Source organism: Streptosporangium brasiliense, from assembly GCF_030811595.1.
Lineage (GTDB): Bacteria > Actinomycetota > Actinomycetes > Streptosporangiales > Streptosporangiaceae > Streptosporangium > Streptosporangium brasiliense.
In genome coordinates this window covers 1-57,553 of sequence record NZ_JAUSRB010000001.1, presented here as the reverse complement: position 1 = coordinate 57,553, position 57,553 = coordinate 1, and the positions used below count along the sequence as shown (strand labels likewise).

At 71.8% G+C, this 57,553-nt stretch carries 53 protein-coding genes (1 of these 53 cut by a window edge); 13 read left to right on the top strand and 40 right to left on the bottom strand.

Features of this window, described 5'->3' with window-relative positions; translation table 11 throughout:
* On the bottom strand, positions 1-285 hold the start of the coding sequence (locus J2S55_RS00265; protein ID WP_306856437.1) for a 3-hydroxyacyl-CoA dehydrogenase family protein. The gene continues 1,182 nt to the left of window position 1, outside the view; only the first 285 of its 1,467 coding nucleotides appear in the window; it begins with the start codon at positions 283-285; the stop codon falls past the left edge of the window.
* Positions 286-372: 87 nt separating this feature from the next.
* Between J2S55_RS00265 and nucS the strand changes: the two genes are divergently transcribed.
* The 6 genes from nucS (at position 373) to J2S55_RS00235 (ending at position 5,975) form a co-directional block, all read left to right on the top strand.
* Entirely contained in the window at positions 373-1,032 is a 660-nt protein-coding gene (gene nucS, locus J2S55_RS00260; protein WP_306856436.1) for an endonuclease NucS, read from the top strand.
* 210 nt (positions 1,033-1,242) lie between these two features.
* Positions 1,243-2,085 (top strand): ABC transporter ATP-binding protein, encoded by an 843-nt coding sequence (locus tag J2S55_RS00255; protein WP_306856435.1) that lies wholly within the window; start codon positions 1,243-1,245, stop codon positions 2,083-2,085.
* Positions 2,086-2,418: 333 nt separating this feature from the next.
* Positions 2,419-3,261, top strand: coding sequence for an ABC transporter permease (locus tag J2S55_RS00250; RefSeq protein ID WP_306856433.1), 843 nt, complete (start codon positions 2,419-2,421; stop codon positions 3,259-3,261).
* Positions 3,258-4,454, top strand: a complete 1,197-nt coding sequence (locus tag J2S55_RS00245) for a sensor histidine kinase (RefSeq protein ID WP_306856432.1) — start codon at positions 3,258-3,260, stop codon at positions 4,452-4,454. The genes J2S55_RS00250 and J2S55_RS00245 overlap by 4 nt, the downstream gene beginning before the upstream one ends.
* A 3-nt stretch (positions 4,455-4,457) precedes the next feature.
* Positions 4,458-5,081: a response regulator gene (locus J2S55_RS00240; RefSeq protein WP_306856431.1), complete on the top strand. Its 624-nt coding sequence runs from the start codon at positions 4,458-4,460 to the stop codon at positions 5,079-5,081.
* Positions 5,082-5,393: 312 nt separating this feature from the next.
* Positions 5,394-5,975 carry a TetR/AcrR family transcriptional regulator gene (locus J2S55_RS00235; RefSeq protein WP_306856429.1) on the top strand — a complete coding sequence of 194 codons (582 nt, stop codon included), beginning with the start codon at positions 5,394-5,396 and terminating at the stop codon, positions 5,973-5,975.
* Positions 5,976-6,042: 67 nt separating this feature from the next.
* Here J2S55_RS00235 and J2S55_RS00230 read toward each other — a convergent pair whose 3' ends face one another.
* The 6 genes from J2S55_RS00230 to J2S55_RS00205 form a co-directional block, all read right to left on the bottom strand.
* The gene (locus tag J2S55_RS00230; protein ID WP_306856428.1) at positions 6,043-6,360 is read right to left on the bottom strand and encodes an STAS domain-containing protein; all 318 of its coding nucleotides are present in this window, start codon (positions 6,358-6,360) and stop codon (positions 6,043-6,045) included.
* A 188-nt stretch (positions 6,361-6,548) separates the two neighbouring features.
* Entirely contained in the window at positions 6,549-7,142 is a 594-nt protein-coding gene (locus J2S55_RS00225; RefSeq protein WP_306856427.1) for a response regulator transcription factor, read from the bottom strand.
* A complete protein-coding gene (locus tag J2S55_RS00220; protein ID WP_306856426.1) occupies positions 7,139-8,341 on the bottom strand; it encodes a sensor histidine kinase in 1,203 nt (400 codons plus the stop codon). The genes J2S55_RS00225 and J2S55_RS00220 overlap by 4 nt, the downstream gene beginning before the upstream one ends.
* A gap of 49 nt (positions 8,342-8,390) precedes the next feature.
* Positions 8,391-9,188, bottom strand: a complete 798-nt coding sequence (locus tag J2S55_RS00215) for an ABC transporter permease (protein WP_306856425.1) — start codon at positions 9,186-9,188, stop codon at positions 8,391-8,393.
* A gap of 91 nt (positions 9,189-9,279) precedes the next feature.
* Positions 9,280-10,341 carry an ABC transporter ATP-binding protein gene (locus J2S55_RS00210; protein WP_306856424.1) on the bottom strand — a complete coding sequence of 354 codons (1,062 nt, stop codon included), beginning with the start codon at positions 10,339-10,341 and terminating at the stop codon, positions 9,280-9,282.
* A gap of 95 nt (positions 10,342-10,436) precedes the next feature.
* Positions 10,437-13,586, bottom strand: a complete 3,150-nt coding sequence (locus J2S55_RS00205; protein ID WP_306856423.1) for a S41 family peptidase — start codon at positions 13,584-13,586, stop codon at positions 10,437-10,439.
* Between the two features lie 65 nt (positions 13,587-13,651).
* Between J2S55_RS00205 and J2S55_RS00200 the strand changes: the two genes are divergently transcribed.
* Positions 13,652-14,242 (top strand): cob(I)yrinic acid a,c-diamide adenosyltransferase, encoded by a 591-nt coding sequence (locus J2S55_RS00200; protein ID WP_306856422.1) that lies wholly within the window; start codon positions 13,652-13,654, stop codon positions 14,240-14,242.
* A gap of 100 nt (positions 14,243-14,342) precedes the next feature.
* Here the strand turns inward: J2S55_RS00200 and J2S55_RS00195 are convergent, their stop codons facing one another.
* The 25 genes from J2S55_RS00195 to thrC all read right to left on the bottom strand — a co-directional run bounded on the left by J2S55_RS00195 (position 14,343) and on the right by thrC (position 39,018).
* Positions 14,343-15,050: a choice-of-anchor C family protein gene (locus tag J2S55_RS00195; protein ID WP_306856421.1), complete on the bottom strand. Its 708-nt coding sequence runs from the start codon at positions 15,048-15,050 to the stop codon at positions 14,343-14,345.
* 323 nt (positions 15,051-15,373) lie between these two features.
* The gene (locus tag J2S55_RS00190) at positions 15,374-15,784 is read right to left on the bottom strand and encodes a DUF2550 domain-containing protein (protein ID WP_306856420.1); all 411 of its coding nucleotides are present in this window, start codon (positions 15,782-15,784) and stop codon (positions 15,374-15,376) included.
* Positions 15,785-15,825: 41 nt separating this feature from the next.
* A complete protein-coding gene (locus J2S55_RS00185) occupies positions 15,826-16,233 on the bottom strand; it encodes a F0F1 ATP synthase subunit epsilon (protein WP_306856419.1) in 408 nt (135 codons plus the stop codon).
* A gap of 65 nt (positions 16,234-16,298) precedes the next feature.
* Positions 16,299-17,726: a F0F1 ATP synthase subunit beta gene (gene atpD, locus J2S55_RS00180; protein ID WP_306856417.1), complete on the bottom strand. Its 1,428-nt coding sequence runs from the start codon at positions 17,724-17,726 to the stop codon at positions 16,299-16,301.
* Position 17,727: 1 nt separating this feature from the next.
* The gene (locus J2S55_RS00175) at positions 17,728-18,627 is read right to left on the bottom strand and encodes a F0F1 ATP synthase subunit gamma (protein WP_306856416.1); all 900 of its coding nucleotides are present in this window, start codon (positions 18,625-18,627) and stop codon (positions 17,728-17,730) included.
* Positions 18,628-18,630: 3 nt separating this feature from the next.
* Positions 18,631-20,280, bottom strand: coding sequence for a F0F1 ATP synthase subunit alpha (gene atpA / locus J2S55_RS00170; RefSeq protein ID WP_306856415.1), 1,650 nt, complete (start codon positions 20,278-20,280; stop codon positions 18,631-18,633).
* 23 nt (positions 20,281-20,303) lie between these two features.
* Positions 20,304-21,116: a F0F1 ATP synthase subunit delta gene (locus J2S55_RS00165; RefSeq protein WP_306856412.1), complete on the bottom strand. Its 813-nt coding sequence runs from the start codon at positions 21,114-21,116 to the stop codon at positions 20,304-20,306.
* Positions 21,116-21,664 (bottom strand): F0F1 ATP synthase subunit B, encoded by a 549-nt coding sequence (locus J2S55_RS00160; RefSeq protein WP_306856411.1) that lies wholly within the window; start codon positions 21,662-21,664, stop codon positions 21,116-21,118. The genes J2S55_RS00165 and J2S55_RS00160 overlap by 1 nt, the downstream gene beginning before the upstream one ends.
* 32 nt (positions 21,665-21,696) lie before the next feature.
* On the bottom strand, positions 21,697-21,933 hold the full coding sequence (gene atpE, locus J2S55_RS00155; protein WP_184756049.1) for an ATP synthase F0 subunit C: 237 nt from the start codon (positions 21,931-21,933) through the stop codon (positions 21,697-21,699).
* A gap of 63 nt (positions 21,934-21,996) precedes the next feature.
* Entirely contained in the window at positions 21,997-22,788 is a 792-nt protein-coding gene (atpB, locus tag J2S55_RS00150; RefSeq protein ID WP_306856409.1) for a F0F1 ATP synthase subunit A, read from the bottom strand.
* A gap of 67 nt (positions 22,789-22,855) precedes the next feature.
* Positions 22,856-23,071 (bottom strand): AtpZ/AtpI family protein, encoded by a 216-nt coding sequence (locus J2S55_RS00145; protein ID WP_306856408.1) that lies wholly within the window; start codon positions 23,069-23,071, stop codon positions 22,856-22,858.
* Positions 23,072-23,159: 88 nt separating this feature from the next.
* Positions 23,160-23,576 (bottom strand): Cg1360 family ATP-synthase-associated protein, encoded by a 417-nt coding sequence (locus J2S55_RS00140; protein WP_306856407.1) that lies wholly within the window; start codon positions 23,574-23,576, stop codon positions 23,160-23,162.
* Positions 23,577-23,728: 152 nt separating this feature from the next.
* Positions 23,729-25,030, bottom strand: a complete 1,302-nt coding sequence (locus J2S55_RS00135) for a glycosyltransferase family 4 protein (protein WP_306856406.1) — start codon at positions 25,028-25,030, stop codon at positions 23,729-23,731.
* A 57-nt stretch (positions 25,031-25,087) separates the two neighbouring features.
* A complete protein-coding gene (gene glyA, locus J2S55_RS00130) occupies positions 25,088-26,353 on the bottom strand; it encodes a serine hydroxymethyltransferase (protein WP_306856405.1) in 1,266 nt (421 codons plus the stop codon).
* Between the two features lie 93 nt (positions 26,354-26,446).
* Entirely contained in the window at positions 26,447-26,827 is a 381-nt protein-coding gene (locus tag J2S55_RS00125) for a hypothetical protein (protein ID WP_306856403.1), read from the bottom strand.
* A 16-nt stretch (positions 26,828-26,843) separates the two neighbouring features.
* Positions 26,844-28,592, bottom strand: coding sequence for an MSCRAMM family adhesin (locus J2S55_RS00120; protein WP_306856401.1), 1,749 nt, complete (start codon positions 28,590-28,592; stop codon positions 26,844-26,846).
* A 108-nt stretch (positions 28,593-28,700) separates the two neighbouring features.
* On the bottom strand, positions 28,701-29,366 hold the full coding sequence (locus J2S55_RS00115; protein WP_306856400.1) for an L-threonylcarbamoyladenylate synthase: 666 nt from the start codon (positions 29,364-29,366) through the stop codon (positions 28,701-28,703).
* An 81-nt stretch (positions 29,367-29,447) separates the two neighbouring features.
* Positions 29,448-30,302: a peptide chain release factor N(5)-glutamine methyltransferase gene (prmC, locus tag J2S55_RS00110; protein WP_306856398.1), complete on the bottom strand. Its 855-nt coding sequence runs from the start codon at positions 30,300-30,302 to the stop codon at positions 29,448-29,450.
* 9 nt (positions 30,303-30,311) lie between these two features.
* Complete coding sequence (gene prfA, locus J2S55_RS00105; protein ID WP_306856396.1) at positions 30,312-31,364, bottom strand: peptide chain release factor 1; 1,053 nt, start codon at positions 31,362-31,364, stop codon at positions 30,312-30,314.
* 108 nt (positions 31,365-31,472) lie between these two features.
* Entirely contained in the window at positions 31,473-31,691 is a 219-nt protein-coding gene (rpmE, locus tag J2S55_RS00100; RefSeq protein WP_306856395.1) for a 50S ribosomal protein L31, read from the bottom strand.
* 355 nt (positions 31,692-32,046) lie between these two features.
* Positions 32,047-32,691: a response regulator transcription factor gene (locus J2S55_RS00095; protein ID WP_306856394.1), complete on the bottom strand. Its 645-nt coding sequence runs from the start codon at positions 32,689-32,691 to the stop codon at positions 32,047-32,049.
* 12 nt (positions 32,692-32,703) lie between these two features.
* On the bottom strand, positions 32,704-34,023 hold the full coding sequence (locus J2S55_RS00090) for a sensor histidine kinase (protein WP_306856392.1): 1,320 nt from the start codon (positions 34,021-34,023) through the stop codon (positions 32,704-32,706).
* Positions 34,024-34,241: 218 nt separating this feature from the next.
* A complete protein-coding gene (gene rho, locus J2S55_RS00085) occupies positions 34,242-36,266 on the bottom strand; it encodes a transcription termination factor Rho (RefSeq protein ID WP_306856390.1) in 2,025 nt (674 codons plus the stop codon).
* A 465-nt stretch (positions 36,267-36,731) separates the two neighbouring features.
* Positions 36,732-37,724: a homoserine kinase gene (locus tag J2S55_RS00080; protein ID WP_306856388.1), complete on the bottom strand. Its 993-nt coding sequence runs from the start codon at positions 37,722-37,724 to the stop codon at positions 36,732-36,734.
* A 235-nt stretch (positions 37,725-37,959) separates the two neighbouring features.
* Positions 37,960-39,018 (bottom strand): threonine synthase, encoded by a 1,059-nt coding sequence (thrC, locus tag J2S55_RS00075; RefSeq protein ID WP_306856387.1) that lies wholly within the window; start codon positions 39,016-39,018, stop codon positions 37,960-37,962.
* 212 nt (positions 39,019-39,230) lie between these two features.
* Here thrC and J2S55_RS00070 point away from each other — a divergent pair, with 212 nt between their 5' ends.
* Positions 39,231-40,910: a glycosyltransferase family 2 protein gene (locus J2S55_RS00070; RefSeq protein ID WP_306856386.1), complete on the top strand. Its 1,680-nt coding sequence runs from the start codon at positions 39,231-39,233 to the stop codon at positions 40,908-40,910.
* A gap of 5 nt (positions 40,911-40,915) precedes the next feature.
* Here the strand turns inward: J2S55_RS00070 and J2S55_RS00065 are convergent, their stop codons facing one another.
* On the bottom strand, positions 40,916-42,241 hold the full coding sequence (locus J2S55_RS00065; RefSeq protein WP_306856385.1) for an MFS transporter: 1,326 nt from the start codon (positions 42,239-42,241) through the stop codon (positions 40,916-40,918).
* A 91-nt stretch (positions 42,242-42,332) separates the two neighbouring features.
* Here J2S55_RS00065 and J2S55_RS00060 point away from each other — a divergent pair, with 91 nt between their 5' ends.
* Positions 42,333-43,130: an SAM-dependent methyltransferase gene (locus tag J2S55_RS00060; RefSeq protein ID WP_306856384.1), complete on the top strand. Its 798-nt coding sequence runs from the start codon at positions 42,333-42,335 to the stop codon at positions 43,128-43,130.
* Between the two features lie 98 nt (positions 43,131-43,228).
* Here the strand turns inward: J2S55_RS00060 and J2S55_RS00055 are convergent, their stop codons facing one another.
* Together J2S55_RS00055 and J2S55_RS00050 are read right to left on the bottom strand one after the other, a co-directional pair.
* Positions 43,229-44,947, bottom strand: coding sequence for a glycosyltransferase family 2 protein (locus J2S55_RS00055; protein WP_306856383.1), 1,719 nt, complete (start codon positions 44,945-44,947; stop codon positions 43,229-43,231).
* The gene (locus J2S55_RS00050) at positions 44,944-46,119 is read right to left on the bottom strand and encodes a glycosyltransferase family 2 protein (protein ID WP_306856382.1); all 1,176 of its coding nucleotides are present in this window, start codon (positions 46,117-46,119) and stop codon (positions 44,944-44,946) included. The genes J2S55_RS00055 and J2S55_RS00050 overlap by 4 nt, the downstream gene beginning before the upstream one ends.
* A 211-nt stretch (positions 46,120-46,330) precedes the next feature.
* Between J2S55_RS00050 and J2S55_RS00045 the strand changes: the two genes are divergently transcribed.
* From J2S55_RS00045 to J2S55_RS00030, 4 genes are all read left to right on the top strand, one after another.
* Positions 46,331-46,804 carry a hypothetical protein gene (locus J2S55_RS00045; protein WP_306856381.1) on the top strand — a complete coding sequence of 158 codons (474 nt, stop codon included), beginning with the start codon at positions 46,331-46,333 and terminating at the stop codon, positions 46,802-46,804.
* Positions 46,805-47,019: 215 nt separating this feature from the next.
* Positions 47,020-48,600: a glycosyltransferase family 2 protein gene (locus tag J2S55_RS00040; RefSeq protein WP_306856380.1), complete on the top strand. Its 1,581-nt coding sequence runs from the start codon at positions 47,020-47,022 to the stop codon at positions 48,598-48,600.
* Positions 48,600-50,522: a glycosyltransferase gene (locus J2S55_RS00035; RefSeq protein ID WP_306856378.1), complete on the top strand. Its 1,923-nt coding sequence runs from the start codon at positions 48,600-48,602 to the stop codon at positions 50,520-50,522. The genes J2S55_RS00040 and J2S55_RS00035 overlap by 1 nt, the downstream gene beginning before the upstream one ends.
* Positions 50,519-52,222: a glycosyltransferase family 2 protein gene (locus J2S55_RS00030; RefSeq protein WP_306856376.1), complete on the top strand. Its 1,704-nt coding sequence runs from the start codon at positions 50,519-50,521 to the stop codon at positions 52,220-52,222. Before J2S55_RS00035 ends, J2S55_RS00030 begins: the two co-directional genes overlap by 4 nt.
* 42 nt (positions 52,223-52,264) lie before the next feature.
* Here J2S55_RS00030 and J2S55_RS00025 read toward each other — a convergent pair whose 3' ends face one another.
* From J2S55_RS00025 to J2S55_RS00005, 5 genes are all read right to left on the bottom strand, one after another.
* Positions 52,265-53,089, bottom strand: coding sequence for a polysaccharide deacetylase family protein (locus tag J2S55_RS00025; RefSeq protein ID WP_306856375.1), 825 nt, complete (start codon positions 53,087-53,089; stop codon positions 52,265-52,267).
* A gap of 172 nt (positions 53,090-53,261) precedes the next feature.
* Complete coding sequence (locus J2S55_RS00020) at positions 53,262-54,554, bottom strand: homoserine dehydrogenase (protein WP_306856374.1); 1,293 nt, start codon at positions 54,552-54,554, stop codon at positions 53,262-53,264.
* A gap of 85 nt (positions 54,555-54,639) precedes the next feature.
* Positions 54,640-56,022, bottom strand: a complete 1,383-nt coding sequence (gene lysA / locus J2S55_RS00015; RefSeq protein WP_306856372.1) for a diaminopimelate decarboxylase — start codon at positions 56,020-56,022, stop codon at positions 54,640-54,642.
* 140 nt (positions 56,023-56,162) lie between these two features.
* Complete coding sequence (locus J2S55_RS00010; protein WP_306856370.1) at positions 56,163-56,975, bottom strand: neutral zinc metallopeptidase; 813 nt, start codon at positions 56,973-56,975, stop codon at positions 56,163-56,165.
* Positions 56,976-57,008: 33 nt separating this feature from the next.
* The coding region (locus J2S55_RS00005; protein WP_306856368.1) for a DALR anticodon-binding domain-containing protein at positions 57,009-57,553 on the bottom strand (545 nt) is incomplete at its 5' end.

The following is a 57,553-nucleotide window of genomic DNA, read 5'->3' as shown; positions in this document are numbered from 1 at the left end:
GACCTCGGGGATGGCCTCGATCACCAGATCGGCGTCGGCGAGGTCCTCCAGGGAGGTGGTGAAGGTCACCCGGCCGAGGATCTCCGCACGCCCGGCCTCGCTCAGCCTCCCCTTGGCCAGGGCCCTTCCGGTGGAGCCCTCCAGGTGGCCCCGGCCCCGCTCCAGCGCCGCCGGGTCGGCCTCCACACCGGTGACCGCGAGCCCCGCGCGGGCGAACACCTCGGCGATCCCCGCGCCCATCGTGCCGAGCCCGACCACTCCGACCTTCTCAAAGCTGCGCGTCATGCGGCCCAGTCTCCCAGAGGTGCCTGTCCCACCCCAAAACCGGCTTGGGCCCTCGGCACCGGGATCTCACCGGTAGGGTTGGCGCTCATGCGGTTGGTCATCGCGCGATGCAGCGTGGATTACGTGGGAAAGCTCACTGCGCATCTTCCGATGGCGCCCCGGCTGATCCTGATCAAGGCGGACAGCTCGGTCTCCATCCACGCCGACGACCGGGCCTTCAAACCACTGAACTGGATGAATCCGCCGTGCAAGCTCCGCGAGGAGGAGGGCACCTGGACGGTGACCCACGGCAAGACCGGTGAGAAGCTCGTGCTCACCATGGAGGAGATCATCCACGACTCCAGCCACGAGCTGGGGGTGGACCCCGGTCTGATCAAGGACGGCGTCGAGGCTCACCTGCAGGAGTTGCTGGCCGAGCACATCACCACGCTGGGCGCGGGCTGGACGCTGGTCCGCCGCGAATACATGACGGCGATCGGCCCGGTGGACATCCTCTGCCGTGACCACGCTGGAGCGACCGTGGCCGTGGAGCTCAAGCGCCGCGCGGGCATCGACGCCGTGGAGCAGCTCACCCGCTATCTGGAGCTGATGAACCGCGACCCCCTGCTCGCCCCGGTCTCCGGCATCCTGGCCGCCCAGGCCATCGCGCCGCAGGCCAGGACCCTCGCGGAGGACCGCGGCATCCGCTGCGTCACCCTCGACTACGACGAGCTGCGGGGCATCGAGCGCAACGACACCCTGTTCTAGGTCCCAGCCCCGTTGTTCTAGGTTCCAGCCCCGTTCCGGGCTCCTGGCCCCGTTCCAGATTTCCGGCCATGTTCCAGCCCCGGGGCCGGGCCCCGTCCACCGCGGCCCGGCGGTGTCCACCGCGGCGTGATCCCTGTCCTCCGAACGGAGGACAGGGGGTTCCACCGGTCGTTGGTGTCGCGCGAGCCGCGCCTGGACGACGCTTGAGACATGACGACAGCGGTGACGGTGCGGGGCCTGGCCAAGCGATACGGCGACGTGCAGGCGGTCGGGGGCATCGACCTCGACATCAACGCGGGCGAGGTGTTCGCGATCCTCGGCCCGAACGGGGCAGGGAAGTCCACCACGGTGGAGATCATGGAGGGCTACCGGACCCGGGACGCCGGAGAGGTCAGCGTCCTGGGCGCCGACCCGGGCAGGCCGACCCGCGAGTGGCGCTCCCGGATCGGCGTGGTGCTGCAGACGGCCAACGACGTCGCCGAGGCGACGGTACGGGAGACCGTGCGGCACTTCGCGGGCTACTACCCCAACCCCAAGGACCCGGACGAGGTGATCGAGCAGGTCGGCCTGACCGACAAGGCCGGCAAGCGGATCCGCCAGCTCTCCGGCGGCCAGCGGCGCCGGGTCGACGTGGCGCTGGGGGTGATCGGCGGCCCGGAGCTGCTCTTCCTCGACGAGCCGACCACCGGGTTCGACCCCGAGGCGCGCCGGCAGTTCTGGGAGCTGATCGAGGGCCTGGCCCACCAGGGGACCACGATCGTGCTGACCACCCACTATCTGGACGAGGCGGAGGCGCTGGCCGACCGGGTGGCGGTGGTCGCCAGGGGCCGCGTCGTGGCCGAGGGCGAGCCGGCGACCCTGGGCGGCCGTGCCACCGCCAAGGCCACGGTGAGCTGGTCCGACGGGGGCGAGCGCCGGGTGCTGGAGACCGATGTCCCGACCAGGACCGTGCTTGAGCTGACCCATCGCTTCGACGGCGAGGTGCCCGAGCTGACCGTGACCCGCCCCTCCCTGGAGGATGTGTACCTCCGGCTCGTCGAAGATCCCCGCTGACCACACCCCGGCCCGCGCCGAACTCTCCGTCCGGCTTCCCGAACTCTCGGTCCGGCTTCCCGAACTCTCCGTCCGGCCCCCTCCCCGGACCGCCGGGCCTTCCCGGACCGCGTCCGGCCGGTCCGTCGGACCTCCCGCCCGGCCTTTCCCGGACCGAGCTCCCCGGCCCCTCCCCGGGCCACGCCGAACTCTCCGTCCGGCCCCTCCCCGGTCCGCGTCCCCGGCCCGCCGGCTCCCCGTCCGGCCGCTCCCCCGCCCGTACCGCGACGCGGCAGGTGGGGAGCCGGCCGTCACCCCCATCAGCCCTCATCGATCCCCCGAGGTGATCATTCCGTGAGCAAGACCGTCACCCGAGCCCCCGCCCCGGCCCTCGCGGCCAGGCAGCCTTCCGCGACACGACTGGGGCTGTCGCGGGCGGCGCTGGAGACCAGGCTGTTCTTCCGCGAGAGAGACGCGGTCATCTTCACCTTCGCCTTCCCGATCGTCCTGCTGGTGATCTTCGGGTCGATCTTCGAGGGCGATCTGGGGGTGAGCGGGCTCAGCGTCTCCCAGCTCTACGTGGCCGGGCTGATCGGCTCGGCGGCGATGACGGGCTTCCAGAACCTGGGCATCGGCATCGCGATGGACCGCGACGACGGCACACTCAAGCGGCTGCTGGGCACGCCGCTGCCGGCCGCCTCCTACTTCATCGGCAAGGCGCTCAACACCCTGGTCATCTCCGCCTGCCAGGTCGTGATCCTGCTGGCCATCGGGGTCGCGCTGTTCGGCCTGGAGCTGCCCTCGGCGGTCTCCACCTGGCTGACCTTCGCCTGGGTGTTCGTGCTGGGAGTGCTCGGCTCCTCCCTGCTCGGCATCGCGGTCAGCAGCCTGCCCCGGTCCGGCAAGAGCGCCAGCGCGGTGATCGCCATGCCGTTCGTGGTGCTGCAGTTCATCTCCGGGGTGTTCATCCCCGTCGCCCAGCTCCCGGCCTGGCTGGTGAACATCGCGTCGATCTTCCCGCTCAAGTGGATGTGCCAGGGTTTCCGCTCGGTCTTCCTGGGTGACGCCGGTGCCACACTGGAGCTCGCGAAATCGTACGAACTCGGCCGGGTCGCCCTCATCCTGGGAGCCTGGGTCGTCGGAGGGCTGGTGCTGTGCCTGGTGACGTTCCGCTGGAAGAGTCGCCGCGACGGATGAGGCCGCCGGTCCGGCTCGGGCGCCCCGCCGGCCCGTCCGAGCCGCACGTCTGGCGCTCGCTGCGCGGCTGGGAGCTGCTCCTGGTCGTCGCGACGCTCCTGCCCGCGCCGTTCATCCTGACGGGCGATCTCCCGCCCCTGGAGAGATACCTCGCCGCCGGCCTCGTGGCCGCGATCGTCCCGGTCTACTTCCTGCTCGGCCGGCCGGCGATCCTGGCCGAGAACCGGCGGCGGGGCCTGGCCTACCTCGTCGTCGTGGTCGCCCTGTTCACCCCGGCGACGTTCATCGAGTCCTCCACGACGTTCGCCCTCTTCGGCCTCTGCCCGCAGGCGTTCATCGTCCTGCGGGCCAGATGGGCGATCATCGTCGTGATCGCGTTGAACGCCGGCCCGGCCGTCCATTTCCTGGTCGGCGCGACCGGGGCCGATTCGTTCAACTTCATGACCGTCATCACGATCGTGATCTTCTTCTCGGCCGTGTTCGGTGTCTGGATGGAACGGATCATGGAGCAGAGCGAGGAACGGGCCGCCCTCATCGAGGAGCTGGAGGCCCAGCGGGCCGAGGTGTCCAGGCTCTCGGCCGAGCGCGGGGCGCTGGCCGAACGCGAACGCCTGGCCGGGGAGATCCACGACACCCTGGCCCAAGGCTTCACCAGCATCATCATGCTGATCCAGGCGGCCGAGGCCCAGTCCGACCCGGCCCGCCACCTGCGGCTGGCCGTACAGACGGCACGCGAGAACCTGGCCGAGGCCCGCGCGCTGGTGGCCGCGCTCAGCCCGGCGCCGCTGAACGGCTCCACCCTGGACGAGGCGCTGGTGCGGCTGACCGGCCGGCTCGGCGAGGAGACGGGGACCGCCGCCGCCTTCACCGTCCACGGGGAGCCGCGCCCGCTGCCACCGGCCGTCGAGGTGGTGCTCATCCGGGCGGCCCAGGAGGCGCTGGCGAACGTGCGCAAGCACGCGGCGGCGGGCCGGGTGGACGTCTCGGCGTCCTACGGCCCGGAGACCGTGACGCTGGAGGTGCGTGACGACGGCCGCGGTTTCGACCCCACCCACACCGGGGGGTACGGTCTGCCTGGCATGCGCGCCCGCGTGGAGCAGGTGGGCGGCACCCTCAGGCTGACGAGTTCTCCGGGCGGGGGCACCACCCTTGAGGTCGTCCTCCCCGCCGACCGGCCCGACCAGGGAGCGTGACACGTGCTGCGTCTGATGATCGTCGATGACCACCCGGTGGTCCGGGAGGGCCTGCGGGGGATGCTGGAGGCCGACCCCGGGATCACGGTGGTGGGTGAGGCCGCGTCGGGGGACGAGGCGGTCGTGCGCTCCGGAGAGCTGCGGCCCGACGTGATCCTGATGGACCTGCGCATGCCGGACGGGGACGGGGTGAGCGCCACCTCGCGCATCCTCGCCGAGCGGCCGGAGAGCAGGGTGATCGTGCTGACCACCTACGAGACCGACCAGGACATCGTGCGGGCGGTCGAGGCGGGGGCCGCCGGATACCTGCTGAAGGACACCTCCAGGGCCGACCTTCTGGCCGCGATCTTCTCGGCGGCCCGGGGCGAGACCGTGCTGTCGCCGTCGGTGGCGACCCGGCTGGTCACCCGGATGCGGGCCCCGGTGGGCCAGTCGCTGTCGCCGCGCGAGGCGGAGGTGCTCTCCCTCGTGGCCGACGGGCTGACCAACGCGGAGATCGGCAAGGCCCTGTTCATCAGCGAGACGACGGTCAAGACCCACCTGCTGCGCGTCTTCGGCAAGCTCGGCGTCTCCGACCGCACCGCCGCCGTGACCACGGCGCTGGACCGGGGACTCCTCACCCGGTAGACGATGATCGACTCTCCTGGCCGACGGCGGTCCGGCCGGGGGCGATCCGGACCGCCCCCACCCCTCTCATCCGCGTACAGTCTCGCCCCGCTCACTCGCCGACAGCAGGAACTTGACTGGCTAGTCAGGCTTCTCACCTTCTTGCATGGAGGACGCAAGCGATAGCACACTTACTCTTCCGCAAAAAGGATCTTGCACCCATAATGGTGGATTCTGGGGGCCAGGATCATGAGGTGGAAGTGATAAAGCGAGCATTTGTCAAGCCCGCGACGGAGACGGAGACTTGACATGAATGGGCGATCATACAGAGGAATGTCAGCAGAGGAGCGGCTGGCGGAGCGCCGGGAGCGATTGATCGCCGCGGCATACACGCTCTACTCCGACCCCGGTTTCCCGGAGACCACGATCGAGAAGCTGTGCGCCGCGGCCCGCATCTCCAACCGCGCCTTCTACGAGTGCTTCTCCGGCCGGAACGAGCTGCTGCAGGCGGTGCACGACAGATGCGTGCAGGAGACGCTGCTGTCGGTGGCCAAGTCCATCGACCAGGCGCCGGACACGCTGCTCAGCCGGGTCGAGGCGGGCATCGCCGGATACATCGGCTTCGTCACCGAGGACAGGCGCCGCGCCCGGATCATGCATCTGGAGGTGCGCCGGGCGGGTGACTGCCTCACCCGGTCACGGCAGCAGGCCGTGGCGGCCTTCAGCCAGATCATCGAGGCCGCCGTCCTCGACCTGCCGGAGGCGGTCAAGGCCAATCAGCACCTGCTGGCGCTGGGCATGATCGGCGCGATCCAGGAACTGCTCATCGAGTGGGTGCTGGCCGACGACCCGCCCCCGGTCGAGCGGTTGATCAGCACCGCCGTGCACATCTTCTACCGGTCCTTCGTGACGTGAGCCCGCCGTACCGGACCCCGTGACGTGAGCCCGCCGTACCGGACTCCGTGCCGCGGACCCGCCGGTGTCAGGCCACCGCCGCCATGTGAACCTCGACGGTGAGCACCCGGTTGAGCCGGGTCACCGCCAGCACGCGCATGATCCGGGGCGGCACCCCGCGCAGGACGAGACGGCGCTCGGCGCCGAGCGCCCGGCGGTGGGTGCCCACCAGCACACCGAGGCCGGTGGCGTCGATCATCTCCAGCCCGGAGAGGTCCACGATCAGATCGCCGCTGCCGGAGTCGACCGCCTCGTGCAGCCGTGGGCGCATCCCGGCGACGGTACCGACGTCGAGCCGGTTGCCGACACTGATCACTTGGGCTCCGGGGTTTCCGGGGACGCGCATGCCACCTCCTCAGGTCGGGCCGCGGGGTGGACGCGACCGGACGTAATCTTGGTGCGCTACCGCGGGCGGACGGTCACGCAACGCGTTTCACGATTTCACGGCGGGCGGGACGCGGTCTCCCCGCGTGCCGTGTCCACCTTCCCTGCCACCATGGGCTCCCCCTGCCCCAAACCAGAGGGAAAATACCTTTAAAGCCAACCTTTTTCCTGGGCCGCGTGAATGGCGGTGATCCGGTTGCTCGCGCCCAGCTTGGTGATGGCGCTGGACAGGTAGTTGCGCACGGTGCCCTCGGTGAGGTGCAGCGAGGCCGCGATCTCCCCGACCGAGGCACCCCGTGAGGCCAGGGCCAGGGCGTCGCGCTCGCGGTCGGTGAGCGGGCTCTCCCCCGCCATCATCGCCGAGGCCGCCATCTCAGGGTCGAGATAGCGTCCGCCGGAGTTTACCTTACGGATCGCGGTCGCCAGTTCGTCGGCGGAGGCGTCCTTGGGGATGAAGCCGCGCACCCCCGCCGCCAGGGCCCTTCTCAGGTATCCGGGGCGCCCGAAACTGCTCAGCATCAGCACGGCCTGGCCGGGCAGCGTCTCGGCCACGCTCAGCCCGTCCATCCCCGGCATCTCGATGTCCAGCACGATCACGTCGGGGCGGTGCTCCTGTACGGCCTGCGCCACCAGGTCACCCCTGGCGACCTCGGCCACCACCTCGATGTCCGGCTCCAGGCCCAGCAGCGTGGCGATCGCCCCGCGGATCAGGTGCTCGTCGTCGGCCAGCAGTACCCGGATCACCGGACCCCCTCCAGCGGGATCATCGCCCGCAGTCTGAACTCCCCCGCACCGCCGGCACCGGCGGTGACGGTGCCGCCCATGGCGGCCACCCGCTCCGACAGGCCGATGAGGCCGGTGCCGCCGCGCCCGTCCACCGTCCGCACCCCGTCGTTGGTCATCTCCAGCACGGCGGCGCCGTCGCGGATCGCGATCGCGATCCGGCACCGGGTCGCCGAGCTGTGCCGCAGCACGTTGGTGGTGCCCTCGCGGACCACCCAGGCCAGCAGCGTGCCCAGTTCCTCCGGCACCTGGCCCCCCGGTGCCTCCAGCGTGCAGCGGATGCCGTCGGCCTCCAGCACCGCGGTCATGCTGCGCAGTTCGGCGTCGAGGTCGACCGTACGGTAGCCGCGCACCGCCGTGCGGATCTCCTTCAGCGCCTCCCGGGCCAGCCCCCGGACCTCGTCCATCTCACCCGCGGCCCGCTCGGCGTCGACCTTCGACAGCTTGGCCGCCACCTCGCTCTTGACCGCGATCGCCGACAGGCTGTGCCCGACCAGGTCGTGCAGGTCGCGGGAGAAGCGGAGCCGCTCCTCGGTGACGGCCAGCCGGGCCTGGGCCTCCTTGCCCTCCTCCGCCGACCTGACGACCTCCCAGAACCAGAGCTGGAAGCGGTTGGCACAGGGCAGCGCCAGCCCGGCGCCGACGAAGGCGCCGATCAGCGCGGACCGGTCCTTGCCCTCGGACGGTGCGATCATCGCGTGGCCGAAGACGGTGCCGTAGCCGTCCCCGAGCGACGCCAGCAGCAGGGCCGCCGCGGCCGCGCCGACGGTGACGACGGCCGTGCCGACCCTGCCCAGTAACAGCGCCGCGCCCGCCGCCCAGGCCGGGGCCACCAGCCCCCAGGCCCACAGGTCGCCGCCCTGGGTCAGCAGGAGGACGGCCGCGAGCGCGCCCGAGGCCACGAGTTCGCGGTTGGCCGCGAGGCCGGCGACGGCGGCCTTCACCATCCTCATGTAGAGGACGCTGAAGACGACCAGCCCCAGCAGTCCGAGGACGAGGACGGGCGTCGGGCCGCTCCTGGCCTCCGCGATCCCCGCGACGACCCCCAGCCAGACCAGGAGTATGCCCGTGGTCAGCGACCAGAGGGTGAACCGGCGGAGCCGCTCGACGGATGTCCGCTTCCTGCGGCGGGGGAGCACGTGCAGGACGGAGCGCCTCAAGCGCCCCGTCCGCTCTTCGTCAGCATTCATCAGCATTTCGCAGTGAACGTTATCCGTGCCGGGGCTCCCACCGGAACAGCCACCTGGCCAGCAGGGCCGCCACCGCGATCCAGGCCAGCAGGAGCCCGAACGAGGGCAGCGCCGCCATCCACTGCCCGGCCATGCTCAGCGCCTCGCCGCCGCCGGAGATGTGGTCGGTGCCGAGGAAGGCCGTGCGCATGATCTCCACGACCGGGGTCACGGGGAGCAGGCCGGAGATCACTCCCAGCGGGCCGGGCAGCGCGTCGGTGGGGAAGACCACCGGCGCGCCGATCATCATGACCAGGATCACCGGCAGGACCGTGATCTGGGCCAGCTCGGCGTTGGGCGTGATCCCGGAGAAGGCGGCGGCCAGCAGGCCGAACAGCACGACCCCCAGGGCGGCCGCGGCCACCAGCATCGGCACGTTGGCCGGCAGGAGCCCGTCGGACTTCCGCATCCAGATCGCCAGCAGCGCCACCTGCCCGAGGTAGAGGGCGAGCGCGCCGAGGGCGGCGCCGCCGAGGACCGCCGGCGCGGACGGCTGGCCCCCGCGCAGCCGCTTGAGCACCAGCTCCTCACGCCGCGCCGTGAAGGAGTTGACCAGGTTGATGAAGACGGCGAACCCCAGCATCAGGCCGGGCACCCCGGTCAGCACGTAGAGCTGCCCGGGCACCCCGGCGACGTCCATCCCGTTCTGGGTCTGGGTGAACATCCAGGCCATCAGGAGCGGCAGCAGCAGCACGTTGAACAGCACCGTCGTGTTCCTGCCCACCAGGGTCAGGTCGAGCCTCGCCAGCCGTACGGCGTGCAGAACGTCGGTCTTCATGATCACTCACCACTCCTCGTCCGGACCGTCCACCACATGACCGCGCGCCCTCCGCCGGCCGTCACACCGGGGGCGCCCGGCACGCCCCCGCTCATCGCCCCTCCCCCACCACGCTCATGAAGACGTCCTCAAGGGTCCCTCGGCGTACGGCGAGCCGTTGCAGGACCTCGCCCCGCCCGTCGGCCCAGGCCAGCAGCGGCCGGAGCGCGGCGTGCGCGCGGAGCTCGGCCTGTCCGCCGGTGACGGTGTAGGCGACCTCGGTGCCGCCGTCGGCGTAGGTCAGCACGGGGGTGACGCCGTCCGGGGCGGGCAGGTCGCCGAAGGTCCATGAGGTGCCGGGGAGCCGGAAGGCGATGGTGTCGCCGGAGCCGGCCACCACCTCCTCGACCGTCCCGTAGGTGTGGATGTGGCCCTCGTGCATGATTGCCAGCCGGTCGGCGAGGCGCTCGGCCTCCTCCAGGTAGTGCGTGGTGAGCAGCACGGTGGTGCCACCGGCCCGCAGGTCCTCGATCACCTGCCACGTGGTCCGGCGGGCCTCGGGGTCCATCCCCGTGGTCGGCTCGTCCAGGAAGAGCACCTCCGGCCGCGAGAGCACCGCGAGCGCGAGGTCGAGCCTGCGCTTCTGGCCACCCGACAGCTGCCGGACCTTGGTCCTGGCCTTGCTCTCCAGGCCGACCAGCTCCAGCGCCCCCATGGTCGCCCGGTCCACGCCCCTGACCCGGCCCAGGAGGTTGAAGCCCCCGGGCAGCGCGGTGCTGCCGACCAGCGTGACCGGGCGACCGGCGTCCTCGCTCAACCCGTTCCACAGGCTCACGGTCTCGGCCACGGTGAGGTCGCCGAGGAAGCCGCCCTCCTGCAGCATGATCCCGACCCGGGGCCGGAGCAGGCGGTGCTGGCCGACCGGGTCGAGGCCGAGCACCCGGACCGTGCCGGCGGTGGCGGGCCGGAAGCCCTCCAGGACCTCCATCGTGGTGGTCTTGCCCGCGCCGTTGGTGCCGAGCAGGCCGAAGATCTCACCCTTCGCGACGGTGAAGGAGATGCCGCGGACGGCTTCGAAATCACCGTACTTCTGCCGGAGCCCGCCGACCTCGATCACGTTCCCGAGGTCGGCGGCTCCGGTGCCGGACGCGTCCGCGAGCTGCGCTGTTCTCATGCGGACAATCGTCGCGTTTCACCGTTTTAGCAGGTAGTCGCCGATATCACCGGACGACCACGGATCTTTCAGCTCCGTGGGATGACAAATGTCAGCTACGGGCGGGGCGGCAGCGCCGGGCGACGGCGGGAGGGACGGGTCCCGGGGTCGGGCGGGGTGGCCGCGGGGCGCTCGTCGAGGGCGGCCAGCGCGAGCCGTACCGCCTCCTCGATCTGCGGGTCCCGGTCGGCGGCCCAGTCATCGGGGGTGATGTCCACCTCGACGTCGGGGTCGACGCCGTAGTTCTCCACTCCCCAGCCGAGCCCCTCGAACCAGAAGGAGTACCGGGGCACGGTGATGTGCGAGCCGTCGACCAGGCGGTGGCCGCCCTCGATGCCGATGACGCCGCCCCAGGTGCGGGTGCCCACCACCGGCCCGAGCTTGTGGATCTTGAAGGCGGCGGTGACGATGTCGCCGTCGGATCCGGCGTCCTGGTCGGTGACCGCGACCAGCGGGCCCCGCGGAGCGTCCTCGGGGTAGGTGATCGGCGTCATGCCCCTGGGGAGGTCCCAGGCGATGACCCTGCGGATCAGCTTCTCGATGACGAGCTCGGAGGTGTGGCCGCCCCGGTTGCCCCGGACGTCCACGACGAGCGCCTCGAAGGTCATCTCCCTGCGCAGGTCGCGGTGGAACTGCGCCCAGCCCTCGGCGACCATGTCGGGGATGTGCAGGTAGCCGACACGGCCGTCGCCGAGCTCGCGGACATGCGCCCGGCGCCCGGCCACCCAGTCCTGGTAACGCAGGCGCCGGTCGTCGTGGAGCGGTGTGACGACGACCCTGCGCCCGCCGCCCAGGGTCAGCTCGACCGGTTTGTCCCCCGCACCGACCAGCAGCGGGGCAGGGCCCTGCGGCGGCACCGGGCGGCCGTCGACCGCCAGCAGCGTCTCCCCCGGCTGGATCCCCACGCCGGGCACGGCCAGCGGGGAGCGGGCGTGCACGTCGGAGGACTCACCCGGCAGCACCCGGTCCACCTGCCAGCGGCCGTCGCCGTTCCTGGACAGGTCGGCGCCGAGCAGGCCGACCGGGTCGGAGGCGGGGTGCCCCCAGGGGGCGCCGTCGACGTAGGCGTGCGAGCTGCCGAGCTCCCCGACGACCTCCCAGAGCAGGTCGGCGAAGTCGTCGGCGGTCGCCACGCGCTCCACCAGCGGCCGGTACTCCTCCAGCACGGCCTCCCACTCGACGTCGGCCATGTCCTCGACCCAGAAGTCCGCGCGCATCCGGCGGCCCATCTGGGTGTAGGCATGCCGCCGGTAGGCCCGCGGGTCGGCGGTGATCCGGATCCGCGACAGGTCGACGGTCGCGTCGTCGCCGTTCTTGCCGGTGACCGGACGGACGGTGAGCGTGCCCTTGTGGGAGACGACGAGCTGGGTGCCGTCGCCGCTCACCCGGTACCAGTCGAGCTTGTCGACCACTTCCTCCCACTTGCGCTTGACCAGGTCGTAGCGGTCCAGCGCGGGCTTGGGGGCCTCACCGCCCACCTCGTCCCGGTCCTCGCCGAGCTCCCCGGCCAGCGGCTCGCGCAGCCAGACGAACCCGCCCTTGACCGCGCGCAGCGCCGAGTAGCGCCCCTCCGGCACCGGCACCTGCACGACCCTGGCGGCGATCCCCTCTAGATCGACGGTGATCGAGGTGTCGTCCTTGCCCTTCTTGTCGTCGTCGTCCGGCTCGCCGACAGGACGCCCTTCGGAGCTGGGCGCGAACGGCGACGGGGTGGTCGCCGACAGCGGCACCAGGTAGGGGCGGTAGCCGAACGGGAAGGACATGTCGAAGGAGTGCGCGTCGTAGACCGGGTCGAAGCCGCGGCGCGACAGGAACGCCAGGTGGTCGCCGGCGAACGCGGGCGAGATGTCCACGAACCGGCCGTCGGTGACGTCGGTGACGGCCCGGTCCACCACCCGGGCCAGCCGGATCCGGCGCAGCGGCGTGGCCTCCGGGTGCGACCAGGCCAGCCACGCGGAGTCGGGCGACCAGGCCAGCCCGTCGATCTCGCCGTTGGCGGCGGCCAGTTCGGTGACCTCCCCGGAGGCCACGTCCACCAGGAGCAGCCGCCCGTCCCTGGCGGCGACCGCGATCGTGTTCGCGTCGGGCGCGACGGCCAGGTCACCGACCTCGCCGAGCTTGCCCGCCGCGATCCTGCGGCTCTCCCCGCCGCTGGCCGGACCGATCTCCAGCCCCTGCCTCTCCCCGTCGTCGAAGACCCACACCACCCGGTCCGTGCCGAGGATGCGCGGCCGTCCCGCCGACAGGCCGGTGCTGAGCTGCCGGGCCGGGCCGTCCCGGTGGGTGATCCAGTGCACCGAGCCCTGGATCTCCACCGCGCTGGCCCGCCCGGTCGCGTCCACGGCCAGGTCGTGCAGCCTGCGGCCCGCGTTGATCTGGTACGGCTGCCGCCCCCGCAGCGGGGAGCCGAGCGTGACGTCGAGCTTGCGCGTCTCGGCGTCGAGGCCGTCCAGCAGATAGAGGTCTCCGGCGTTCTGGTAGACGATCCGGGTCCCGTCGGTGGTGGCGTGCCGGGCGTAGAAGACGTCGTGGTCGGTGTGCCGGCGCAGGCCGGTGCCGTCCAGCGCGCAGGAGTAGAGGTTGCCGACGCCCTCGTGGTCGGAGAGGAAGACCAGGCGCCCGCCGACGAGCATCGGGCTGGCGAAGTGCCCCTTCACCTCCGCCAGGAGCCGGGTGAAGTCACCCCCCGCCTGCTGGACCCAGAGGCGCCCCGCCGTACCGCCCCGGTAGCGCTTCCAGGTCGCCGGGTCGCGGGCGAGGGAGGCGGTGAGCAGCGCCACCGCGTCCTCGGTGACCGCCAGATCGGTGACCGGGCCGTAGGGCAGCCGCTCGGCCCGGTCCTCGCCCAGCGTGTAGGCCCAGGTCCGGGAGGCGAAGGGCTGACCGGCCGCACTGATCGCGAGGATCTCGCCGTCCGGCGTCCAGCCGCGCGTGCGGGTCCGGCGGTCGCCCCAGTAGGTCAGCCGCTCGGCGGAGCCGGACTCCAGGTCGGCCAGGAACACCTCGGGCGCCCCGTCGCGGACGCTCGTCCAGGCGACCTTGGCGGCATCGGGGGACAGCCGGGGATGGCCGGCGGGAGCCCGGTCCGAGGAGAGCCGCCAGGCCCGGCCGCCCTCCGCGGGAGCCGCCCAGACGTCGTCGTCGGCGACGAACGTCAGCGTATCGCGGGAGATGTGGGGGAATCGCAGGTAAAAACCAGAAACCATTGGTAAATCATATTGTCCACTATCAGGACAAACTTAAATATTTTCCGAGCGATACGCTGAGCCACATGACGCGAGCTGACAGAGACGAGCCGGTGGTGCTCTCCAAGATCTACACACGGACCGGCGACGACGGCACGACCGCGCTCGGCGACATGAGCCGCACCCGTAAGACCGACCCCCGCCTGGCCGCCTACGCCGACGTCGAGGAGGCCAACGCGGCGATCGGCGTGGCCCTGGCCACCGGCGCCCTCGACGAGGACGTCAGCTCGGTCCTCGGCCGGATCCAGAACGAGCTGTTCGACGTCGGCGCCGACCTGTGCACCCCGGTCACCGAGGCCCCCGAGTTCCCGCCGCTGCGGGTCGAGCCCTCCTATGTCGAGTGGCTGGAGGCGCGGTGCGACGAGTTCAACGGGCGGCTCAAGCCGCTGCGCAGCTTCATCCTGCCGGGCGGCACCCCGGCCGTCGCCCAGCTCCATGTGGCCAGGACGGTGGTCCGGCGGGCCGAGCGGACCACCTGGTCGGCCCTGGAGGCGCACGACGACGTCAACCCGCTGACCGCCAAGTATCTCAACCGGCTGAGCGACCTGATGTTCATCCTCTGCCGGGTCGCCGCCCGCGGCGAGGAGATCCTCTGGAAGCCCGGCGGCACCCGCTAGCCGTCCCCGCCGCCCGCGGCTCGCCTCTCATCGCCTGCGGCCCGTGGCGGGCCTGGGGCACGCGGGTCCCGGCGGTCCGCCGGGGCCCGCGTGCCGGCCGTCAGCCGGCCCCTCCGACGCCCTCGTTCCCGGCGCCCGTGTTCCCGGCGCCGGCCTTCCCGATGATGGCGTTCCCGGCGCCGGCGTCCTCGATGCCGAGGTCCCCGATGCCGATCCAGGGCAGTCGCGGAGCGACGATCACATCGTCGACCGCCGGGCCGTACACCCCGGCGGTGGTCGAGACGAGGGCGAGGGTCGCGGTGGTGTCCTGCGCGCAGAAGGAGAACTTCTCCCGCACGTAGCCCATGTTCTGGGGCGTCTTACCGGTGGTGTCGAAGGAGAACGCCCGCTGGACGATGAGCGGGCCCTGGGTCACCCGCGCGTATCCCGTCTTCACCACCGGGCCGCCGTGGGTGTTGCCCGCCAGGGCGTAGCTGACGGTGTAGCAGCGTCCGGCCGTCGTGGCGAAGGACTGCTCGATCCGTCCGGCCCCGCCGCCCGACAGGTCGACCGACTGCCGTCCCTTGGCGGCCCGCCAGGGACCCGCGAAGCCGATCAGGTCGACCGAACCCGCCGTGACGTCCCACGGGCCGATCGTGCCGCCCGCGTTGATCTGGAGGACCCCGGGGCTCAGCGGGGTCTCGAAACTGCCGTTGGCGATCAGTGGGAGCGCCGCCGAGGCGTGCGCCCCGGCGGAGGCGGAAAGGGCCAGGGCGAAGGCCGCGGGCAGTGCGACGGCCGGCCCGGCGACCCACCGGCGGCGCTTCATCGGAACCATCATGATTTCCCCCGTTATGCATGAGCTGAGCTCGTGACAGGACGGCCGGCCCGCATGACGGGACACCGCGCGTCACACGCCGGCGGACCGCCACGTGGAGTGGCCACACGATGATCCACAGTAACGACGGGGAGGCGATCCGCCTCCATGGCACGCCCGACCGGTGTCGAGAGTCGGAGACGCGATCAACGGCGAGAGCCGGAGGAGAAGGAGGGACGCCGCGCCGGGCGCGCGGCCCGCGGGGGAAGCGGGGAGCCGGGGAGCTTGGGAGCTTGGGAGCCGGAGGGCCGGGGAGCTTGGGAGCCGGGGAGTGGTCAGGCCACGTCGAGGTAGGCGCCGGGCGGGGCGGACTCCAGCCAGGCGACGAAACCGGTGAGGGCGCGGTATCCCATGGCGAGCTCGAACACGCTCTGCCCGTTGCGGCACTCCAGTGCCGTCACACCCTCGATGAACCCGAAGAACTCACCGGACCCGACCCTGCGACGCCCGGAAACGACAAGGCCGCGCCTCACGATCACGTGGCGCGGCCTTGGAAGCAGACCTATGAGTGGGATCCAGTTGAGCTGGCCGTCGGCGTAACGGGCTACCCCTACACGCCAGCCCCGCTCTCCCGACATCGGGCGCAGACAACACAGCACCGACCCCCGGGAGCGGGTCAGGATCAGCACACGGGAGGCGAGGAGGGCGACGAGCAGCGCCACCACGATGAGTACGTCCAGCACCATGCCTGCCGCCCCCAAAAAACCGTACCGCTCAGAAGCAGAATTTATCCGACTTCCTCGCCGGCCGCGCGCAACCGGGCCCTGGCGCGCTTGGCCGCGACAGCGGCGTCCGCGTCCTCCTGGTTGGCCTCGATCGAGGCCTGTGCGCGCTGAAGCGCGTCCTTGGCCGCGGCGACGTCGACCTCGGAGCCGAGCTCGGCCAGCTCGGCCAGGATCGACACCTCGTCGTCGGCCACCGAGAGGAACCCTCCGTGGACCGCGGCGATGAGGTCGCTCTCGCCACCACCACGCTTGACCGTCAGCACGCCGCCCTCGACGAGAACACCGAGCACGGGCGCATGCTTAGGCATGATACCGATCTCGCCGTCGATGGTCTTGGCAATCACCATGTCGGCCTCGCCGGACCAGATCTCACGCTCCGGCGAGACGACGCCTACTCGCAGCTTCGCCACGTTCTCTCCAGTTCCTTTCGAACCAGGCACCGGTACGGCCCGCGCCGTACCGGTGCCACAGGCGACTAGCGGGCGAGTTCCTTGGCCTTGGCGATGGCCTGCTCGATGCCACCGACCATGAAGAACGCCTGCTCGGGCAGGTGGTCGTACTCGCCGGCGCACAGGCCCTTGAACGAGGCGATCGTCTCGTCCAGCGGCACGAACTCACCCGGCTGACCGGTGAACGCCTCGGCGGCGTACATCGGGTGGGAGAGGAAGCGCTCGATACGACGGGCCCGGTTCACGGTGACCTTGTCCTCTTCGGACAGCTCGTCGATACCGAGGATCGCGATGATGTCCTGCAGCTCCTTGTACTTCTGCAGGATCCGCTTGGTCTCCTGGGCCACGCGGTAGTGCTCCTCGCCGACGATCTGCGGGTCGAGGATCCGCGAGCTGGAGTCGAGCGGGTCCACCGCGGGGTAGATGCCCTTCTCCGAGATCGGCCGCGACAGAACGGTCTGCGCGTCGAGGTGCGCGAACGCGTTGTGCGGGGCCGGGTCGGTGATGTCGTCCGCGGGGACGTAGATCGCCTGCATCGAGGTGATCGAGTGACCGCGGGTCGAGGTGATGCGCTCCTGGAGAACGCCCATCTCGTCGGCCAGGGTCGGCTGGTAACCCACCGCGGACGGCATACGGCCGAGCAGGGTGGAGACCTCCGAACCGGCCTGGGTGAACCGGAAGATGTTGTCGATGAACAGGAGCACGTCCTGCTTCTGCACGTCACGGAAGTATTCCGCCATGGTGAGGGCGGAGAGCGCGACGCGCAGACGGGTGCCCGGGGGCTCGTCCATCTGGCCGAAGACGAGAGCGGTGTCCTTGAGGACGCCGGCCTCCTCCATCTCCAGCCAGAGGTCGTTGCCCTCACGGGTACGCTCGCCGACGCCCGCGAAGCACGAGGTTCCGGAGAACTTCAGCGCGACTCGGCGGATCATCTCCTGGATCAGAACGGTCTTGCCGACACCGGCGCCGCCGAACAGACCGATCTTCCCACCCTTCACGTACGGGGTGAGGAGGTCGATGACCTTGATGCCGGTGGGCAGCATCTCGGTGCGCGACTCAAGGGTGTCGAAGGCCGGGGAGGGACGGTGGATGCCCCACTTCTCGGTGACCTGGAGGGAGGCGGTCGGCACGTCCAGGGACTCGCCGAGCGCGTTCCACACGTGGCCCTTGACGACGTCGCCGACCGGCACCGAGATCGGCGCGCCGGAGTCGGAGACCGCCGCGCCGCGGACCACGCCGTCGGTGGGCTGCATGGAGATGGCGCGGACCAGGTTGTCACCCAGGTGCTGGGCGACCTCCAGGGTCAGGGTCTTCGTCTCCCCACCGAGGACGACGTCGACGTTAAGGGCGTTGTAGATCTCGGGCATCGCCTCGACGGGGAACTCCACGTCGACGACGGGACCGGTGACCCGCGCGACGCGGCCCACGCCGGTCTCAACAGTCTGTGCAGTCATTTCACTCTTTCCCCGCTGCGGCGTCAGCCAGCGCGTTGGCGCCACCGACGATCTCGCTGATTTCCTGGGTGATCTCGGCCTGACGAGCCTGGTTCATCTGCTGGGTGAAGACCCGGATGAGCTCGTTGGCGTTGTCGGTCGCCGACTTCATGGCCCGGCGACGCGAGGCCTCCTCGGCGGCCGCCGACTGGAGCAGCGCGGTGAAGATGCGCGACTCCACATAACGTGGCAGCAGCGTGTCGAGCACGGCGCCGGCGCTGGGCTCGAACTCGAAGTAGGGCAGCGGCGTGTCCGGAGCCTCGGTGGTCTCCTCGACCTCCAGCGGCAGGATCCGCTTGACCACGACTTCCTGCGTCAGCATCGAGACGAACTGGGTGGAGACGATGTGGATCTCGTCCACCCCGTCCTCGGCCGAGAACGACTCGATCAGCGCGTCGGCGATCTCCTTGGCGTCGGCGTAGGCGGGCTTACGGGAGAATCCCGTCCACTGCCCGCCCATCGTGCGACCCCGGAAGCTGTGCCAGGCGACGCCCTTGCGGCCCGTCACGAAGGGCACGGGCTCGATGCCCTTGCCCCGCAGCAGGCTGCTGAGCGCCTCGGCCTCACGCAGGATGTTCGCGTTGAAGCCGCCGCAGAAGCCGCTGTCGCTGGTGACGACGAGCACCGCCGCCTTGGCCGGCTGCGCCTTCGCCACCGTCAGCGGGTGGTCGACGCTGGCGGTGTTGCTGACGACGCCCGTGACGGCGCGAGTGATCTCGCGCTCGTACGGCACCGCCGCCTGCATCCGCTGCTGAGCCCGCACGATGCGCGACGAAGCGATGAGCTCCTGGGCGCGCGTGATCTTCGCGGTGGACTTGACCGACTTGATCCGCCGCCGCAGCAGTCTTAGCTGGGCACCCATCGGCTACTTCTTCTCAGCCGTGCGGACGTGCTTGGTGATCTTCTCCTGGCCGACCTCTTCGGCACCGAGCGCCGCGACCGGCTCCTCGTTGACCAGCAGCTCGCCCGCCGAGGTCTCGAAGGTCTTCTTGAACTCGGTGATCGCGTCCTTGAGAGCCGTGACCGTGTCGTCCGACAGCTCCTTGGTCTCGCGGATGCCGTCGAAGATGCCCTTGTTCTCGCGGGCCAGGTAGTCGAGGAAGTCCGCCTCGAAGCGGCGGATGTCCTCGACCGGGACGTCGTCGAGCTCGCCGGTGGTGCCGGCCCAGATGGAGACGACCTCCCGCTCGACCGGGTAGGGGCTGTACTGGGGCTGCTTGAGCAGCTCGACCAGACGCTGACCCCGCTCCAGCTGTGCCTTGGACGCGGCGTCCAGGTCGGAGGCGAAGGAGGCGAAGGCCTCCAGGTCGCGGTACTGCGACAGCGAAAGGCGCAGCGTTCCGGCGACCTTCCGCATCGCCTTGGTCTGGGCCGAGCCGCCGACGCGGGAGACCGAGACACCGACGTTGATCGCCGGGCGGACGCCGGCGTTGAACAGGTCGGTCTCGAGGAAGACCTGGCCGTCGGTGATGGAGATGACGTTGGTCGGGATGAACGCCGAGACGTCGTTGCCCTTGGTCTCGATGATCGGCAGACCCGTCATCGAGCCCGCGCCCATCTCGTCGGAGAGCTTCGCGCAGCGCTCCAGCAGACGGGAGTGGAGGTAGAAGACGTCGCCGGGGTAGGCCTCACGGCCCGGCGGGCGGCGCAGCAGCAGGGAGACCGCGCGGTAGGCGTCGGCCTGCTTGGTCAGGTCGTCGAAGACGATGAGGACGTGCTTGCCCTGGTACATCCAGTGCTGGCCGATGGCCGAGCCGGTGTAGGGGGCAAGATATTTGTAACCAGCCGGGTCGGACGCCGGAGCGGCGACGATGGTGGTGTACTCCAGCGCGCCCGCCTCTTCCAGGCGGCCCTTGATCTGGGCGATCGTCGAGCCCTTCTGGCCGACGGCGACGTAGACGCAGCGGACCTGCCTGCTGGGGTCGCCGGAGAGCCAGTTGTCCCGCTGGTTGAGGATGGTGTCCACGGCGATCGCGGTCTTGCCGGTGCCACGGTCACCGATGATCAGCTGGCGCTGGCCACGGCCGATCGCGGTCATGGCGTCGATCGCCTTGATGCCGGTGGCCAGGGGCTCCTTCACCGGCTGGCGCTGGACGACGGAGGGGGCCTGAACCTCCAGAGGGCGCAGGCCCTCGGACTCGATGGCGCCCTTGCCGTCCAGCGGGTTGCCCAGGGGGTCGACCACGCGGCCGAGGAAGTTGTCGCCGACCGGCACGGACAGGACCTCGCCCGTCCGGCGGACCGACTGGCCTTCCTCGATCTTGCTGAAGTCGCCCAGGATAACGACACCGATCTCCCGGACATCCAGGTTCAGTGCCAGACCACGCGTGCCGTCCTCGAACTCAAGCAGCTCGTTCGCCATCGCCGAGGGAAGGCCGGAGACATGGGCGATGCCGTCGCCGCAGTCGACGACGGTCCCGATCTCCTCGCGCGCGGCGCCTTCCGGCTCGTACGCCTGGACGAAGCGCTCAAGCGCGTCCCGGATCTCGTCCGGCCGGATCGTAAGCTCCGCCATCTCTCTTCAGTCTCCCTATTCGCCTAGCCGGCCAACCGGCGGCGGACTTCTTCGATTCGTCCCGCGATGGTGGTGTCGATGAGGTCGTCCCCGATCTGAACCGAGAACCCTCCGAGCACTCGCGGATCCACCTCGACGTTCAGATGAACGTCGCGGCCATACGAGGTGCGCAGCCACGTGGCGAGACGCCGCTTCTGCTCCTCGGAGAGCTCGACAGCGCTGCGCACCACCGCGACGAGGCGCTGCCGCTGGGCGGCGACCAGGTTGCCGAACTCCTCAAGTCCTCTGTCCAGGCTACGTCCTCGCGGATGCACCACGAGCTGCGTCACCAGACGGAGGGTGGCGGGGGCGACCTTGCCGCCGAGCAGGGAGCCGAGCAGCTCCTGCTTGGCCTGCAGGGGAGCGCCGGGGTCGGTCAGGGACCGGTGCAGCTCCAGGTTCGAGGCGACGATGCGCCCGAACCGGAACAGCTCGTCCTCGACGTCGTCGAGCCTGCCCTGCGCCTCGGCCTCGGCCGCGGCGGCGATGACGCCGAGGCGCTCGAGCGCGTCGGCCAGGTCGCCCGAGCGCGCCCACTTGGCGGACACGGCCGCGGTGGCCGTCTCCAGCGCGGCGTCGCTGACCTTGCCCTCCAGCAGGGCCCGTACGGCTTGCGCCTTCTGGGCCACCGGACGGGCGGGGTCGGACAGATTGCGGCGGAGCCCGTGCTCACGGTCGAACAGGTCGGCGACCGCGAAGAGCTCGTCGGCCAGCGAGCCGAGGTCCGCGCTTCCCGCAACGGCGTTGAAGCGCTCTTCGACCTCGGCCAGCGAAGCCCTGCTCAGACCTCTCAGCATCAGCGGACCGCCGCGCTGCTCGACTCGAGCTCCTCAAGGAACCGGTCGACGGTGCGGCGCTGGCGCGCCTCGTCCTCAAGGGACTCACCGACGATGCGGCTGGCCAGCTCCGTCGACAGACGGCCGATCTCGGCGCGGAGCTGGGCGAACGCCTGCTGGCGGTCGGCCTCGATCTGGGCGTGGGCCGCCTCGACGAGACGGCGGGCCTCGGCCTGCGCCTCCTCGCGGAGCTCCGCCTTGATCTGCGCGCCCTGCTCACGAGCCTCTTCACGCAGGCGGGAAGCCTCGTGACGAGCCTCGGAGAGCTGGTCCTTGTACTGCTTGAGCAGCGCCTGGGCCTCGGCCTGCGCGTCCTGCGCCTTCTGGATGCCGCCTTCGATGGCCTCGGTCCGCTCGACCAGAGTCTTCTGGATGCGCGGGGTGAGGATCTTACCGACGACGACGAGGACGACGAGGAACGCGAAGACTCCGACGACCAGCTCGTAGGTGTGTGGGATGAGGGGGTTGCCCCCCTCCTCCGCTGCCAGGAGCGAAGCTGCCTGAATCATGTGTGCAGCCTTCCGTCAGGTTTTGATGCGTCTTAGCCGCGGAACATGAACGGCGCGACGAGGCCGATCAGGGCCAGCGCCTCGGTCAGAACGAAGCCGAGCAGCATGTTCTGGCGGATCAGGCCGTAGGCCTCCGGCTGACGGGCGATGGCCTGCACACCCTGACCGAAGATGATGCCGACGCCGATGCCGGGGCCGATCGCGGCGAGGCCGTAACCGATCGAGCCGAGGTTGGAGAGGGAGCCGGTGACCTCAGCGAGGACGCTCATTGTGTGTTCCTTTACGGATCGGCCGGTGGGTCGTCCACCGGTCTGGACTATTCGAGGTTGGTCTTAGTGCTCGGCGTGGAGCGAGTTGCCGATGTACATCGCGGCGAGCATTGCGAAGAGGAACGCCTGCAGGAACTGGATGAACATCTCGAAGCCGGTCATGGCGATCGTCATGATGACGCCGACCACGCCGAGCGGGGCGCCCAGCGGTGTGAGCTTCTCGAAGAGGAACCAGAAGCCGACGAGGCTGAAGAACGCGAGGATGATGTGACCGGCGAACATGTTGGCGAACAGTCGCACCGCGTGGGTGAAGGGCGCGATGACCATGTTCGAGAGGAGCTCGATGGGGGCCAGCAGCACGTAGATCGGCTTGGGCAGTCCCGGCGGGAACATCATGTTCTTGAAGTAGCCGACCGCGCCCTGGTGCTTGACGCCCAGGTAGATCTTGAGGAAGTAGATGCTGAGCGCCAGCACGATGGGGAAGGCGATGTGCGAGGCGACCGGGAACTGCAGGACGGGAACGACACCCATCAGGTTCCAGATCCAGACCATGAAGAAGATGCTGAGCAGCAGGCCCATCCACCGGTCGGCGTCCTTGCCGAGGAACGGCCGGGCGACCTGGTCGCGGACGAACATGTAGCCCATCTCGGCGACGTTCTGGACGCCCCGGGGCACGATCTTCGGGTTGGCGAACGCGGACCAGCAGAAGGCCACGACGATGAGCGTGCTCAGGAGCGCCAGCAGAACCGGCTTCGTGAACCAGTCGACGCCTGGGATGATCGGGGGGGAGTCGAAGAGTTCGAGGCCCGGGGCCGTGAACTCGTCCCCGGAAGCGAGGAGCGTCAGCGTGCTCACGCGGCGTTCCCTTCAGCGTGGTAGTGGATCGAAATGGCTTCGTCAGCGAAGCGACCGCCGCCGAAGGCTAGCGACCGTACTTCCGGTAGACCAGGTAGACGGCGAGAGCGACTCCGAGGATCAACCCGATCGGCATGAAGGCGACCACGCCAGTCCATTTGGACAGCAACCAGCCGGCACCGCCGTACAGGAGCATCCCGGAAAGCAGATAGCTGGGGATCGACCAGGCGGCGCTGGCGAAGTCGCGGCCGTCGTCCTCGGGCCGGATTTTCTTTTCGCTCATCGCGGGCATGACGATAGCAGCCGCGGCGGGGACTAGTCATATCGGGCCCGGTCATCCCGGCGAGCGAGATACTACGCCTCATCGGGAATCACCTCGACCCAGGGGTCTTGCCGTCGGGGTCGGCGTAGAGCATCTTGAGCTTCATGAAGCCCCGCATCTCGCCGACGGTCCAGGCGACGGTGCACGCGACGGCGCCCCAGCCGAAGGCCCTGGGCTCGAACGCGGTGACGTCCTCGAACGCCTTCAGCAGGCCCATGACGATGATGATCTTCACCACGTAACCCACGACGGCGGCCGTCATCATCGCCATGGGCGAGACGCGGCTGGCGTAGGAGACCGCGACGATGCCGAGGGTGAAGAAGGCGCAGACGACCAGGGCCCCGATCGCCGCGCCCAGCGCCCCCTTGCCTCCGGCCACGAGGGCGGCGACGACGACCACGACGAGGCCCACCAGCAGTGTGGGTATGGCCGCCCCCTTCAAGAGGCGTACGTCGTTGGCCTGCATCGGCACTCCAAGTAACTGTTATCAAGCGAGCGATTGCTACCTTGCAGGGCTCATCCTGTTGAGCGGCTGCTAGTGAAAGCTATCACAAGCTCACGGAAGAGCGCCTTTACCTGCCGTTTCAAGTAAACGATCAAGAGGTTTCCAGGAGGTGTTCAACGCAGCGTCTCAGGGGTTGAGAAACCCGGACTGGGAGCGGTAAGTGACAGGTCAGGCAGCACGGAGCGGACCGCGGTGTCGCCGTCGGCCGCGGCCGACCGGGGGCCGGACGGCTCCGGCGGGAGCGGACGGGCCTGCTCCTGGGCCGGCCCCCCGCCGGGGCGGATGTGCCGCCCGCCGGCCTGGATCCCGCCGCCGCCGTTGCCGCCCTTGCGCGCCCGCCAGCGCGGCAGCGCCATCATCACCAGCACACCCACCGCCAGCAGCACCGTGAGCGGGAACAGCACGAGAGGGACGCCCTCGACGGACATCGCCACGACCGCGAAGGCGAACAGGAACGTCCAGGTGTACATGATCAGCACGCTGCGCCGGTGCGAGTGGCCGATGTCCAGCAGCCGGTGGTGCAGATGGCCCCGGTCGGGGGCGAACGGCGACAGGCCGTTGGAGGTGCGCCGGACCACCGCCATGATCAGGTCCAGCAGCGGGAGCACCAGGATGGCGACCGGCACCAGCATCGGCAGGATCACCGGGAAGCGGTTGATGCTGGTCGAGTCGAGCGGCGTGATGGTGATCATCGTGGACGCGAGGACCAGGCCGATCAGCATCGCCCCGGTGTCGCCCATGAAGATCTTCGCCGGGTGGAAGTTGTGCGGCAGGAAACCGAGGCACATGCCGATGAGCACCGAGGCGATCGCCGCCGTGACGTTGATGCTGGTGTCGGCGTAGTCCTTGGACAGGACGATGGAGTAGGTCCAGGTGGCCATGGCGGCGATGCCGACGATCCCGGCCGCCAGGCCGTCCAGCCCGTCGACGAAGTTGACCGCGTTGATCATGACGACCACGACCAGGATCGTGATCAGCGGGCTCAGCGTGGAGTCGAGGATGACCTGGCCGCCCAGCGAGCTGGGCAGCGGGAGCCACGGCAGGCTGACGTCGAAGGCGACCAGGACGCCCGCGGCGCCGACCTGCCCGGCGAGCTTGATGAGGGCGTCCATCCCCCACCAGTCGTCCAGGAAACCGGTCAGGGTGATCAGGCCGCCCGCCGCGATCAGCGCGATCACGGTCTTGCCCTCGGCCAGCCTGCCCCCGGCGTAGGGTAACTGGCTGGCGATCAGCAGGCCGGCGACGAGCCCGCCGTACATGGCCAGACCGCCGAGTCTGGGCGTCGGGGTGGTGTGCACATCACGGTCACGGACCTCTGGCATCGCACCGATGCGGATGGCGAACACGCGGATCAGCGGGACCAGGAGATAGGTCACCGCCGCCGCCACCAGCGCCATGAGTAGGTATTCGCGCACGGACCTAGTTTCGCGGATAGTCCGGCCAGCTGTGACCGGAAAACGACACAGAACAGCTCATAGTTCGCTGGGATAAATCTGATGGGTCTCCGTCAGCGCCGTCACCCGCTGCCGGATCTCTCCTACTGCGTCAGGGTCTCGGATGACCTGCGCCACCATCGAGGCCACTTCCTTCATCTGCTCGGGCCCCATCCCCTGCGTCGTGACGCAGGGGGTGCCGACCCGGATGCCGGAGGTCACCGTGGGCGGCTCGGGGTCGTAGGGGATCGCGTTGCGGTTCAGCGTGATCCCCGCGGCGGTGCACCGCCGCTCGGCCACCGCGCCGGTGATCCCCATGTCGCGCAGGTCGATCAGGGCCAGATGGCTGTCGGTGCCGCCGGAGACCGGCCGCATGCCCTCGGCGGCCAGCGCGTCGGCCAGCACCTGGGCGTTCGCCACCACCTGGCGCGCGTAGTCGGCGAACTCCGGCTGGAGCGCCTCGCCGAACGCCACCGCCTTGGCCGCCACCGCGTGCATCAGCGGGCCTCCCTGGATGAACGGGAAGACCGCCCGGTCGATCTTGGCGGCCAGTTCCCCCGTGCACATGATGCCGCCGCCCCTCGGGCCGCGCAGCGCCTTGTGCGTGGTGAAGGTGACCACGTCGGCGTACGGCACGGCCGACGGCAGCGCGCCCCCGGCCATCAGGCCGATGGTGTGGGCGACGTCGGCCAGCAGCCAGGCGCCGACCTCGTCCGCGATCCCCCGGAAGGCGGCGAAGTCGATCTCCCGCGGGTAGGCGGTGGCGCCACAGATGATCATCTTGGGCTGGTGCCGCAGCGCCAGCTCCCTGACCTCGTCGTAGTCGATCAGCTCGGTGTCCCGGCGCACACCGTAGGCGACGACGTCGAACCACCGGCCGGAGAAGTTGACCCGGGAGCCGTGGGTGAGGTGGCCGCCGTGTGACAGCTCCATGGCCAGCACCGTGTCGCCCGGCTGGAGCAGCGCGGCGTAGGCGGCCAGGTTGGCCGAGGCGCCCGAATGGGGCTGGACGTTGACGTGGTCGGCGCCGAACAGCAGCTTGGCCCGGTCGATCGCGAGCCGCTCGGCCCGGTCGACGACCTCGCAGCCGGCGTAGTAGCGCCTGCCGGGATATCCCTCGGCGTATTTGTTGGTGAGCGTCGATCCGAGCGCGGCGAGCACGGCGGGCGAGGCGAAGTTCTCGCTCGCGATGAGCTGGAGGCCGCCGCGGAGCCGGTCGAGCTCGTCGAGGAGCACGCGCGCGACCTCTGGGTCCCGCCTGTGCAGGAGCCCGAAGTCGGGCCCGTAGTACGGCTCTGCGCCCATGGCTCACATCCCGGGGATGACGACTCAACCCACTTTAAGCCCGGACGCCCCCGCTTTCCGAGGCCAGGGGCGCGCCATCACCGGAACGCGCCGTCACGAGAACGCGTGCGGGGCCCCGGCGTTGGCGGGCACCCACCTCGGGGTGTCGGCCGCCTGGTCGCTGATCGAGGTGAGGATCGCCTGCCGGTAGAGGCCGAGGCGGGTGCGCCACTCGGCCATCTCCTTCACGTAGCGTCCCGACACCGGGGCGTCCCAGACGTCTCGGCTCCTGGCCAGCTGGTAGGCCCGGTCGAGGCTGGCCGCCAGGTCGTCGAGGGCGGGGAGCACCTGCCGCCACATCGTGACCAGCCGCTGGTAGTCGGGGTTGAACTCCCACGAGGTGGCCCTGTCGGGGGAGGGCAGGCCGAGACTCCCCGAGGCGGGCGGGGTCTCTCCCGGCTGCAGCGGCTGCGGTGCTGGTGGATCCACGAACATCACAGGCTCCTCACGCTCACTGCCCGCCCGACCGTCCGCCGGGTGGCGGGACCGGCCGCAGCGGGTCTCCCGGATCCACGTCGCCCGCCGGGCCGTCCGGCCCGACGTCCATGGGCGCCCACGCGCCCTCGCCCCACGTCTCGCCGTCGGGCACCCGCACGCTCGGCATGTCCACCGGCTCGACGTCGCGCGCGTTGTCGGCCAGCGTCTTGAGCGCCTCGACGCTCGGCGGGTCCGCCTGGACCGAGACCACGTCGCCGTCGGCCTGCCACGCGGCCGCCTGGCCGACGGCGGGCCGCGTCTCCGCGCTCCCGGGGGCGTTCCCGGCCGACCGGGTGCCGCTCTCCTGCCCGTCCGGCGGCTGGAACGCCTGGTCCAGGTCGGCCGTGTCGGGGACGGGGACGCCGGAGTCGGTCCACGGCGGCGCCGTGCGGGGCTCGATCCGGTCGGGCCGGGCGGCGGTGTCGGAGCCGCCGTCGGCGCCGGGCATCTCCAGCGGCGGGATGTCCTCGATGTTCTTCAGCAGTTCGGCGACCTCCGCCGCCGTGGGCGAGTCGAGGGGGACCTGGAGGACCGGCACGCCGTCCACCGCCACGACCCTCGGCTTCATGTCGCCGCGCTGGTCGATGTCGTCGGGGTGGTCCTTCCGCGCGGTGTCCAGGATGTCGCCGTCGGAGGCGGAGCCCCCGTCCCGCGGAGAAGTCTCATCACCCTTCGAACCCGTGCCGTCCTTGAAATCAGAACCGGCACCGTCCTCCGAACCCACCCCCGGACCGTCATCGCTGACATTCTCCACCGGAGGATCGAAACCCTCCCCCGACCCATCAGGGACAGACCCCCCGTCCCGCGGAGAGGTCTCATCACCCTTCGAACCCGTGCCGTCCTTGAAATCAGAACCGGCACCGTCCTCCGAACCCACCCCCGGACCGTCATCGCTGACATTCTCCACCGGAGGATCGAAACCCTCCCCCGACCCATCAGGGACAGACCCCCCGTCCCGCGGAGAGGTCTCATCACCCTTCGAACCGGTGTCGGGCTTGAGGTCGGAACCGTTGTCGGAGACGTTCTCCATCCGGGGGTCGTAGACGTTCACCTTGCGGGAACCGTCGTCGTCCCCGGACCTGTCGGAGGTGGGCCCCCCGTCCCGCGGAGAGGTCTCATCGCCCTTGGATCCGGTGCCGCCCTTGGAGTCGGAGCCGGTGTCGCGGGATGGCGTCTCGTCGCCCCTGGACCCGGTCTCGCGGGATGGCGTCTCGTCGCCCTTGGACCCGGTGTCCCGGGGGGACGACTCGTCGCCCTTGGAGCCGGTGTCGGGCTTGGGATCGGGCCTGGGGTCCGGCTCCGAGCCGTCCTTCGGCCGGTCGGCCTGGGGGTGCTCGCGCGCCGGCGGCCCCTCGTCGCCCCTGGGGACGGCAGGCTTCAGATCCTCGGCCTTCGGCGTCGTCGGCCGGGGCTCGGACTTCCCGTCCGCCTCGGAGCCCGGGTCGGCGGTCTTCGGCTCCCCGGCCCTCGGCTCGGCCGCGGGCGCCGCCTCCTGCTTGATCTTCTTCTCCAGCAGCGCCACCCGGGCGGAGACGTCGCGGACCATCACCTCGCACGCGTCGGCGACCTGCGACGGACGGTGGGCCGACTGCGAGGAGAGCCCCGCCCCGCTCATCAGCTGGGTGATCCGGCCCTCGGCGTCACGCATCCGCGTGACCGCCTGCTTGACCTCGGACAGCAGATCGCGGACCAGCTCGGGGTCCATTCCGTCGAACTTGCCCATGGGCGTCTCCCGGAAGTGTCGGCGCACTTCACCGTACCGGGGAGACAGCCCGGCGTCACGATGATAATCAGACGGCATCGATCACGGCATAAGCCGTGGACCGGCCGGTCAGTCGTCGGCCTCCGGGCCCGCGTCCGTGGCCACGTAGCCGATCACGCCGCGCAGCTTCTCCACCGGGACGGCCCCCCGGCGCAGCAGCCTGGGGACCGCCGTGGTCAGGTCGAGGATCGTGGAGGGGACGTTGTCGGGGCACGGGCCGCCGTCGAGATAGACCGCGACCGAGTCGCCGAGCTGCTTCTCGGCGTCGGCCGCCGTGGTGGCGGCGGGGGCGCCGGAGCGGTTGGCGCTGGAGACGGCCATCGGGCCGGTCTCCTTGAGCAGCTCCAGGGCGACCGGGTGCAGGGGCATCCGGATCGCGACGGTGCCCTTGCTGTCGCCCAGGTCCCACGACAGCGACCGGTTGGCGCGGCAGATCAGCGTCAGCGGGCCGGGCCAGAAGGAGTCGACGAGGTCCTGGCCGTAGGGGCCGAGGTTCTCCACGAGGGCGTTGGCGGCGCGCACGGTGCCGACCAGCACGGGCACCGGCATGTCCCGGCCGCGCCCCTTGGCCTCCAGCAGGGAGGTGACGGCGGCCGGGGTGAAGGCGTCGGCGCCGATGCCGTAGACGGTGTCGGTCGGCAGCACCACGAGCTCACCCCGCCGTACGGCCGAGGCCGCGTCGGTCAGGCCGTCGGCCCGCTGCGCGGCGTCCATGCAGTCATACTGTCGGCTCACTGTGCCTCCTCACCTGGCGGCTCGTCATCAGTGAGCCGAAGCTGCTGCGTTCATGTGCTCGCCCGCCCACGCCGTGCCATCCTATTCCTGGCCGAAACGGGCGGTGACAAAGCGGTCCCGGCGGGTGAGGTCCTGGCGGCTGCGGACGTCGCGCCAGCCGTTGTCCTCGGAGAAGATCAGATAGACCGGGGTGCCCTGCTGGTCGGCGTGCTCCACGGCGACGAACCCGCCAGGCCGCAGCAGCCGCCTGGCGGTCCGTTCCACCGCCCTGACCTCGTCGAGACCGTCGCTGCCCGAGCCGTACAGTGCCCGGTGCGGGTCGTAGTCGCGCACCTCGGGGTCGCGGGGGATCGCGCCCGGCGGGATGTAGGGCGGGTTGGAGATGACCAGGTCCACCTGGCCGTCGAGCTCGGACAGGGCGTCGGCCAGGTCCTCCGGGTGCAGGTGGACCCGGCCCTGGCCGTGCTCCAGGATGTTGCGCTTGGCCCAGCGGTAGGCGTCGGGGTCGACCTCGACCGCGTGCACCGTGGCGAGCGCGATCTCCTGGGCGATGGACAGCGCGATGGCGCCGGAGCCGGTGCCGAGGTCCACGACCACCGGCGAGGCGACGTCCATCTCCCTCAGCCGCTCGATGGCCCATCCGGCCACGACCTCGGTCTCCGGGCGCGGCACGAACACGCCCGGCCCGACCTCCAGGGAGAGATAGCGGAAGTAGGCGCGCCCGGTGATGTGCTGGAGCGGTTCGCGGGCCTCACGCCGGGCGACGCCCTCCCAGAAGAGCGCGTCGAAGTCCGCGTCTGTCACGTTGTGCAGCTCGCTGCGCCGTACACCGTGGACATATGCCGCGATCTCCTCGGCGTCGGTGCGTGGCGACGGCACACCTGCCTCGGCGAGCCGGGCGGTGGCGAGGGCGATCTCGTCCAGCAGAAAGGTCATGGGCGCGTTCTATGAGTGGGCGGCGAGCTTCTCCGCCATCTCGGCGTCAAGCAGGGACTGGATGACGGCCGTGAGGTCACCGTCCAGAACCTGATCAAGGTTGTAGGCCTTGAAGCCGACACGGTGGTCGGAGATGCGGTTCTCGGGGAAGTTGTAGGTGCGGATGCGCTCGGAGCGGTCGACCGTCCGGATCTGGGACTTGCGCTCGGCCATCGCGGCGGCGTTGGCCTCCTCCTCGGCGATGGCCTGCAGGCGGGCCCGGAGGATGCGCATGGCCGACTCCTTGTTCTGGAGCTGGCTCTTCTCGTTCTGGCAGGAGGCGACCACACCGGTCGGGATGTGCGTGATCCGCACCGCCGAGTCGGTGGTGTTGACGCTCTGCCCGCCGGGACCGCTGGAGCGGTAGACGTCGATGCGCAGGTCGTTCGGGTCGATCTGGACGTCGACCTCCTCGGCCTCCGGATAGACCAGGACGCCCGCCGCGCTGGTGTGGATGCGGCCCTGCGACTCGGTGACCGGCACCCGCTGGACGCGGTGCACGCCGCCCTCGAACTTCAGCTTCGACCAGACGCCCTCGTCGCCCCTGGCCTTCAGGGCGACCGTGACGTCCTTGTAGCCGCCCAGGTCGGAGTGGGTGGCGTCGATGAGCTCGGTCTTCCAGCCGATCCGCTCGGCGTAGCGCAGGTACATCCGCAGGAGGTCGCCGGCGAACAGCGCCGACTCCTCACCGCCCTCGCCCGCCTTGATCTCCATGATGATGTCCTTGTCATCGTTGGGATCACGCGGGACGAGCAGGTGCCGGAGCTTGTCCTCCAGCTCGGGGACGCGCCCTTCGAGCTCTCTGGCCTCCTCGGCGAAGGCCTCGTCCTCGGCCGCCAGCTCCTTGGCCGTGGCCAGGTCGTCGCGGACGCCTTCGAGCTCCCGATGGGTGTTGACGATCGGGGTCAGCTCGGCGTAGCGCCTGCCGAAGGTGCGTGCCTGCGTCGGGTTGGCGTGCACGGCGGGGTCGGCGAGCTTGAGTTCCAGCTCGGCGTACTCACTGAGCAGCTCGTCGAGATTCACCGTGCGTCCTTCCTGAAAAGCCCTTCCGAGCCTGCCTAATCACCACGAACGCCGACCCGGGTGCCCCCTCGGAGAACGGGGGGGTTCCGGGCCGGCGTCGAGTGTGGGCTACTGGCCCGTGGTCTTCTTGCCGAAGCGCTTCTCGAAGCGCGCCACCCGGCCGCCGGTGTCCAGGATCTTCTGCTTGCCCGTGTAGAACGGGTGGCAGGCCGAGCACACGTCGGCGTGGATCACGCCGCTCTTGGCGGTGCTGCGCGTGGTGAAGGAGTTACCACAGGTGCAGGTCACCTCGGTGGTCACGTACTCCGGGTGAATGTCGGGCTTCATGGCTTCAGTCCTCTCCAAGGCGCGGTCGCCGGGTCGCCACTGTCTCTCGCCTGTCAGGCTTGCGCGCGGTGTGCACACTGAGGTGCGCGCGGGCGGGAACCGGAACCGCTGCGGTTCGGCTACCAGTGTGCCAGATGCTCCAACCACCCCAGGCCACAAGACATTCCCCGCGTGCATGGCCCGCGTTTGTGGACAGGTCACAACGGCCCCACCGGCTCCAGTGCTCAAATCGTAATTTTACCGAATATTTACCTTACCTAGCGAGCGGACAAGGTCCGCCTGTACGGCACCGGCCGTGCCGGCGGCCAGGACACGTGGGGACGGTGTCCGGCGGTGGACGGCGCCGGACGCCGTCTCACCTGCCCAGGTAGGCCAGGACGGCGAGGACCCGGCGGTGGTCGTCGGAGGCGGGTTCGAGGCCGAGCTTGGAGAAGATGCCGGAGATGTGCTTCTCCACCGCGCCGTCGGTGACCGCCAGCCGCGCGGCGACCGCCGCGTTGGAGCGGCCCTCGGCCATCAGGGCCAGGACCTCCCGTTCCCTGGCGGTCAGGGACTCCAGCGGGTCGTCCCGGCGGTGGCGGCTCAGCAGCTGCGCGATCACTTCGGGATCGATGACCGTCCCCCCGGCCGCCACCCGGCGCACCGCGTCGAGGAACTCCGACACGTCGGCGATCCGCTCCTTGAGCAGGTAGCCGACCGCCGCGGCGCCCCCGCCGATCAGCTCGGTGGCGTACTGCTGCTCGACATACTGCGACAGCACCAGGATCGGCAGCCCCGGCCGCCGGGACCTGGCCTCCAGGGCGGCGCGCAGCCCCTCGTCGGTATGGCTCGGCGGCATCCGCACGTCCACGACCGCCAGGTCGGGAGCGTGCTCGGCCACCGCGGCCACCAGGCCGGGGCCGTCCCCCGCCACCCCGACGGTCTCGATCCCGCCGTCGGCCAGCAACCGGGCGAGCCCCTCACGCAACAGCACCGAGTCTTCGGCGATCACCACCCGCATGGGCTCAAGTTTTCACCACTCGCAGGGCAGTTCGGCGCGGATCAGCGTGGGACCGCCGAGCGGGCTGTCCACGCTCAGCGTGCCGTCGATGGTCGCGGCCCGGTCCGCCAGCCCCGCGAGGCCGCCTCCGGCGCGCGGCACCGCGGCGCCGACCCCGTTGTCGTGCACCTCGACCACCACCCGCTGGCCCCGCCGGCTGACCCGGATCGACGCCTCGGTCGCCTCGGAGTGCTTGACCATGTTGGTCAGGGACTCGGCCACGATGAAGTAGGCGATGCTCTCCACGGCGGCCGGAGGGCGGTGGGAGACCTCCACCGACAGGTCCACCCGTACGGGCGCCCGAGCCGCGAGCGAGGACAGCGCCGCGTCCAGCCCCCGGTCGGTGAGGATCGCCGGATGGATGCCCCGGGCGAGGTCGCGCAGCTCGGCGATCGCCGCCTTGGTGCCGGCGTGGGCCTGGGCGATGAGCTCCCGGGCGCCCTGCGGGTCGGAGTCCATCCTGGCCTGGGCCCGGCCCAGGTCGATGGCGACCGACAGCAGCCGCTGCTGGGCGCCGTCGTGCAGGTCGCGTTCGATCCTGCGCCGCTCCGCCTCGGCCGCGTCGACCCCGCGTGCCCGGCTGGCCCGCAGGTGGGCCGCCCGGGCGGCCAGCAGGTTCTTCTCCCCCGCGCCCAGCAGCGCGAGACCGAGCATCCCGTGCAGCCGGGCCATCCCCCGCGTCGCGTAGAGCGCGACGAGGAAGATCCCCAGCCCGGCGGGCACGCACAGCAGCGCCTCCGGCACGGTGTCGACCAGCACCCCGTCGGTGATCGTCAGCGGGCCGCCGGCGAGCAGCAGGGCCGTGGGCGTGAGGACCAGGCCGAGTGCCAGCGACCACAGGACCGCCGAGACGACGAACTCCACGATCCCCACCGGCACCAACAGCACCAGATAGAGGAGGTCCTTCCAGGTGGCCGGGTCGGCGAACACGTCCTTCCAGCGCAGGAACAGGTTGTCGCGCCGGGAGGGGCGGTAGGGGTCGGGGATCGTGACGCCGAAGGCCAGTCCGAGCAGCCTGCGCTCCAGCATCGCGGCACCGCGCCAGGCGAAGGCGGTCAGCGCGGCCAGCGGCACCCCCGCCCACACGACCACCAGGCTGAGCGAGATCGGGATCGCCGACGCCAGGAAGGCGGCGCAGGTGATGCCGTAGAACATGCTCGCCAGCAGGTACGGCACGGCGCGCCAGGTCATCGGGTCGACGATCATCCCGAGCGGCCCGTTCGGCCCCAGCGGCACCCGCCGGCACAACGGCGTGCGCGCCACCGGTCCGCCCACCGCCGTCTCGGCCGTCATACGCCCCCCTCTGGCTCCGTGCGCTGCGATCACGGTCCGCGTCCGGGCCCGCCGGGGCCGGGGCGCGGTGAAATGCCCGCCGGACCCCGGGGCGCGGTGAGATGGGGCGGACGGGCGTCCTGAAGTATGGATATCCCGAAGAGTGCGCCCGCACAAGGGCCCGGAGACGACAGACGCCCCGGCCGTGGGGCCGGGGCGTGAGCCGTACAGCGAGGTGATCAGTCGCGGTCGGAGCTGACCGTCGTCTTCTGGACCTGGAGGAGGAACTCCGCGTTGGACTTGGTCTCCCTCATCTTCTCCAGGAGCAGCTCCAGGGCCTGCTGCATGTCCAGGGCGTGGAGCACCCGGCGCAGCTTCCAGACGATCTGCAGCTCGTCCTTCGACATGAGGATCTCTTCCTTGCGGGTGCTGGACGCGTCGACGTCCACCGCCGGGAAGATGCGCTTGTCGGCCAGGGAGCGGTTGAGCTTGAGCTCCATGTTGCCGGTGCCCTTGAACTCCTCGAAGATGACCTCGTCCATCTTCGAGCCGGTCTCGACCAGCGCGGTGGCGAGGATCGTCAGCGAGCCACCGTTCTCGATGTTGCGGGCGGCGCCGAAGAAGCGCTTGGGCGGGTAGAGCGCCGTGGAGTCGACACCACCCGACAGGATGCGGCCGGAGGCCGGGGCCGCCAGGTTGTAGGCCCGGCCCAGACGGGTGATCGAGTCGAGCAGCACGACCACGTCGTGGCCCAGCTCCACCAGACGCTTGGCGCGCTCGATGGCGAGCTCGGCGACCGTGGTGTGGTCCTCGGCGGGGCGGTCGAAGGTCGAGTGGATGACCTCGCCCTTGACCGAGCGCTGCATGTCGGTGACCTCTTCCGGACGCTCGTCCACGAGGACGACCATCAGGTGGCACTCGGGGCTGTTGCGCGTGATCGCGTTGGCGATCGCCTGGAGCACCATCGTCTTACCGGCCTTGGGCGGGGAGACGATGAGGCCGCGCTGGCCCTTGCCGATCGGCGAGACGAGGTCGATGATCCGCGTGCTCAGGACGTTGGGCTCGGTCTCCAGGCGGAGCCGCTCCTGCGGGTACAGCGGCGTGAGCTTGTTGAAGTCGGGCCGCTGCCGCGCCTGCTCCGGGTCCATGCCGTTGACCGTGTCGAGGCGGACGAGCGCGTTGAACTTCTCGCGGCGCTCGCCGTCGCGGGGCTGGCGGACGGCGCCGGTGACGACGTCGCCCTTGCGCAGGCCGTTGCGGCGGATCTGGGCCAGGGAGACGTAGACGTCGTTGGAGCCGGGCAGGTAGCCGCTGGTCCGCACGAACGCGTAGTTGTCGAGGATGTCCAGGATGCCGGCGATCGGGATCAGGACGTCGTCGTCGCCGACCACGGGCTCGTTGCTGTCGAAGCGGTCACGGCCACGGCGGTTGCGCTCCCGGAACCGGCCGCGGCGGCCGCGGCGGTCGTCGTCGTCGCCGACGCCGTGCTGGTCGCCGCGGTCCTGCGGGCCACGGTCCTGCGGGCCACGGTTCTGCGGGCCGCGGTCACCGCGGTCGCCCCGGTCGCCCCGCTCGGCGCGGTCGTTCACCCGGTCGTTGCGCTCGCCACGGTCGTTACGCTCACCGCGCTCGCCGCGGTCGTTACGCTCGCCGCGGTCGCCGCGCTCACCACGGCTCTGGCCCGCGTCGGCGGCGCGCTGGTCGCCACGGCCGTCGCCGCGCTCACGGCGGTCGCCGGTGCGCTCGCCACGGTCGCTGTTACGGCTGCGGCGGTCGCCGCGCTCCCGACGGCTCTCGCCACGCTCGGGACGGCTGTCGGTCTGAACGGCCTCCGCCTGCTGCTCCACCACGGGAGCGGCCGCGGCCACGGGCTCGGGAGCGGCGGGCGCCTGCTCGGCCACGGGCTCGGCGGCGACGGCCGGGCGGGAACGTTCCCTGCGGCTGCGGGCCGGGCGCTCGGCGACCGGCTCGGCCGCGACGGCCGGAGCCGGCGGAGTCTCCTTGGCAGCGGCGGCGGGAGCAGGGGCGCTCTCGGGTGATACGCCCTGCTTCTCCTGGATGGCCGCGATGAGCTGGCTCTTGCGCATCCGCCCGGTCCCGCTGATGCCAAGCCCGGAGGCCATGGCCTGCAGCTCAGGCAGCACCATGGCAGACAGGCCGGTGCCGGAGCGACGGCGCGGCCGGGCCGCGGCGCGGGTGGGGGTGTCGCCGGCCGCCGGCGGCGCGCCGGCGGCGTCGGAGAGGAGTTCGGTGGTGTCGCTCACTAATGGGTCCTTCCCAGGGGTCGGGCGTGGCCACGATCAGCCAATCGTCCCGGTGGTGCGATCAACCCGGTGGGACAGACCGGGTCGGGTTGCACGTTGCGATCCTCGACGGCCCGTGAGGACCGCCGCCACTGTCGGAGAAGGGCACATCCATGCCGTCACCATCGAGATTCGCCGACGGTGGGGCTTGGAGGACACCCCCCGGATTGCTACCGGCAACCAGATGTCGAGGTAATTCGAACGCGCGTGTCCCCTCAAACGCCGCCTCTCGTTACCCCAACCGAATGTGGAGCATTCGGAGGGGACGGATTCGGGGAGGCCACTGCGGCGCTCACATCCCACGGAGTGGGACATGATGCAGCGATGTGTGGCTGACAAGCACGCACCCAACAAGGGGGCACCTGGTGCGGCTACCAGCCTAACATCACCAGCGCACACAGCTATTCCCTGAAGGTCGAAGAGGCATCAGCGTGTCTCGGGAGAGCCAACGCAGGCACCGCGGGTTTCGACATCCAGTGGCTGGATGTGCCAATCAGTACCCACTTCCGGTGCGATCAAATCCTGCGTATCCACTGTCGAAAACGCAAGAATTGTGGGGCCCGCTCCCGAGACGACCGTAGGGACGCCGAGCCCGCGCAGACGTTGTACCAGATCCACGCTCTGCGGCATCGCAGGCGCGCGGTAGTTCTGGTGCAGCCGATCTTCGGTGGCGGCCAGCAGGAGTTCCCGCTCGGGCCGGTCGGTCAGCGCCGCGATCAGCAGCGCGGCCCGTCCGGCGTTCGCGGACGCGTCGGCGTGCGGCACGTCCTTGGGGAGCAGCCCCCGGGCGACCTCTGTGGACAGCCGGTGCCTGGGGATGATGGCCACGGGCCGGATGTCGGCGTGTGGGATCAGCTTCACCATATGCGGTGCGTCCGACTGGTCCGTCCACGCGATGGTCAGCCCGCCCGCCAGGCACGGGGCCACGTTGTCGGGATGCCCCTCGATCTCGGTGGCCAGCGCGAAGACGTCGTCGTCGGTGAACCGGGCGGCCGCCTCCGGACCGCCGGGGACGGCCCCCGCCGGACCGGGCGCGGCCGGGTAGGGCGTGCCGGCCAGCGCCCGCGCGGCGAGGATGCCCGCGCAGGTCGCCGCCGAGGAGGAGCCCAGCCCCCGGGCGTGCGGGATGCGGTTGAGGCAGCGCAGCCGGATGCCGCGCGGCTGTGGCAGGCCCATCCGGTCGAAGGTCGTGCGCATCGTCTTGACGATGAGATGGCCCTCGCCCAGATCGAGCTCGCCCTCACCCTCGCCCTCGACCACGATGGCGACGCTCCGGGAACCGGGGCCGCCCGGAGGCTCCACCAGGCTGACCTCGACCTCGTCGTAGAGGCCGAGGGCCAGCCCCAGGGCGTCGAACCCGGGGCCGAGGTTGGCTGACGTCGCCGGGACCCGGACGACGACCCTGCTGCTGTCGGTCATCGAAATTCTGGGGCGCAGGCCCCTGGCTTGGCCATAGGGAGGGAGCCCCTCCTCCTATCTGACTGTTCGGCGCGGTGCTCTGACTGTTCGGCGCGGTGCGCGGATGGGCGGTTGGTGCGGGACGTCACGGCGGGGCATGGGACGGGCGGGACGCCACGGCGGGACGGCGCCGGCGGACGCGGGGCGCCGCGGGGACGCCCCGCCGTACCGGTGCCGTCACGGCGGGCACGGGACGCTAGGCGAGGCCGAGCGCCGTGGCCGCGGCGTGGGCGTCGATGGGGATCGTCACCGGGGTGGGCGCCCCGGAGATGGCCCAGTCGGGGTCCTTGAGGCCGTTGCCGGTCACCGTGCAGACGATGCGACGGCCCGGCTCGACGAGGCCCTGCCCGTGGGCCTGGAGAAGACCGGCCACGCTGGCGGCGGAGGCGAGCTCGACGAACACGCCCTCCTCCTGGGCCAGCAGCTTGTAGGCGGCGGCGATCTGACGGTCGGTGACGGCCTGGATGACGCCGCCGGACTCGTCACGGGCGGCCTCGGCGAGCTGCCAGGAGGCGGGGTTGCCGATGCGGATGGCGGTGGCGATCGTGTGCGGGTGGGTCACCGGCGCTCCGTTGACGATCGGCGCGGCGCCGCTGGCCTGGAAGCCGAACATCCGGGGCGTCTTGGTGGAGACGCCGTCGGCGGCGTATTCGGTGTAGCCCATCCAGTAGGCGGAGATGTTGCCCGCGTTGCCGACCGGGATGCAGTGGATGTCGGGCGCCTCGCCGAGCGCGTCGACGATCTCGAAGGCCGCGGTCTTCTGGCCCTGGAGCCGGAACGGGTTCACCGAGTTGACCAGCGCGATGGGGTAGTTCTCCGACAGCTTCCTGGTCATCTCCAGGCAGTCGTCGAAGGAGCCCTCGACCTGGAGCAGCGTGGCCCCGTGGACCAGCGCCTGGGCCAGCTTGCCCATCGCGATCTTGCCCCGGGGCACCAGCACGGCGCAGGTCAGGCCCGCGCGGACCGCGTAGGCGGCGGCGGAGGCGCTGGTGTTGCCGGTGGAGGCGCAGATGACGGCCTTCGCGCCGTCTTCGACGGCCTTGCTGATGGCCATGGTCATGCCACGGTCCTTGAAGCTGCCGGTCGGGTTCGCGCCCTCGACCTTGAGATAGACGTCGCAGCCGGTCAGGGCCGATACCCGGTGCGCCGGGACGAGCGGCGTGCCGCCCTCCAGGAGCGTGACGACGGGCGTCGCCGTGGTCACCGGAAGTCGGTCACGGTACTCCTCGATGAGGCCACGCCACGCCCTGGTCATGATTGCTCCTCCCGCGCACGGGTACACCGTGCGCGTCCTACCTGCGGTGTTAGGCAACGAGTCTACGGGCAACGGCCTACGCGATGGGATGTGCCGTCCATCCAATGGACAGCGCGGGCGACTTCCCCGCCCGCCCACAGGAAACCCTAAGCATGCGGGGATAGGGTTGACAGGACTTGACAAGCGGTAACGCAGACAAGGGGCGCCACACCATGACGGATGGAGCGGGGATCGACCTGCCCCCGATCCGGCACAACGACTACTCCCCCCTGGACCCGCCCACGCTGGGCGGATGGGATCCGGCGCTCCCGGTGAGCGTGGTCATCCCCGCCCACGGTGGCCAGCACAGACTCGACCTGACCCTCGCCGCCCTGGCGGCGCAGACCTACCCCGGTCACCTCACGGAGGTGATCGTGGTGGACGACGGCAGCGACCCGCCCCTGCGGCTGCCGGAGATCGCCCCGCCGGACACCAGGATCGTGGCCGCCGCCCCCGGAGGCTGGGGCATCGCGCACGCGGTGAACACCGGGGCCGCTCTCGCCGAGGGCCGGATCATCCACCGCCTGGACGCCGACATGGTCGTCTGCCGCGAGCACATCGAGGCGATGGCCCGCTGGCACCACCTGGCCGGCTACCTGGTCGCCATCGGCGCCAAGAAGTTCCTCAAGGAGCCCGAGATCTCCCCCGCCGACCTGTACGACGGCGTGCGCACGGGCCCGCTGGGAGCCGTCTTCGACCTGTCGGAGGCGCTGGCCAGCTCCACCGAGCAGACCATCTCCCGCACCGACGGCCTGCGGACCAGCCGCAACCCCTACCACGTGTGCACCGGACCGACGGTGTCGATGCTGCGGGAGACCTTCCACGCCGTCGGCGGGGTGGATCCCGACGTGCTCCGGGGCGAGGACACCGAGTTCGCCTACCGGCTGGCCGCGCACGGCGTGGTCTTCGTCCCCGAGATGGCGGCCGAGGCCGTGCACCTGGGGCTCCCGGCGCAGCGCCGCGACCGCGACCGGGTGGTCCGCGCGGTCGGCCCCTACCTCGCCCACCGCGTGCCGCTCCGCCGCGACCTGCGCAAGGACCGGGGCCGGCGGTGGCTGGTGCCGTATGTGGAGGTGGTGCTCCACCTCGACGGCGAGGTCAAGGACGACAGGCCGGTGCGCGAGGCGGTGAGCGCGGCGCTGGAGGGGTCGGTGACCGACGTGGTGGTCACCCTGGTCGCCCCCTGGTCCCGGCTGACCTCGGGCCGCCGCCCGGTGCTCGGCGACCCCTCCTTCGAGCTGCGGCTGCTGCGCGAGCACTTCGCCCACGACGAGCGGGTACGGCTGGCCGACGAGGTCTCCGCCACGCCCGCGCCGATCCCGTTCCGCTACACGGGCCCGGTCTCGGTCCCGCTGGGGCCCGACTCGCTGGAGCGGATGATCGCCGCGGTCCAGGGCGACCGGTCCGGCATGCTCGTCGTCGGCCTCGGCGACGGCGGCTCGGCGACGCTGGAGCGGACCGAGGCGCTGGGCAGGGCGCTCCTGCTGGGCGCCGACGACGTCCCCGCCTCGATCAGGGCCACCCACGGCGTACGGCACGGCGAGCGGGCGGAGTTCTGGCCGGCCCGGGCCGCCGCCGCCCCGGCTCCGGCGGGCAGGCCGGGGCGGGCCACGGTCGACAGCAGGCCCGCGGTCAAGCCCGCGGACAGACCCGCGCAGGCCGCCGCCGGCGGCGGGCCCGCCGACAGGCCCGCGGCGGCCTCGGAGGACAGGCCCACGCAGGCCGCGGCGGACAGGCCGGCGCGGAGCGCGGCCGACAAGCCCGCGCAGGCCGGGGCGGGCGGGTTCACGGTGCCCACGCGGAAGCCGAAGTCCCGGCTCGCCAGGTTCCGCTCCGCGATCCGCAGGGGCTGAGCCGGTCAGCCGGCCGCGACCAGGCTCTCGCTCTCCTCGGGCAGGGGCCTCACGCGCCGCCGCACCATGAGCCCGAAGGCCACGACGAGCAGGCCGGACAGGCCCGATATCACGAACGGGGCGGCGGGCCGCCAGGTGTCGTAGAGCAGACCGCCGAGGCCGGAGACCACGAGGATGCCGACGGCCCCGCACAGCGTCTGCACCCCGTAGGCGGAGCCGCGCACGGCGGCGGGGGCCTGCTGGGCCAGCAGCGGGCCGGCGGTGGTGATCGCGGCGATCTCCCCCAGGCCGACGAGCACGGCCACCAGCATCATGCCGGAGCCGAGCGGGTCGCTGATCAGCAGCGTGGACAGGTAGGACACCGCCGCGACGGCCTGGGCGAGGATGAGCACGTCCTGGCGCCGCATCCGGTCGCCCAGCCAGCCGAACAGCGGCGCGGCGACCATGGCCACGGTCTGGGCGATGCCGACCACGGCCCCGCCGCGGGCCAGCGCCTCGGCCGCCGACATGCCGCGCTCGCCGGTGGCGTAGTCGATCACCCACAGGGACATGAAGCCCGCCACGACGGCGAGGTCGGCGCGGGCGACGAACGCCGCCGCGTAGGACAGCGCCACGCCGGGGTCCCGGGCGAGCGCGACGCCCTCCCTGACCAGCCGGGCCAGCGGGACGCGCTCGGCGGCCGCGCCGACCCGGACGGTGGACAGGGTGAACCACATCAGCCCGGCGACGGCGAGGACGGCCGCGGCGACGATCAGGAACGAGACGCGGGCGGCGTCGACCGGGGCCATCCCCCGGTCCTCGAAGATCTTGGGCAGGCGGACCAGGGCGAGCACCGCGACCATCGCGCCCAGACCGCTGAACAGGCCGACCAGGCCGTAGGCCTTGCCCCGGGAACCGTCGCGGACGTAGTCGACGGCCACCGTCGACAGCATCCCGCTGAGCGCGGCCACGCCGAGGGCGAAGACCACCCGCAGCGCGACGAGCACGGTCGTGTTCCCGGCGAACGGGAACAGCGCGGCGCCCAGCGCGCACAGCGCGAACCCGGCCACCACGACGGGCCGGCGGCCGAACCGGTCGGCCAGCGCGCCGTACCAGGCCAGGCTGGCGATCATCGCGATCTCGGCGGCGACGCCGAGCAGGCCGACGGCCTTGCCCTGATCCCCCTCCGCGACGCCCAGGACGCCGCCCAGGATGTACGGCTGCGCCGCCGGCAGGAAGGAGATGACCATGGTCGCGACGAACGACATGGACAGGCAGGCCCACATGTTGCCGCGGCCGATGCCGTCGGCGAGCTGCAGGCCCAGGACGCGGCGCGGGGAGGAGGCGGCCATGGCGCGATCTTGTCAGCTCCGGGGCCGGTTCTCCAGCGCCTCTTATATATGATCACGATAATTCCGGAAATATCCCACCGGGGAGCGGCACGTGACCGACCAGATACCTAAGGGTATTCAGACGCATATTCCGAATGTCGCACGTATGTACGACTACTACCTCGGCGGCAAGGACAACTTCCCGGCCGACCGGGAGGCCGCGGAGAAGGTCCTCGGCGTCGTCCCCGAGATCCGCCACAGCGCCCGGTCCAACCGTGCCTTCCTCGGCCGCGCCGTCGACTTCGTCGCGCGCTCGGGCATCCGCCAGTTCCTCGACATCGGCGCCGGGCTGCCCACCCAGAACAACGTGCACCAGGTCGCCACGGGCGCCCGGGTCGTCTACGTCGACATCGACCCGACCGTCCTGGTCCACGGCAGGGCGATCCTCGGCAAGAACGAGAACGTGACCATCGTCCAGGGGGACGTGCGCCGCCCCGGCGAGATCCTGGAACACCCGGACGTCCGCGCGGCGATCGACTTCGACCAGCCGGTGGCTGTGCTCATGCTGGCGATCATGCATTTCGTCCCCGACGAGGACGACCCCGCGGGCATCATCGCCACCTTCCGCCGCGCCATGGCGCCCGGCAGCCATCTGATCCTCTCCCACGTCGCGGTCGACGCCAGGCCGGAGGCGGCCGAGGGGGTCACCAAGGTGTACGACCGGGCGTCCTCGCCCTTCGTCCCCCGGACGGGCAAGGAGATCACCCGCCTGTTCGACGGCCTCGACGTGGTCGAGCCCGGGATCGTCAACCTCCCCGAGTGGCGCCCGGCCCCCGACGCCGTGGTCCCCTACAAGGGGATCGGGTCCTACTTCCTCGGCGGGGTCGGCGTGGTCACCGGGGACAGGTGACCGCCCGCCCGGCGGGCGCGGACCGGTCGCGCCGGGCGGTCCGCGCCCCGGCCGGAGCCCGCGCCGCCGGCCGGTGACCGCCCGCCCGGCCGGAGCCGTCAGCGGCGGCGGGTGATCGCCCGCTTGACGGACGAGAGCAGGCCGTACTGGACGATCTTCCGGGCGGCGGCCAGCTCCCTGCGCAGCCCGCCGACCTCGCGCCGCAGCTCCACCGCGCTCCTGCGCCAGCGGCCCGCCTCGTCACGCCACCTGGTCACCTGGGCGCGCAGCCGCTCGTTCTCCTTGGTGAGACGGGTGATCTCGGCCTGCGCCTCCGCCCTGGCCCGGTAGGCGCCGCGGCGGCCGGTGAGCGGCCGGGCCTCGGTCCCGAACCCGTGGGTCTCGCCGTCCACCCAGAGCACCCCGAAGGTGTCCTCCACCGCGTCGTCGAGGTCCTCGTCCTGCCGCCGGACGACCGCGGCCCGGGCGAACGCGGCGGTGCGCTCCAGCCTGGCCGCGACGACCCCCTCGCCGGAGTCCTCGGCCAGCAGCACCGAGACCAGGCCGTACCCCTCCTCCACGGCCAGGTCGAGCAGGCGCGCGAGGCTGTCCTCGCCGGGGACCCAGCCGGCGGGCAGCCGCAGCCGGTACGGCGGGGCCGCCCCCTCCTCCGGCCCCTCCCCGCCGTGCGCCGGGTACGGCGCGGCCGTCCGCACCGTCCGGGGGGAGTCGAGGGCGAAGCGCACCCGCCCCTCGTGGGCGTAGTGGCCGAGGATCAGCGCCAGGTCCAGGTCCGGGTTCCTCAGCGGCGCGCGCCCCTCGGCCCGGACCCGGTCCCAGGGGCCGGTGACGGTGACCACGACGTCGGACAGGGTCCCGGCGAGGACGGCGTCCACGGTGGCGCGGACCTCGTCATAGCCGTACGCGGGCCCGTCCACCGCGCCGCCCGCTCGGCCCGCGGGCTCGACGACCACCTCCAGGTAGGGCACCTTCCACTGCCGGGCCGGGTGGGAGCGGAGCCAGCGGTAGGCCGGGATCCGGTCGGCGACGAACGCGTGGCTGACCCGGTCGATCGGCGCCTTGTCGCGCATCCGCATGGTCGGGCCCAGGTGGAAGGCGCGGGCCAGCGGCTCGGGCACGAAGACCGCGCCCGCCTGGGCGAGCCGGTAGCCCATCTCGGTGTCCTGGCCGAGGATGAGCTCGGTGTCCATCGGCCCGGCCTGCGCGAGCAGCGCGGCGTTGACCGAGGTGGCGCCGCCCACGTGCAGGCTGAAGGCCCGGTGCGGGTTGGCGGTGAGACCGTCGGTCCGCTCGACCAGGTCCACCAGCCAGGCGTGCGGCTCGGCCGGTTCGAACAGCTCGGCCAGGTCGCCGGCGGCGGCCACCGCCTCGGGGGCGGGCAGCTCGGCCGGGGTGAAACGCAGCCGGCCGGTCACCACGAGGTAGGGCGCCGCGTGGTGCCAGCGCATGTGCGCCTCGATCGAGCGGCGGTCCAGGACCACGTCGGAGTCGAGCCAGTGGATCACCTCACCGGTGGCGGCGCGGAGCCCGGCGTTGCGGGCGTGGGCCCGTCCGGGGGTGGGGCAGACGACGAGCCGGGTGCCGGCGGGCCTCAGCTCGGGCAGGCGCAGCGGCGGCTCGCTGCCGTTGTCCACCACGATGACCTCGGTCAGGCCGGCGGGGTAGGTCTGCCCGGCCAGCCCCGCGAGCGCGAGGTCGAGCTTGTCCTGGTCGCCGTAGGCGGGCACGACGACGCTGACCCGCATCGACGGCGTCCACGCGCCGAGCTCGGGCGGGGTGAGGCTCCGGTAGTCGTTACCGGTGATCCGCGCTGTCATGGCGTTTCCAGGATCAGGCTCGGGCGGAAGCCGCGCCACTGGTACGTCGCGACGCGCAGGAAGTGGGCGAGCGAGAGCCGCCAGGTGTGCTCGGCGCTCAGCGAGCGCCGCAGCACGTAGCCGAGGCCGTGGGTGCGGTAGATGCGCGCCCCCGCGGCGTGGGCGGCCTTGAGGAACCCGGCGTCCACCCCGCGGGGCAGGGCGGGGAAGCCGCCCAGCTCGGTGTATCCGGCCCGGTCGAGCAGGATCGTGCCGCCGGCCACGTGATCGGACCAGATCTCGCTGGTGTAGTCGGTGCGGCGGACGGTGGCCTTCAGCGGCTCCAGGTAGAAGAACTCGGCCGCGGAACCGACGATGTCGGCGCCGGAGTAGGACCTCGCGAGGAGAAGGTCGGCCAGGTGTTCGGGGCCGTACCAGTCGTCGTCGTCCCACTTGGCGACATACTCCCCGCTCGCCCTGGAGGCGGCCAGGTCGAGTACCTCCCCGAACGGGGTCGCCGCGTCCGCCTCGATCACGGTGACCGGCAGGCCGGACTCCCCCAGCGCCCGCCGTACCGCCTCGTGGGCGGCGGGGACGCCGTGCAGGGCCAGCAGCACCTCGACCTCGACCCGCCGCTGCCGGGCGATCTGGGCGAGCGCGGAGCCCAGCAGGTGCGGGCGCATGCTGGACATCACCACGCTGACCTTCGGGGTGGCCGTCCCGCCCCGCTCCCGCAGGCCGTGGCGGCGCAGCCGCACGCTGTGCTCCTCCCGGCGCAGGGCGGTCACCGAGCGCACCCCGCCGCGGTCCTCCTCGGGCGTCCAGTCCGCGAGCAGCCGGGCCAGCCCGGGGTCCACCCAGGCCGGCGAGGCGGCGGCGTGCATCGGCACCCCCGCGGCGGCCAGGCCGGTGACCGCGCCGGCCGGGACCTCGCGGGAGGGCCACCGGACGGTCAGGCCGCGCAGGGGCCTGAGGCGGGCGACCTCGGCGGCGTCCGGCCGGTCACCGAGCGGCTCGCCGGCGGCCGTCCATCCCTGACCGGACCATGACAGCTCGGCCGTCCCCTCCGCCGCCGACCGCAGGAAGCCGGCGGGGGTCGCGGGGAGGGGCGGGGAGGCGGCGGCGGGGGTTGGCGAGGAGGAAGGAGTGGGAGGTGAGAGAGCCGAGGAGGGGGAGGTCGACTGCGCGGGCACCAGCGAAGGATAGCGAGGCCGGAAGATCGCTTCTCACCGCACTCCGGACTTGACATGGTCGCTCGCTGACAATGACTCACAGAAGTCACACAGGTCACGAGAACCTCTTAATTTCCCATTTATCGACATATTTGCACTTGAGAAGGGGTTAGCCTCAATTACCTTCCCCAATGACAGGCAACAGACAGAGCGGTAGGAAAGGTACGCGCGGATGCCCACGCCCCGAAAACTGACGCTTCTGGCGGCGATCGCCGGCTCACTGCTCCTGGTCGGGCTGGCCCTGCTCGTGGCCGTCGACGCCGTCTCGGTGACGGCGGCCGTCGTGCTCGGCGCGATCGCGACGGTGCTCGCCGCCCAGGTCCTCGCGGTCGCGACCGTCCGCAGGGTCGACGGCAAGGCCCTGCGCATCGACAACCGGGCCAAGCGCTACGAAGCGGAGCTGGCCCAGGTCAAGGCCGCCACGGAACGGCTGGACCGGCGGCTGGCGGAGATGGTCGAGCTGCTCAGGGAGCACGGGCACCGGCGCGACGAGGATCTGCAGGCGATCCTGGTCTCCCTCGGCGAGGACCGGCTGGCCGCCATGCCCCGGCGCACGGAGGTGGAGGAGATGGTCCACGAGCTGCTGCCACGCCTGGCCGCCGTGGAGGCCAGGACCGGACAGGGCCGGCCAGAGGGAGCGGCATGAGCGGGGCCGGCCGCACCGGTCCCGGATCCTCTCTCCCACCCCACGCCCCGTCCGTGCCTCTCCCGGACGACGCCCCGTCCGCACCCCTCCCACACCATCCCCCGTCCGCGCCTCTCCCGGACGGCCGGACCGCCGTCCCGACCGCCAGGATCAGGCACAACGACTACGGACCGCTGCGGCCGCCCGCCCCGGGCGGATGGGAGCCCCGTCTCAGGGTGAGCGTGGTGATCCCGGCGCACGACTGCCAGGAGGCCCTGGACCGCACGCTCGCCGGGCTGGCCGCGCAGAGCTACCCGGCGCACCTGATGGAGGTGATCGTCGCCGACGACGGCAGCGACCCGCCGCTGCGGATCCCCGGGCTCGCCCCGGCCAACACCCGGCTCGTCCGGGTGCCCGACGGCCGCTGGGGACGCGGCTGGGCCCGCCAGACCGGCGCTGCCGCGGCGGCCGGCGACGTCCTGCACTGGGTCGACTCCGACATGATCCTCGACCGGGAGCACGTCGAGGCGCACATGCGCTGGCACCACCTCGCCTCCTACGCCGTGGTGCTCGGCGACGTCCGCTTCACCCCCGAGGGCGTCGCCCCCCTCGCCCGGGAGATCTTCGCGGCCGTGACGGCCGGGGACGCCGGGGGGCTGTTCGAGGGGTCGGCTCCGCACGCGTGGCGGGCGGACCTGCTGGAGGAGACCAGGTGGCTGCGGGACGCGGGCGCGGCGGCCTACCGCCTGCACTCGGGGGCCACCACCTCGGTCCCCGTGGCGCTCCTGCGCTCGGTCGGCGGGGTGAACACCGCGCTGAACATGGGCGAGGACACCGACCTCGGCTTCCGTCTCGCCCAGGCGGGCGCGGTCTTCATCCCCGACCCCCAGGCGCGCGGCTGGCATCTCGGCCCGTCCACCGTCATGCTCCGCGAGCGGGAGGTGCACCGGCACAACTGGTCGGTCCTGCCCGATCTCATCCCCGACCTGCGCTGGCTGCGCACCCACCCGCGCAGGAACTGGCTGGTGCCGTACGTGCACGTCGTCGTCGACGCCCGCGGCGCCTCCTACGAGGACGTCCGGGCGAGCGTGGACTCCGCGCTGGCGGGCACCCTCGTCGACGTGGCCGTCACCGTGGTCGGGCCGTGGGCCGCGCTCCCCGGCGGGCGCCGCTCCTCCCTGGACGAGCCGCTGCTCGACATGCGGCTGGTACGCAACCTCTACGCCTACGAGCCGCGTGTCTCCTTCACCGAGGAGACGCCCCGCAGCTCCGCGCCCGCGCCGTTCCGCCTCACCCTCCCCGCCGGGTGGGCGCTCGGCGCCGACAGCCTGACCGAGCTGCTGAAGCTCGCCGAGGGCGAGGGGTACGGCCTGCTGAGCGCGGTGCTCGACGGAGCAGGTGAACCGGACGAGGCGGACGGGCCGGACCGGGCGGACGGGACGGGGACCGAGGTCAGGGCGGTCAGGCTGGAGCGCACCGCCGCTTTCGCCAGGGCCGCGCTGGTCGGCGCCCCCGACGGCCCCGACGACCCCGACGGCCTGGTGCACGAGCTGTTCGGCTCGTTCTGGGTGAGCGCCGACGATTTCGGCGTCACGACCGCCGGCGAGGCGGAGCCCCTCGGCGGCGATCCCGCCAAGTGGCGGGCCGGCGCGGCCCGGTGGAAACGCGAGGCGGAACGCCTGGAGGGCGAGGTGGCCGACCTCCGCGCCGAGACCGAGCGCCTGCGGGCCGAGCTCAGGCAGTCGGCGGAAGGTCCGCAGCGCGGTCCCCTGCGCGAGATCATCGCGACGGCCATGCGGCAGGGGAAGGCCGGCTGATGTCTCTTCTGACCGATCTCGTCCGCGCCGCGGGCGAGCGCAACGGCAAACGGCGTGTCCTCGTCTACTGCGCGGGCTTCGAGACGCTCGACGGGCTGGAGCCGTACGGGCCGATCGACCTCGACGGCGACCTCGGTGACGCCCCGCGGGCCGAGGAGGGCGCCGCCGAGATCCTGGTGCTCGCCCGGACGCCGACCGACCTGCGCAGGGCCGCGACCCTGCAGTCCCTGCTGCCCATGGCCACGCGGGTCGTCGTCGCCGTGGAGGAGACGCCCCACTGGTACACCGCGCCGGTGCTGTCCCCCACGCCCGCGCACCGCTGGCGGTCGCTGACCGAGCTGCGCGTGCACCAGCCCAGGCGGCCCGCGTGGGTGGTGGAGGCGGGCTTCTCCAAGCCCACGCCCGCCGGCCGTACGCTCGCCGCGACCGCCAGGGCGTTCGCCGGGCACCGGATGGACGCCGTCGCGGCGCCCGTGGCGGGCCTGGCGGGCCCCGGCGCGGCGCACTGGCGACCCGGCGACCCCAACGCGGCCCCGGCCGGCGTGACCGGCCCGGTCCCCGACCGGTTCGGCGCCCGCGGCGGCGACCTGGTCCTGCGCACCACCGGCCAGGATCCGCCGCCCTGGTCCGGCGACGAGACCCCGGTGGACCGCCCGGTCGCCGAGCTGATGAGCTGGGAGCGGATCGGCCGCCCCGGCGGGGCCAGGGTCCTGGGGAGCGACCTCGGGGACCTGTCCGAGCCCCGGGCCATCCCGCCGGTCGACGACCGCTCGGTCAACCCCATGGGCTTCATCACGGTGCCGTCGCTCGGCATGGCCGAGCTGTCGGTGGAGTCCGGCCGCTGGTCGGTCATCTGCGAGGGCCGCACGCTCACCGCCTTCGGCGCCTCCGGCTGCGTCACCGACGTGGACGTCAGCCGGATCAGGCAGGTCAGGGGGGTGCGCGTGGACTGGCGGCGCAGCCACAGCGGCCCGGTGGCCGCGCTCCGGGTCGTCACCGGACTGGCCGCGGCCGGGGTGCCGCTGATCTGCGGCACCGTGCCCCGCTGGGCGGGCGCCCTGGGCCCCGAGCTGACCAGGCTGATCACCTCGGCCGACGAGGCCACCCTCCAGGACGACCTGGAGCGGGAGGAGCACAGCATCCGGCTCCGCCGCGAGGCGCTGCGCACCCACGGCGTCCGCACCCGCTGGGAGCAGCTGGGCGCCCCCACCGCGCCCGCGCCGCTGACCTCGGTGCTGCTGGCCACCCGCCGGCCGGAGATGGTGCGCTTCGCGCTGGAGCAGATGGCCAGGCAGCGCGGCGCCGAGTTCGAGGTGATCCTCGCCCTGCACGGGATCCCCGCCGGGCACCCCGACGTGGCGGGGGCGCTGGCCTCCTACGAGCAGCCGATCACCGTGTTCGAGGCCGGCCGGGAGACCGTCTTCGGAGCCGTGCTGAACGAGGCCGCGGCCAGGGCCTCGGGCTCGTTCCTGCTGAAGATGGACGACGACGACTGGTACGGGCCCGACTTCGTCTCCGACCTGCTGCTGGCCCACTCCTACTCGGGGGCCGACGTCGTGGGCATGGTCCCGGAGTTCGTCTATCTGGCGGCGATCGGGGTGACCGTCCACCGCGAACAGGTGACCGAGCAGATCACCAACTTCATCGCCGGAGGGACCATCTTCGCCGAGCGCTCCGCCTTCGAGGCCGTGGGCGGCTTCCGCACGCTGCCGGGCACGATCGACGCCCAGTTCCAGCACGCCGTGCAGGCCGCCGGCGGGCAGATCTACCGCACCCAGGGCCTGGGCTACATCCTGCGGCGCGGCAACGTCGCCAACCACACCTGGCGCGAGCCGATCGGCACGTTCCTGCGGCGCAACAAACGCCAGTGGCGCGGCTTCCGGCCCAGCGCGCTCATGGAACTGCCCGCGGAGGAGGTGTGAGCGCGCCGCGGATCCCGGGCAACGACTACGGGGTGCTCGGCCCGCCCGCCCCCGGGACGTGGGAGCCGCGGCTGCCGGTGAGCGTGGTGATCCCCGCCAGGGCGCAGCAGGACAAGCTCGACCTCACGCTGGCCGCCCTCGCCGTCCAGACCTACCCCGCGCACCTGCTCGAAGTGATCGTCGTGGACGACGGCAGCGCGCCGCCGCTCCGGCTGCCCGAGATCGTCCCGGACAACACCAGGCTCCTGCGGGTGCCCGAGGGCCGCTGGGGCATCGCCTCTGCGCTGGAGGCCGGTACGGCGGCCGCCGGCGGCGAGGTGATCCACCGGATGGACGCCGACATCGTCTCCTACCGCGACCACGTGGAGACGCACATGCGCTGGCACCACCTGGCCGACTACCTGGTGGTGCTGGGGACGCTGCGCTTCACCGCCATGGCGGGCACGCCGCCCACCGCGGCCGAGGTCCAGATCGCCGTCGCCAAGGACAGGGCCGACACCCTTTTCGAGGCGGACCCCGACCACCGGCACGGCTGGATCGACGAGCTCGTCGCCGCCCACCGCGGCTTCCGCGACGCGCCCAGCCCGCTGCTGCACCGCGTCCACGTCGGCGCGACGGTCTCGCTGCCGGCGGCCCTGCTGAAGGCCGCCGGGGGCCTGGACACCTCCCTGACGCTCGGCGAGGACACCGAGCTCGGCTACCGCCTCACCCAGACGGGCGCGGTGTTCGTCCCGGACGCCGAGGCGCTCGGCTGGCACCTGGGCACGACGACGGCGATGCGCAGGGCCGGTGAGGTCAGACGGCACAACGACCCCTTCATCGCCGACCGCGTGCCCTACCGGCGCAACCTGCGCACCGACGCGGGGCGCCAGTGGCTGGTCCCCTACGTCGACGTCGTGGTGGACGCCCGGGACGCCTCCTTCGAGGACGTCCGGGCGAGCGTGGACGGGGCGCTGGCCAGCACCCTGCCCGACGTGCACGTCACCCTGACCGGCCCGTGGGCGTCGCTGACCGGCGGGCGCCGCGCGCCGCTGGACGACCCGCTGCTCGATCTGCGGCTGCTGCGCGCGCAGTACGCCCACGAGGGCCGCGTCTCGTTCGCCGAGCGGGCCCCCGCGACCTCCTTCCCCGCGCCGTTCCGCCTCACCTGCCCGGCCGGATGGGTGCCCGGGGCGGAGTCGCTGGCCATGCTGGTCGGACAGGCCGACAAGGACGACGAGGGCCTGCTGCTCGTGGCGCTGGAGGAGGACGCGTCGGGCGTCGTGGCCGCCCGCCTGGAGCGGACCTCCGCCGTCGCGCGGGCGCTGCGCGTCGTCCGCGACGGCGAGTCCCTGGACGACGTGATCGCCGACCTGTACGGCGCCACCTGGCTGGACGCCGAGTCGTGGCGGCTGCGGCCGGCGGCGCGGGCCTACCCCCACTGGGCCTCGGACCGCAACCGGGAGGCCGTGCGCTGGCGCGCGGAGGCCGAGTCGCGCAGGCGGGAGGCCGAGCGTGCCCAGCGGCAGGTCGCGGCGCTCAAGGCCGAGCTGAAGGAGCTGCGCGCCTCGGCGGCCAAGGGCACCCGCGACACCGCGAGGTGGAAGGAGAAGGCCGAGCAGCGCCGGCTGGAGGCCGTCGCGCTGCGCCAGGCGCAGAAACGCTCCCTCCTCGGCCGCGCCGCCCGCCGCCTCCGCGGGCTCGTGGAGGGCGCCCGGTAGCCACCGCGCGGACCGGCTGGGCGGCTCCGGGGACCGGGCGGGCTAGTTGCGGGGCATGGGCCGGTAGCGGGCGCCGACGGCGTCGTGCATGGTCCTGACGACCGTGCCGTGGGCCTTACGGCCCGCCAGCCAGCCGAGGAAGTCGTCCAGGGTCTCGGGGGAGACCGAGTAGACGCCGCAGCCCGCGCAGACCCGGTGGAACACCAGGGGGACGAGCCCGCCGCCGGTCTTCTCGGCGTTGAGGACCTGCTGCCGCATCTGCCGCAGCAGCGTGTCCTCACGGATCGAGCCCGGCGTGCGGATCTCGTAGCGGTCCCTGGGACGCGGCTCCTCGCCGGCCGGGCAGCCGGGGCAGCCCCACTCCTTGAGCCCGCCCACCCTGCGGGCCGCGTCGTAACCGCACTGCCGGGCCACCGCCTTGGCGTCGGAGTCGACCGAGCCGAACGGGTAGGCCAGGGTGGTGGGCCGGTAGCCCCAGGCGATCAGCGTCCGGCGGTCGTCGCAGATCTGCGTGCGCTGCTCGCTCCGGGTCAGCTGGGTGAGCCGGATGTGGGTCAGCGTGTGGCCGCCGATCTCGTGCCCCGCCCTGGCGATGGCGGCGAGGGCGCGGCGGTCCAGCTTGGCGTCGCCCCCGATGGTCTCGGTGTTGACGTAGAACGTTCCTCGCATGCCCCGCCGCTCCAGCATGCGGGCCGCCGCCGTGTGGGTGACGTCTCCGTCGTCGAAGGTGAGCGAGACGACCGTCGTGACCTTGGCCGGGCGCCCGGCGCCGCTGTCGGCCTGGGCGAGCGGCGCCAGGACCGTCAGGGATGCCAGGACGGCCAGGACGGCCGCCGCCGGTGCTCCCGCCCAACGAACGATCTTCACGGTGGGCGGTCCTTCCGGTGACGGGCCAGGGCAGAGAGAAGCACCCTACAAGCCCGCGGGGCCCGTCGGATCATCCGTTACCGAACACTCACCGACACGCCCGGGACACGTGGGCGGGCCGGGGCCGAGGGCCGCCCCCTCGCCGGGGGCGGCCCTCGGCCGGTGAGCCCTCCTAGGGGGCGTCCTCGCCCTCGACCCGCATGACGCTCACCACATCGCGGACGATGTCCATCTCGCGCAGGCCGTCGATGGTGGCCGACAGCGCCGCGTCACTGGCCCGGTGCGTGACCAGGACGAGCTGGGCGTCGTCGCCGTGCCCCTCCTGGCGGACGGTCTGGATGGACACGTCCTGCTTGGCGAACATGTCGGCGACGCGGGCGAGCACGCCCGGCTTGTCGGCGACGTCCAGGGAGACGTGGTAGCGCGTGACGGTCTCGCCCATCGGGTGCACGGCCAGCTCGGCGTAGGTGGACTCCTCCGGGCCCCGCGTGCCGGCCAGCAGGTTGCGGGCCACCGCCACGATGTCACCCAGCACCGCGCTCGCCGTCGGGGCGCCGCCGGCGCCCGCGCCGTAGAACATGAGCTGCCCCGCGGAGCGGGCCTCCACGAAGACCGCGTTGTAGGCCTCCCGGACCCCGGCCAGCGGGTGTGTCCGGGGGATCATCGCCGGGTGGACCCGGACGCCGAAGGAGCGGCCGTCGTCGGAGCGGGCGCAGATCGCCAGCAGCTTGATGACGTAGCCCATCGCCTTGGCACTGGCCACGTCGGTGGCGGTGATCTCGGTGATGCCCTCGCGGTGCACGTCGGCGGCCGTCACGCGGCTGTGGAAGGCGATCCCGGCGAGGATCGCGGCCTTGGCGGCGGCGTCGAAGCCCTCCACGTCGGCCGTGGGGTCGGCCTCGGCGTATCCCAGGGTCTGGGCCTCCTCCAGCGCGTCGGAGAACGACGCGCCGCTGGAGTCCATCTTGTCGAGGATGTAGTTGGTGGTGCCGTTGACGATGCCGAGCACGCGGTGCACGTGGTCGCCGGCCAGCGACTCGCGCAGCGGCCGGATCAGCGGGATTGCGCCCGCGACGGCCGCCTCGAAGTAGAGGTCGGCGCCGTTGGCCCGGGCCGCGGCGTGGATGGTCGCGCCGTCCTCGGCGAGCAGCGCCTTGTTGGCGGTGACGACCGACTTGCCGCTGTTCATGGCGGCCAGGATGAGCGTCCTGGCGGGTTCGATGCCGCCGATCACCTCGACGACGATGTCCACGTCGTCGCGGGTGACGAGCGCTTCGGCGTCGGTGGTGAGCAGGGCCGGGTCCACGTCGGCGTCGCGCTTGCGGCCCAGCCGCCGCACGGCGACGCCGGCGAGCTCCAGCGGGGCCCCGACGCGCGCGGCGAGGTCGTCGGCCTGCTCGTGCATCAGCCGGATCACCTGGGAGCCGACGACACCGCATCCGAGGAGAGCGACTTTCAGTGCCATCTGCCCGCACTCCCCTTCTCGTTCACTTCACGCATGATTTGCTCGGCCGCGCGGCCCACCGGGCGGCCCGCCGCTTCGGGTCGTTTCAAAGCTGTCCTCTCAGCAGGTCGTCCTCGGTCTCCCGGCGGACGATCACGCGGGACACGCCGTCCTTCACCGCGACCACGGCGGGCTTGGGGAGGTAGTTGTAGTTGTTGGCGAGCGAGCGGCAGTAGGCGCCGGTGCCCGCGACGGCGATCAGGTCGCCGGGCGCCAGGTCCCGGGGCAGCCACAGGTCACGGACCACCATGTCGCCGCTCTCGCAGTGCTTGCCGACCAGGCGCGAGAGCATCGGCTCGGCGGCGCTCTCGCGGGAGGCCAGGCGCGCGGTGTAGTCCGCGCCGTAGAGGGCGGTGCGGATGTTGTCGCTCATGCCGCCGTCGACGCTGACGTAGGTCCGCAACCCCTCGACGTCCTTGACCGTGCCGACCTCGTAGAGGGTCGCGCCCGCGCGCCCGGCGATGGAGCGGCCCGGCTCGACGGTGAGCCTGGGCACCGGCAGGCCCGCGCTCTCGGCCACCTTGGTGACGATCTCCCGCAGGCTGTCGGCGATCTCCTTGACGTCGGGCGCGGTGTCGCCCTCGACGTAGGGGATGCCGTAGCCGCCGCCGAGGTCGAGCTCGGGCAGGACGACGCCGTGCTCCTGCTTGATCTGCACCAGCAGGGTGGCCAGGCGGCGCGCGGCCACCTCGAAACCGGCGGTGTCGGTGATCTGGGAACCGATGTGGGAGTGCAGACCGACGAGTTCGAGCTGGGGCAGGGCGAGGATGCGCCGGGCCGCCTCGGCCGCGGCGCCGCTGCTCAGCGAGAAGCCGAACTTCTGGTCGTCGTGGGCGGTGGCGATGAACTCGTGGGTGTGCGCCTCCACGCCCACGGTCACCCGGATCATGACCCGGGGGCGCCTGCCGTGCTTGTCGGCGAGGAAGCCCAGCCGGGCGATCTCCTCGAAGGAGTCGGCCACGATGTGCCCGACCCCGGCCTCGACGGCCTTCTCCAGCTCGGCGAGGGACTTGTTGTTGCCGTGCATCGTGATCCGCTCGGGCGGGAATCCGACGCTCAGCGCGACGGCGAGCTCGCCCGCGCTGCACACGTCGAGGCCGAGGCCCTCCTGCATGACCCAGCGGGCGACCTCGCGGCACAGGAACGCCTTGCCGGCGTAGTGGACCTCGCCGCCGGCGAACGCCTCGCGGTAGTCGCGGCACCGGGAGCGGAAGTCTTCCTCGTCCACCACGTAGAGAGGGCTGCCGTGCTCCTTGACCAGGTCCCTGACATCCGCGCCGCCGATCGTGACCGAGCCGTCGACGCGGCTCGACGTTCGCGGCCAGATCGTCGGGTCGAGCGTGTTCAGGTCGGCAGGTGCGTGCGGAGGGCGCTCCTCGGGCAGCACTTCGGCGTGCCGGTCACCGGCGGGGTGGGCGAATCGACTCACCCGATCGAGGCTATCGGACGCGGTGATCCCTGTGGGACGAGTGCCCATCTGGCGAGACACGATCGACCGGAAAGACGCAAATTTTTAGTGCCATTAATAACTTAGGCCACATATTTTTACGTTTTGTGGCGATCTAACCGCTAGGAGACCTGGTCCGCGGGAGCGCTCCAGGTGTTGCACGCCCGCACCGTGCCCTCCTTCTGCCCGCGCAGCATCCACGCGGCGCTGCTCGCGCCCGAGCCGTGCGACTCCCGGGACTCCGCCTGCCGCCCGTCCGCCTCCTCACCGCCCCGTGCCAGCCACCGTCGCTGCTCGCGCAGCAGGATCGGCCCGACGGTCCGCAGCGCCGCCGCGGCCAGGCAGTCGGCCTGCAGTTCGAGACGCCGGGACCACGCCTCGTCGAAGACCTCCGACCCCCGCCGGTCGGCGATGCCGCTGATCTCCTGGACATGGTGGGCGTACTCGTGCGCGAGGGTGAACATCATCGGGAAGGCCCGGCCCTCCTCGACCAGCACGTTGACCACGCGTCCCTCGGGACAGTAGATCCCGGCCCAGCCGTGGTCGTCGGTCCCGCACGCCGCCTCCCGCGGACGGTCGACCAGCCGCACCTCGCCGGGGCGCGCGTAGTCGAGATCGGCCTCGGCGAGGGTGGCGGCCCACATGCGGTCCAGGCACCGCGAGAGCGCCCGCAGCGTCCTGCCGACGTCGGCGTCCGGGTCCGGGGGCAGCGTGTCGCAGCGGCCGTCGACCGGGCCGCTCTCCTCGTAGAGGCGGTGCGTGGCCGCGGCCGAGCGGGGCGAGCCCGGCGCGGTCCCGATCAGCGCCTGGAGGTCGCCGCCGAGATAGGCGAGCCCGCCGAGGATGATCGCGAAGGCGAGCGCGGCCGGCAGCGTCCGCCGGATCGCGCCGCGGCGCCGCGGGCCGCCCGCCGGCCAGTCCCGCGGACCGTTCACCCGTCCTCCCAAGATCTGTTCTTGGAGGGTTTATCACAGCATGTCGGGCGCCGTCTCGCCCAGCGCCGCCAGTCCCTCGGCCAGCACGTCCCGCACGGCCCGGGCCTGCCGTACCCGGGCGGCGTGCCGGGCCGACGGCTGCTCGTCGCCCGCGGGCAGCGCCGGAGCCCGCTCGAAGGCGTCGTGGTAGGCCAGGGCGAGCTGCTCGGCGTAGGCCGCCCAGCCGGGGTCCCGGCTCACCCGCCTGCCGTGCACCTCGGCCAGCGACCTGAGCACCGCCCGGTCCCACCGGCCGTCGAGCAGCTCCGGCCGGAACTCCCCGCCGACCCCCAGCTCCGCCGCCCAGCGCTGTACGGCGACCGCCCGCACGTGCGCGTATCTCACGACGAACCCGGGGTTGCTCCACGTCCTCGGCGAGTCGGTCCACGGCGACGCGCCCCCGGCCGGGGCGGCGGCCGGGCCGATCTCCGCCACGAGCTCCCCCGGCACGGTCACCGCGATCTCCAGGAAGCCGTCGCCCCGCACCCGGACGTCGGCGATCCCCGGCAGTGCGCGCAGCCGCGCCGCCATCTCCCCGG

Coding starts and splice junctions, on each gene's coding strand:
- nucS (WP_306856436.1), top strand. CDS start 373: ATGCGGTTGGTCATCGCGCGATGCAGCGTGGATTACGTGGGAAAGCTC.
- J2S55_RS00255 (WP_306856435.1), top strand. CDS start 1,243: ATGACGACAGCGGTGACGGTGCGGGGCCTGGCCAAGCGATACGGCGAC.
- J2S55_RS00245 (WP_306856432.1), top strand. CDS start 3,258: ATGAGGCCGCCGGTCCGGCTCGGGCGCCCCGCCGGCCCGTCCGAGCCG.
- J2S55_RS00235 (WP_306856429.1), top strand. CDS start 5,394: ATGTCAGCAGAGGAGCGGCTGGCGGAGCGCCGGGAGCGATTGATCGCC.
- J2S55_RS00230 (WP_306856428.1), bottom strand. CDS start 6,360: ATGCGCGTCCCCGGAAACCCCGGAGCCCAAGTGATCAGTGTCGGCAAC.
- J2S55_RS00215 (WP_306856425.1), bottom strand. CDS start 9,188: ATGAAGACCGACGTTCTGCACGCCGTACGGCTGGCGAGGCTCGACCTG.
- J2S55_RS00210 (WP_306856424.1), bottom strand. CDS start 10,341: ATGAGAACAGCGCAGCTCGCGGACGCGTCCGGCACCGGAGCCGCCGAC.
- J2S55_RS00205 (WP_306856423.1), bottom strand. CDS start 13,586: ATGGTTTCTGGTTTTTACCTGCGATTCCCCCACATCTCCCGCGATACG.
- J2S55_RS00200 (WP_306856422.1), top strand. CDS start 13,652: ATGACGCGAGCTGACAGAGACGAGCCGGTGGTGCTCTCCAAGATCTAC.
- J2S55_RS00195 (WP_306856421.1), bottom strand. CDS start 15,050: ATGAAGCGCCGCCGGTGGGTCGCCGGGCCGGCCGTCGCACTGCCCGCG.
- J2S55_RS00190 (WP_306856420.1), bottom strand. CDS start 15,784: ATGGTGCTGGACGTACTCATCGTGGTGGCGCTGCTCGTCGCCCTCCTC.
- atpD (WP_306856417.1), bottom strand. CDS start 17,726: ATGACTGCACAGACTGTTGAGACCGGCGTGGGCCGCGTCGCGCGGGTC.
- J2S55_RS00175 (WP_306856416.1), bottom strand. CDS start 18,627: ATGGGTGCCCAGCTAAGACTGCTGCGGCGGCGGATCAAGTCGGTCAAG.
- atpA (WP_306856415.1), bottom strand. CDS start 20,280: ATGGCGGAGCTTACGATCCGGCCGGACGAGATCCGGGACGCGCTTGAG.
- J2S55_RS00165 (WP_306856412.1), bottom strand. CDS start 21,116: ATGCTGAGAGGTCTGAGCAGGGCTTCGCTGGCCGAGGTCGAAGAGCGC.
- J2S55_RS00160 (WP_306856411.1), bottom strand. CDS start 21,664: ATGATTCAGGCAGCTTCGCTCCTGGCAGCGGAGGAGGGGGGCAACCCC.
- atpE (WP_184756049.1), bottom strand. CDS start 21,933: ATGAGCGTCCTCGCTGAGGTCACCGGCTCCCTCTCCAACCTCGGCTCG.
- J2S55_RS00145 (WP_306856408.1), bottom strand. CDS start 23,071: ATGAGCGAAAAGAAAATCCGGCCCGAGGACGACGGCCGCGACTTCGCC.
- J2S55_RS00140 (WP_306856407.1), bottom strand. CDS start 23,576: ATGCAGGCCAACGACGTACGCCTCTTGAAGGGGGCGGCCATACCCACA.
- glyA (WP_306856405.1), bottom strand. CDS start 26,353: ATGGGCGCAGAGCCGTACTACGGGCCCGACTTCGGGCTCCTGCACAGG.
- J2S55_RS00125 (WP_306856403.1), bottom strand. CDS start 26,827: ATGTTCGTGGATCCACCAGCACCGCAGCCGCTGCAGCCGGGAGAGACC.
- J2S55_RS00120 (WP_306856401.1), bottom strand. CDS start 28,592: ATGGGCAAGTTCGACGGAATGGACCCCGAGCTGGTCCGCGATCTGCTG.
- prmC (WP_306856398.1), bottom strand. CDS start 30,302: ATGACCTTTCTGCTGGACGAGATCGCCCTCGCCACCGCCCGGCTCGCC.
- rpmE (WP_306856395.1), bottom strand. CDS start 31,691: ATGAAGCCCGACATTCACCCGGAGTACGTGACCACCGAGGTGACCTGC.
- J2S55_RS00095 (WP_306856394.1), bottom strand. CDS start 32,691: ATGCGGGTGGTGATCGCCGAAGACTCGGTGCTGTTGCGTGAGGGGCTC.
- J2S55_RS00090 (WP_306856392.1), bottom strand. CDS start 34,023: ATGACGGCCGAGACGGCGGTGGGCGGACCGGTGGCGCGCACGCCGTTG.
- J2S55_RS00080 (WP_306856388.1), bottom strand. CDS start 37,724: ATGACCGACAGCAGCAGGGTCGTCGTCCGGGTCCCGGCGACGTCAGCC.
- thrC (WP_306856387.1), bottom strand. CDS start 39,018: ATGACCAGGGCGTGGCGTGGCCTCATCGAGGAGTACCGTGACCGACTT.
- J2S55_RS00070 (WP_306856386.1), top strand. CDS start 39,231: ATGACGGATGGAGCGGGGATCGACCTGCCCCCGATCCGGCACAACGAC.
- J2S55_RS00065 (WP_306856385.1), bottom strand. CDS start 42,241: ATGGCCGCCTCCTCCCCGCGCCGCGTCCTGGGCCTGCAGCTCGCCGAC.
- J2S55_RS00055 (WP_306856383.1), bottom strand. CDS start 44,947: ATGACAGCGCGGATCACCGGTAACGACTACCGGAGCCTCACCCCGCCC.
- J2S55_RS00045 (WP_306856381.1), top strand. CDS start 46,331: ATGCCCACGCCCCGAAAACTGACGCTTCTGGCGGCGATCGCCGGCTCA.
- J2S55_RS00035 (WP_306856378.1), top strand. CDS start 48,600: ATGTCTCTTCTGACCGATCTCGTCCGCGCCGCGGGCGAGCGCAACGGC.
- J2S55_RS00020 (WP_306856374.1), bottom strand. CDS start 54,554: ATGGCACTGAAAGTCGCTCTCCTCGGATGCGGTGTCGTCGGCTCCCAG.